Origin of the sequence: Klebsiella sp. K-3, assembly GCF_051207495.1 — a bacterium.
In the GTDB taxonomy this organism is placed as follows: Bacteria; Pseudomonadota; Gammaproteobacteria; order Enterobacterales; family Enterobacteriaceae; genus Klebsiella; species Klebsiella aerogenes.
The window spans coordinates 1-56,914 of sequence record NZ_JBPNXF010000011.1 but is presented as its reverse complement, the minus strand read 5'-3'; the positions used below and the strand labels follow the sequence as shown (position 1 = coordinate 56,914).

Here is a 56,914-nt window from a genome sequence, read left to right as displayed (position 1 = left end):
GATACCAATAACTGCGTTAACCTAACGGTCATACCGGATACAAAAGCGGATTTCGATTTTACTGCACAACGGTTAAATATCTCCATACCACAAGCGGCATTATCCACCGTCGTGCAAGGATTTATTCCGGAAGATCAATTTGATGAAGGTATTAACGCGCTGTTAATGAATTACCAGTTCAGCGGCTCGAATGATTTCGAATCAGAAGATGAATACTATAGCCTTAACCTCCAGTCCGGTTTAAATCTTGGTCCATGGCGTATCCGAAATCTGAGCACCTGGAATAAAACGAAAGGAGAATCCAGCGACTGGGAATCAGCTTACCTGTACATGCAGCGCAGCATTCGCCCTCTTAATAGTAATCTGGTAATGGGTGAAAGCTCCTCGCTCTCCGGTATTTTTGATAGCGTGCCGTTTACCGGGATTCAAATGGCAACGGATACCTCCATGCTGCCGGAGAGCCTTCGCGGCTATGCGCCAATTATCCGAGGGATTGCAAAAACCAACGCCAGGGTGATTGTTAAGCAGAATGGCTACCAGGTATATCAGACCTACGTCGCCCCCGGCGCCTTTGAAATTACCGATATGTACCCAAGCGGCGGTAGCGGCGATCTGTACGTAACGGTAGAAGAATCGGATGGCTCAAAGCAAGAATTCATCGTGCCGTTCGCTACGCTGCCGGTCATGGTGCGCGAAGGCCAGCTACAGTATGAAATCACCTCTGGTAAATATCGTCCTTATGATGGCGGAGTTGACGAAACGCCATTCACCCAAGCGACAATAAGCTATGGTGTATCCAGTAGCCTGACGGCCTACGGCGGGATGCAAATGGCCTCGCACTATCAAGCATTATCATCCGGTCTAGGCTATAACCTCGGTGATTTTGGCGCGGCTTCAGCAGACGTCACTCAAGCCTGGTCAAAGATCCAGGATCAAGAAAAGACGTCGGGTCAGTCCTGGCGTATCCGCTACGGCAAAAACATCCTTGATACCGGTACTAACATTACTATCGCGGGTTACCGATACTCTACCAAAGGCTTTAACACCCTGTCAGAGGTGTTCGATAGTTATTCAAACGACGGCAGCTATACCACCCGCTCACTGCGCAACCGTACCAACCTGACGCTTAATCAAAGCTTAGGTAAAGGGCTCGGTAGTCTCTCTATTAGCGGTCTGGTAGAAGATTATTGGGATGATAAACGCACCAATAAATCCATCAGCGTTGGCTATAACGGTGGCTTTAAAAACGTGAACTTCTACCTGGGTTATAGCTATAGCCGCTATACCTGGAGCAGCAATAGCGCGAATAAAGATGCCCAGGACGATCAACGTATCACCCTAACGGTTACTTTACCGATCGGCAACTGGCTTCCTGGCACCTATACCAGTTACCAGCTCACCAATAGCAACCCAGGCTCAACGGATCAATCGGTTGCTATCGGCGGCGTCGGGCTGGAAAACGATAGTCTGGACTGGAGTATTCAGCAAGGATACAGCAACCGCGAGTATTACAGCGGCGACATGCGCGCCACCTATAACAGTTCTCAGGGGAGTGTTAACGCCGGTTACAGCTACGATCGCGATAGCCAACGCATTGATTATGGCGCCAACGGCAGCATTATCGCGCACGCTGACGGCATCACTTTAGGTCAGGACATCACCGATGCTGCCGTACTGGTTAAAGCTCCGGGGCTGGATGACGTCAAACTGACGACCGATAACACCATTTCGACCGACTATCGCGGCTATGCCATCGTGCCTTACGTTACCCCTTATCGTCGCACCGATATCACTCTCGACACCGCCACGCTTGGCGATGATATGGAACTACCGGAAACAACGCAAACCGTGGTGCCGACTCGCGGCGCTATTGTGCGGGCCAACTACGACGGCAAGATTGGGCAACGTGCCTTTATTCATCTTAAAACCGCCAGCGGTCAGGACATTCCCTATGGAGCGATGGTCTTACTGGCTGGTGATGCGAAAAGCCAGGCAAGTATCGTTAGCGATGCCGGGATGGTCTATATGTCCGGACTGCAGCCAACCGGGACGCTCAACGTTCAGTGGGGAAAAAGTAGTTCCCAGCAGTGTCATGCCCCCTTCACGTTACCGCCGCGGGAAGGCAAAACCGCTGGCTTAAACCAGGTCGAAGCGGTGTGTCGCTAGCCATCATTTAAGGACAAATATTGATGAAGAGAATATTTATTCTATTAATGCTTTTAGTTATCGGTGGTGAGACGGCTGCAAAATGTAGTTACTCAGGTAGCATCCAGCGGCAAGCATTTACTATTAGAGCAAAAATACCGACAGACGACTCAATTCCAGTGGGCAGCATATTATATTCGACTAAATACGGCACTGGTAACTATAAAAACTTCACATGCAGCCAGAAAGATAACGATCAGTATATTACGACTATCAGTACCGCTGAGGTCGCCGGCGTTACAGGAATGCATGGAATGCCGGTGTATGAAACCGGAATTGACGGTATTGGATTCCAGGTATCCGATCTGCTGGAAAGTAAAAATGGCGCACTGGTTCCTGCCGTTGCGGGTTCGGTACTGGTACCGTTTGAAAAAACCTCAGATAACTACTATAAGTTTGTCACCGTGTGGTTTATCAAAACAAAACAGGTCATTGATACTTCAGGGTCGGATTCAAACCCGTCAATAAGTTTCTCTGTCGGCAACCCTACAACCAACCCAAGCGCCAGTGATAGACTTTTATATACTACGACTATCAAACTGAAAAATACTACCTATCAGGCAACATCCTGTGATATATCGCCCTCCAGTTCACAGATAACGCTCGGTCGGATTAAAAAAAGCACGCTAATGTCGGTCTCCCGCGGCGGCGTGACACCAGAGCAAAAAAACATCTTATTAACCATTAACTGCCCAGCCGGTTCAATCGGTAATACGTTAATGTACTGGTTTAATCCGATAGGCACCGCCAGCGCATCTGGCGATGGCATCATTGATAATATGATAACCGATGATAGCGGCGCCAAAAATGTCGGTATCATTTTCAAACAAACTGGGACGCCTTTAGTTTTCTATGATATGGATAGCTATAGCTTCAACAGTGCAGCGACTTCGCAGGTCATCAACCTTACCGCTGACTACTATCGCCAAAGCAATAGTGTTGACGATATTACTAACGGTAAAGTTAAGGCAATGTTAGAGGTAGTTATACAGGAACAATAATATTAAGAAAATAGACATGAATTCACAAACAATTCATGTCTATTACATTGCTTAAAAAGCAATCGTCGCTTACATTTCTGCCCGACCCGTAATTAGGTCAATCCGTAATAATATTAATTTAAAGGAATAAATATGAAGCAATTAACAGTATTTGAGATGGAAGAGATCTCCGGAGGCTATTCATGGGATTTCTCTTCAATTTCTTCTACCGTGACATCTTTACTTGGTAATGCGGCTGAAGCCGCAGGCTCCGCAATCCTCGGATCCGTTATTGTCGGTGCAATTGGCGCCTCTGTTGGAGGAACATTAGGTGGGACAAATGGTGGGCTTTTAGGTTTCGGCCTGTTGGGTAACCTGGTTGGATTATTTGCTGGTGCAGCCGTCGGTGCAATTGCAGGTGCTGTCGGCGCCGTGGCAGTAGGCTGGGATAAGTGCATTGATTATTTAAGTCAACTTATCGACGCCGGGCTTGATGGTACCTTTGTACCTTGGCCATCATCGTAAATATCTTTTTACATAAACAAAGGCCATATTGGCCTTTGTTTCCCCGACTACTATAATCAGAATCATCATTCATGAATAATAAGCTTTATCGCAAGGAAGCGATCGAATACAAAAGAAATCACTGGAAAGGTAAAGCCTTATTGCTCGCTGGCTTACCTGCATGGTTGATTGCATTGTTATCGGCACTATTTCTCATTGCGCTTATTTGCGCACTCATTTTTTGTAAGTTCACCCAGCGCGTTGACGTTCAGGGCGAAGTCATCACCCTCCCTCACTCGATTAACGTCTTTGCGCCGCAGCAAGGATTTGTCGTTAAGCAATTCGTGAAAATTGGTGACGTCGTTAAAAAAAACCAACCGCTCTACGAAATTGATGTGTCCCGCAGCACCACCAGCGGCAATGTCAGTGCGGCGCAGATAGAAGTCATCAATGAAAAAATTGCCAACTCTGACGACATCATCAAAAAGCTGGAAGATAATAAAAGTCAGACATTAAATGCGCTAAATGCGCAGTTGAAAACCACTACTGACTCTCTGAAAGAGACCAACCGAATGCTGGTCAATACCCAGGTCGGTCTGAAAAAAATGCATGATAACCTTTCCAGCTACGATAAATACCTTAGCAATGGCCTGATAACAAAAGATCAGTATAACTATCAGCACTCTTTATACTTTCAACAGCAAAGCGCGTATCAATCTCTGGTTAGCCAGAAGATGCAACTGGAATCACAAATCACCCAGCTTAATAGCGATAAAATCACTAAAGCTGCTGATTTTGATAACCAAATATCCAGCCAGTACAACCAATCCAACGATTTTAAAAATCAACTCGTTGAATCCAACGCTAACGGTAACATTATTATTAAATCCACCAGCGATGGCAGAATTGAGTCACTTTCAGCTACCCAAGGACAAACCGTTGATAACGGCAGCAGCCTGGCACAGATAAAACCCACAGGAAACGTTGAGTATTTTCTTATCCTTTGGCTACCAAACAATACTATCCCCTATTTAAAAACTGGGGATACCATTAATATTCGCTATGATGCTTTCCCATCAGACAAATTCGGGCAATTCCCTGGAAAAATCATATCAATATCCTCAATGCCGGCATCACGACAAGAGATGTCTGAATATACCAACGTCAACAATGGTGGTAATCAGCAACAAGAACTGGCGCTGTATAAAGCAATCGTCAAAATTAAAGATAAACAGTTCGAATATGACGGGAAAAAGCTGAGTCTGTCCAACGGTCTTAAAGCACAAGCCGTTGTTTTTCTTGAAGAACGCCCTCTCTATATGTGGATGTTTACTCCGGTTTATAAGATTACTCAAAGCGTGAGCGGCCCGATTCATGACTAATGAACTGTTTGAGAAAATTACGGCGAAAGTTAATTTTTCAATACTGAAAAAGACGCCGGTCATATTACAATCCGAAGCCGCCGAATGCGGCATTGCCTGCCTGGCAATGATTTGCGGCCATTATGGCCTCGATATCGATCTCTTCAACTTCCGCCAGCGTTTTGGTAGCCCTTCTCAGGGGGTCACGCTGATGTCATTGAGCAAAACGGCGGAACATGCCGGCTTAAAAAGCCGGGCGCTGTCGCTCGATCTCGACGAAATCAGGCAATTAAAGCTACCCTGCGTTATCCACTGGGGAATGAACCACTACGTCGTGCTCACCAAAGTGCGAAAGTCCAGTTTTGTCGTCCACGATCCGGCGCTGGGTAAACGCATTATCGGCATTCAGGAAATGTCGAATAATTTTACCGGCATCGCCTTAGAGCTATGGCCCGATCAGAACTTTCAGCAGGAAAAAGCCAAATCTCGCCTGCGTTTGTTAGATCTGATGCGCAATATTGTTGGCTTAAAATCAGCGCTGCTGAAAATTTTCGCCTTCTCGGTGGTGGTTGAAGCTATCGGCTTACTGCTGCCGATAGGCACGCAGTTAGTCACTGACCACGTGATCATGGCCCACGATCAAAGCCTGCTCTCGGTTATCTGTATTGGCCTGGTTTTCTTTACCCTCTTCCGCACCTTTATCAGTATGCTGCGCGCATGGACTTCGCTGACGCTCAACACGCTGACCAATATTCAGTGGAAAACGACCCTTTTCGATCATTTGGCCAGCCTGCCGCTCTCTTTTTTTGAAAAGCGCCATCTGGGGGATATTCAGTCCCGTTTCTCATCGCTGGACACCATTCGCTCCACGTTCACTAATAGCATCGTCAGCGGCATTATCGATTCGATCATGACAATCGGGCTGCTGATTATGCTCACGCTGTACGGCGGTTGGCTAACATGGGTCGTCGTTGGCTTTACCTTATGCTACGCCATTATGCGTCTGGGAACTTATCGCTTCTATCGCCGCGTTGCTGAAGAGCAGGTAATCAAAGGTGCGCGTTCCAGTTCGCATTTTATGGAGTCGCTGTACGGTATTTCGACCATCAAAGCGCTGAATCTGAAAGAACGCCGCTCCCAGCACTGGCTGAATATCAATATCGATGCCTGTAATGCGGGGATCAAGCAAACCCGTTTCGACATGATGTTTAGCGGTATTAATACCTTCATTACCGCTATCGATCAGGTGGCGGTACTGTGGTTGGGCGCCATTATGGTTATTGATAATGAAATGACCCTCGGTATGTTTATGGCCTTTAACGCCTACCGCGGCCAGTTCTCCCAGCGCGCATCCAGCCTGGTTGACCTGACCATGCAGCTGCGCATGCTATCGCTGCATAACGAGCGTCTTTCAGAAATCGTCTTCAGCGAACCCGAGCAAGAATTACCATCACGGGACGTCTTCTCAAAAGATGCCGGCGCAAGACTTGAAGTCAAAAATCTCAGCTATCAGTACGATCCCTTTTCACAGCCGATTTTCTCAAACCTGAACATCACCGTTGAGCCGGGGGAATCCGTCGCGCTGGTCGGGCCGTCCGGCGTCGGTAAGACCACGCTATTGAAAGTGATGTGCGGGCTGCTCTCCCCCACCAGCGGAGACGTCTTCGCCGATAATCTCGATATCCAGAAGATAGGTCTCAATAACTATCGCCAGGGAACGGCCTGCGTATTGCAGGAGGATAGACTCTTTTCCGGTTCGCTTATCGATAATATCAGCGGCTTTGAAGACAACGCCGATGTGGATTTTGTTGTCGAATGCGCTAAACGCTGCAACATTCACGACGAAATTATGAAAATGCCGATGGGCTATGAAACCATCATCGGTGAGTTAGGCTTAGGCATTTCCGGGGGCCAGAAGCAACGTATTTTGATTGCTCGCGCGCTTTACCGTAAGCCGAGCATTCTGTTTATGGATGAGGCCACCAGCCATCTCGATTTAAGAAATGAGTCGGTCATTAACCAATCGATTTCAGGGCTCAGTATTACCCGCATCATCGTTGCCCACCGCCCGTCAACTATCGCCTCTGCCGATCGGGTTATTGATTTGTCGCAGTCCAAAATACCAATGCCAGCGTAAGGAGAAGAATATGCAAGGAACGTTTATTGGTTTTAACACCGCCGGAATTACCTATGAAGACCATTTCATGGCGCTGCTGCTGAAAGTACAAAACCAGAATGGCCTGTGTCGGACGTTCTATTTACAGGCGCCGGCGCTGGCTGACCTGCTCATGGTCCTGACAACTCGAATGTCTGTTTTCTTACAGCGCTTGCAGCAAAGCGACGATACGCTGAAAGAGGAGCTTATTGCCTACAATAATGAGCTCATCGCCAACACCCCGGCAGTCGATATGGTAGAGGTACAAAACCCCAATCCGGAGCTGCGGATCATGTCGATCACGTTGAAACCGGGGGTAAATGAGTCAACGCTGATCCTGATGCTGCAGAACGAGCAAATCGCGACATTACGGATTGACGACCGGCAGGTAGAGGCGTTGATTCTGGGTATCAATCAATCACTAAAAATGGTTGCTGATACGAAATTAAATGAGTACCTGGCGCTGGCTTTGGATTATGTACTGCTGTATACCGTCGATTTAACGACCCAACCTAACATTGAGTACCAGCAATATGCTCAGGAAGAGTGGAAGCTGAATTTGTTTAGCCACCATCTGGCCGTGTTATACAGCTACGAGCAGGAGGAGGGTAAAAAAGTACTCTCCGGTGCGGTGATTAAAACCAGCGCCGCGCATCAGTCCGATGTTGAAAAGAGTATCGTGCTGCGTCTGCTTGAAAAGAGTCAGAAGCTAAAACAGGTCCACAGCCAGCATACGCCGTATCAAATCTTCAGTAAGGTAATTCCATCCTCACCGGGACAAATGCTGACCAGAGATGAATGTATGCTGTCGCTGCGTGAATTCTACGTGGCTACCAAAGCAGCGCTTGAGGCATAAGTTGTTAAGCACTCTCTGCTTGTGCAGAGAGTGCTTAACGCATCAGTTCGGGCACTTATAAACCTGGCCGTTCATCTGGCTATCGGTCGGAACAAAGCTCGACAGCAGGTTTTGCGTCGGGCTGCTCACGCCATAAATGACGTTACCGCCCATGGCCGCAGCCTGGTTACGTAGGGCATTCGCCGCGCCGCGCATCGAGCCGCCTTCATCGCCATTCTGGCCTGACAGCCAGTTGCTTTGCGTACCGGTTGCCGTCCCTAACAGCTGGCATTCCGTTCCCGGTTTATCTTCAACAAAACGCACGCTCTGGCCGCCTGCGGTTAATTCGTTGCTGGAACTGCAACCCGCTAACAATAATGCTGCGCCGACAATCCCTGCTAAATATTTTACCTGCATGTTATTCCCCAATGAGCTGGACGCACTGGCCCGGATGTAAACCTTATACTAAAAAGCCAGCAAAAAGAAAAACCCCCAGCCATTTCTGACCGGGGGTTTCTGCATTTTTATGCCGTATAGCGCACGATTACATCATGCCGCCCATACCGCCCATGCCGCCCATGCCACCAGCAGCACCTAAATCAGGCGCGTCGCCTTTCGGCAGGTCGGTCACCATGCACTCGGTGGTGATCATCAGACCAGCAACGGATGCCGCGTACTGCAGCGCAGAACGGGTGACTTTAGTCGGGTCCAGGATACCGAAGTCGATCATGTTGCCGTACTCTTCGGTAGCCGCGTTGTAACCGTAGTTACCGTCGCCTGCTTTCACGTTGTTGGCAACCACAGACGGCTCTTCACCGGCGTTGGAAACGATCTGACGCAGCGGCGCTTCCATTGCGCGCAGCGCAACTTTGATACCGACGTTCTGATCTTCGTTCTGACCGGTCAGGCCAGCGATTTTCGCCGCCACGCGGACCAGCGCTACGCCGCCGCCAGCTACCACGCCTTCTTCAACCGCAGCACGGGTCGCGTGCAGGGCATCGTCAACGCGCGCTTTTTTCTCTTTCATTTCAACTTCGGTAGCAGCACCGACTTTGATTACCGCAACACCGCCGGCCAGTTTAGCCACACGCTCCTGCAGTTTTTCACGGTCGTAATCAGAGGTCGCTTCTTCGATCTGCTTACGGATCTGAGCAACGCGGCCCTGAATTGCGGCTTCTTCGCCAACGCCATCGATGATGGTGGTGGTGTCTTTGTTGATAACAACGCGTTTCGCCTGACCCAGGTCTTCCAGAGTCGCTTTTTCCAGCTCCATACCGATCTCTTCAGAGATAACGGTACCGCCAGTCAGGGTCGCGATGTCCTGCAGCATGGCTTTACGACGATCGCCGAAGCCCGGCGCTTTAACCGCAGCAACTTTAACGATGCCGCGCATGGTGTTAACCACCAGGGTCGCCAGCGCTTCGCCTTCAACGTCTTCAGCGATGATAACCAGCGGTTTGCCAGCTTTCGCTACAGCTTCCAGGACCGGCAGCATTTCGCGGATGTTGGAGATTTTTTTGTCAGCCAGCAGGATGAACGGGCTTTCCAGTTCAACAGCGCCGGTATCCGGCTTGTTGATGAAGTAAGGGGACAGGTAGCCACGGTCGAACTGCATACCTTCAACGACGTCCAGCTCGTCTTCCAGACCGGTGCCGTCTTCAACGGTGATAACGCCTTCTTTACCGACTTTATCCATAGCTTCAGCGATCAGTTTACCTACGGTTTCGTCGGAGTTAGCGGAGATAGTACCAACCTGAGCAATGGCTTTAGAGTCAGAGCACGGTACGGACAGGGCTTTCAGTTCTTCAACAGCGGCAACGACAGCTTTGTCGATACCACGTTTCAGATCCATCGGGTTCATGCCCGCGGCAACGGCTTTCAGACCTTCGTTAACGATAGCCTGAGCCAGTACGGTTGCGGTGGTGGTACCGTCGCCTGCAGCGTCGTTCGCTTTAGAGGCAACTTCTTTCACCATCTGCGCGCCCATGTTTTCGAATTTGTCTTCCAGTTCGATTTCACGAGCTACGGAAACGCCATCTTTAGTGATGGTCGGCGCGCCGAAGGATTTGTCCAGAACAACGTTACGGCCTTTCGGGCCCAGGGTGACTTTAACTGCATCTGCCAGTACGTTTACGCCGCGCAGCATTTTTACACGAGCGTCGTTACCGAATTTTACGTCTTTTGCTGCCATTTCTTTTATTCCTCAAATTCGTTCAGGGTCGTGCGAATTACGCTTCAACAATTGCCAGGATGTCGCTTTCGGACATGATCAGCACTTCTTCGTTGTCGATTTTCTCAGACTTCACGCCGTAACCATCGTTGAAAATCACGATGTCACCAACTTTAACGTCCAGCGGCTGCACAGTTCCGTTTTCCAGGATGCGGCCTTTACCGACAGCGATGATTTCGCCACGAGTTGATTTAGCTGCCGCAGAACCGGTCAGAACGATGCCGCCTGCAGATTTGGTTTCAACTTCTTTACGTTTGACGATCACACGATCATGTAACGGACGAATACTCATTGATAGCTCTCCTTCGAGAAAGTCATTATCAGTTATGGATGGCGCCGGGCCGTAAACGGTTTCCGACTAGTGCAGAGAGAGATGGGGATGGCCATTTACCGCTTCAAGGGGAAAATTAAAAAAAAATTTCCGCCTGTGCGCTGACGCGCAAAAATATTCGCGTGGCGGCTGCGCTTTCTGGCGCAAAGGGTTGTGATAACATCGTTTTTTTGCCGCGCGCAGGGTTGAGTCATGAGTGGTTTAAAACAGGAGCTGGGATTAGGTCAGGGAGTCGGGTTACTTTCAACATCACTACTGGGAACCGGCGTATTCGCCGTACCGGCGCTGGCGGCGCTGGTCGCAGGCGATAATAGCCTGTGGGCGTGGCCGGCGCTGATTCTGCTGGTCTTTCCCATCGCTATCGTGTTTGCCGTGCTTGGGCGCCACTTTCCCAGCGCTGGCGGCGTGGCTCATTTTGTGGATATGGCGTTCGGCCCACGTCTGGCGCGGGTAACCGGTTGGCTGTTTTTATCGGTGATCCCGGTGGGCTTACCCGCCGCCCTGCATATCGCCACCGGTTTTGGCCAGGCGCTGTTCGGCTGGCACGATACTCAGCTGCTGCTTGCCGAGCTCGGCACGCTAGCGATCGTCTGGTGGGTGGGCTCGCGCGGCGCCAGTTCCAGCGCCAATCTACAGACGCTGGTTGCGATATTGATTGTCGCGCTGATCGTCGCCATCTGGTGGCGCGGCGGCATAAACCCGGCGCAGATCCCTTTCCCGGAGCCTAAAGATGTCGACACATCACAGCTGTTTGCGGCCCTATCGGTGATGTTCTGGTGCTTCGTCGGCCTGGAAGCCTTTGCTCATCTGGCATCAGAGTTTAAACGTCCGGAGCGCGACTTCCCTAGAGCGCTGATGATTGGCCTGGTGCTGGCAGGAACCGTTTATTGGGGCTGTACGGTAGTCGTTCTGCATTTTCACGCCTTCGGTGAGGAAATGGCGGCGGCGGCTTCGCTGCCAAACATCGTGGTGCGACTGTTCGGCGTGCAGGCGCTGTGGGTTGCCTGCGTAATCGGCTATCTCGCCTGCTTCGCCAGCCTTAATATCTATATCCAAAGTTTTGCCCGCCTGGTCTGGTCGCAGGCGCAGTTCAAGCCGGAGAGCTACCTGGCCCGCCTGTCGCCGCGCCAGGTACCGCGCAACGCCCTGAATACGGTCTTAGGCTGCTGCGTACTTAGTACGCTGTGCATTTACTGGCTGAACATTAATCTCGATGCGTTGATCGTCTATGCCAACGGCATTTTCATCATGATTTATCTGCTGTGCATGCTGGCGGGATGCCGACTCCTGCACGATAAATACCGCGTGCTGGCCATCGTGGGAAGCGTGCTCTGCATTTTGCTGTTAGCAATGGTCGGCTGGAAGAGCTTGTACGCCATTATTATGCTGGCGGTGCTGTGGTTCGCCTTACCTGCACGCTCACCTTCAGCAAGCCGATAACAAAAAACCGGCGCAGGCCGGTTTTGTCGTTTTAGCGGTCGTCTTTGTGATCCAGACGGTCTCGTTCGTCATCTTTGCGCTGGAACTCCCCTTCGAAGGTGTCTCCGTTGCCAGCGCCGGCGCTAAAACCGCCGCCCGGCATCCGGCTAAAGCGCAGATACGGCATCAGTTTTAAGGTCATCAGCTTTTGCACCGGCGGCAACAGCAGCAGCAGACCGAGGAAGTCGGTAAAGAAGCCCGGGATCAACAGCAGCAGCCCGGCGATAATCAGCGACACGCTTTTAATCATTTCTGCGGCAGGGCTTTCGCCAGCCGCCATTTTCTGCTGCATCAGCATCAGGTTTTTGAAGCCCTGGTTGCGGACCAGCGACATCCCTACAACCGAGCTAAAGATAACCAGGATCAGCGTCAACAGCACGCCAAGCACGTGCGCGACCTGGATAAAGATCGAGATCTCGACGTAAACGTATAAGAAAAAGGCAATAAATGGGATCCAACGCACCGGCGTCTCCTTCAATCGGCCGTCGTAGCAGACGCCCGTAGTGATAAATTTGCTATTCGCGTCATAGGAATGTGGGGTTGGCGCGCCATTTTTCAATCAACGACAACGGCATTTTTTTCAAAAATAGTAAAGCGGTGACTCATTTCACAGATTAATAATTCTTATCCGCCGCGCTATATAATAAGTGATCAAGGTTACTGAACTTCGCTATCATCAGCATATGATCGTGGGCACCGGGCCGGTTAAGGAAATAATCTTCGGTCTGAAAATACGCTAAATCCTATAAATTCTGTGTATTTGGTGAATTCATTGGCAGCTTGAAAAAGAAGGTTCACATGTTAAACAACATTCGTATCGAAGAAGATCTGTTGGGCACCAGGGAAGTTCCAGCTGACGCATACTATGGCGTTCATACTCTGAGAGCGATTGAAAACTTCTACATCAGCAACAACAAGATTAGCGACATCCCTGAGTTTGTTCGGGGCATGGTGATGGTGAAGAAGGCCGCCGCGCTGGCTAACAAGGAACTGCAAACCATTCCTAAAAGCGTAGCGAACACCATTGTCGCGGCATGCGATGAAGTGCTGAACAACGGTAAATGCATGGACCAGTTCCCGGTTGATGTGTTCCAGGGCGGCGCGGGCACCTCCGTCAATATGAACACCAACGAAGTGCTGGCGAATATCGGTCTGGAACTGATGGGCCACCAGAAAGGTGAATACCAGTTCCTCAACCCTAATGACCACGTCAACAAATGCCAGTCCACTAACGACGCCTACCCCACCGGTTTCCGCATCGCGGTCTATGCATCGATTCTCAAATTAATCGATGCTATCAAACAGCTGGGCGAAGGCTTCCAGGCGAAAGCCGTTGAGTTCCAGGACGTCCTGAAAATGGGCCGCACGCAGCTACAGGATGCGGTGCCGATGACCCTCGGCCAGGAATTCCACGCTTTTAACGTACTGCTGAACGAAGAAACCAAAAGCATTCTGCGTACCGCAGAGCTGCTGCTGGAAGTGAACCTCGGCGCGACCGCAATCGGGACTCGCCTGAACACCCCTGACGGCTACCAGCAGCTGGCGGTACAGAAACTGGCGGAAGTCAGCAACCTGCCGGTCGTTCCGGCGGAAGACCTGATTGAAGCGACTTCTGACTGCGGCGCGTATGTGATGGTTCACAGTTCGTTGAAACGCCTGGCGGTCAAACTGTCCAAGATTTGTAACGACCTGCGCCTGCTCTCTTCCGGCCCGCGCGCTGGCCTGAATGAAATCAACCTGCCAGAGCTGCAGGCCGGTTCCTCAATCATGCCGGCAAAAGTTAACCCGGTGGTGCCGGAAGTGGTTAACCAGGTGTGCTTCAAAGTTATCGGCAACGATACCACCGTGACCATGGCCTCCGAAGCCGGTCAGCTGCAGCTGAACGTTATGGAGCCGGTGATTGGCCAGGCGATGTTTGAATCTATCCACATCCTGACCAACGCCTGCTACAACCTGCTGGAAAAATGCGTGAACGGCATTACCGCTAACAAAGCGGTATGCGAAAGCTACGTCTACAACTCCATCGGTATCGTTACCTACCTCAACCCGTTCATCGGCCACCACAATGGCGATATCGTCGGTAAGATTTGCGCCGAAACCGGTAAGAGCGTACGTGAAGTGGTGCTGGAGCGCGGGCTGCTGACCGAAGCCGAACTGGATGACATTTTCTCCCCGCAAAACCTGATGCATCCGGCTTATAAAGCAAAACGGTATACCGATGAAAGCGAACAGTAAGCTTTCAGGGTAAACTAACCAAAGGCATGTCAGTGATGACATGCCTTTTTGCTTTTTTGGGTTTACGAAACGACAACAATTCAATATCAACTTGTTAAAAAACAAGGAAGGCATATATGTTTGGTGCAGAGCTCGTGGTTGTCCTGCTGGCAATCTATTTGGGGGCCCGACTCGGGGGCATTGGTATCGGCTTTGCCGGTGGCCTCGGCGTCCTCGTCTTAACCTTAATTTTTCAAATTCCACCCGGGGCGATCCCCTTTGACGTCATTGAAATCATCATGGCGGTTATCGCCGCTATCGCCGCGATGCAGGTCGCCGGAGGGATGGACTATCTGGTCAGCCTCGCCGAACGTATGCTACGCCGCCATCCCAAGTACATTACCTTCCTTGCGCCGCTGGTCACCTGGTTTATGACCGTGCTGGCAGGCACTGGTCATACCGCGTTTTCTACCCTGCCAGTCATCACCGAAGTGGCGAAAGAACAGGGTATTCGCCCTTCCCGCCCGCTTTCCATCGCCGTTGTCGCTTCGCAGATTGCGATTACCGCCTCGCCTATCTCCGCGGCAGTGGTCTTCTTTGCCGGTATTCTCGAACCACTTGGCGTCAGCTACCTGACGCTGCTGGCGATCTGCCTGCCGGTTACCCTGATTGCCGTCATGCTGACCGCCGTCGTCTGTAACTTCCTCGGCTGCGAGCTGAAAGACGACCCGGTATATCAGGAACGGCTGGCAAAAGGGGAAGTGAGCCTGCGCGGCAGTCAGGTCTTCGAGCTGAAGCCGCATGCTAAACGCTCCGTTCTGCTGTTCCTCGTCGGCATCGTCGCGGTCATGTTCTACGCTACCGCCATCAGCGACACCGTCGGCCTGATCCAGAACCCGGTGCTGCCGCGTAACGAAGCGATCGTGGTCTTCATGCTGACCATCGCCACGCTGATTAGCATCACCTGTAAAATCGATACCGGCGAAGTGCTGAACGCCAGCACCTTTAAGTCAGGAATGAGCGCCTGCGTCTGCGTGCTCGGCGTCGCCTGGCTCGGGGATACCTTCGTTAAAGCGCACATTGCCGATATCCAGACGGTAGCGGGCGATCTGCTGCAAAACTATCCGTGGTTGCTGGCGGTGGTGCTGTTCTTCGCCGCTACGCTGCTCTATTCACAGGCTGCCACGACCAAGGCATTGATGCCCGCCGCGCTGCTGCTTGGCGTCACCCCGCTGACGGCAATTGCCTCATTCGCGGCGGTCTCAGCGCTGTTCGTGCTGCCAACCTATCCGACCCTGCTGGCAGCGGTCGAAATGGACGACACCGGCTCCACGCGTATCGGCAAATATGTCTTTAACCATGCCTTCCTGATCCCGGGCGTCATCGCCATTACGCTTTGCGTGATCCTCGGATTCATCTTCGGCGGCCTCATGCTTTAAGATCGTTAAAAAGGGGCCAGTAAAGTAACTGGCCCCTTTGGTTAATCTCCCCGCATCATGCATGCTATAGTGCCTCTTTTCGCTGATACGAGGTTCACGATGACTACGCCTGATGCTGTTGTTGTACTCTGTACCGCGCCGGATGAAGCGACCGCCCAGGATCTGGCGGCCAAAGCGCTCGGAGAAAAACTCGCCGCCTGCGCCACCATCCTGCCGGGAGCGACGTCGCTCTACTACTGGGAAGGAAAGCTTGAGCAGGAGTATGAAGTCCAGATGCTGCTCAAAACCAACCTGGCCCATCAGCAGGCGTTACTGGACTGCCTGAAGTCCCATCACCCGTATCAAACCCCCGAACTACTGGTCCTGCCGGTTACTCACGGAGACAACGATTACCTCTCATGGCTCAACGCATCATTACGCTGATCCTGCTACTGTGCAGCGCATCCGCCAGCGCCGGGTTGTTTGACGCCCCCGGGCGTTCAAACTTCGTGCCTGCCGATCGGGCTTTCGCCTTTGACTTTCAGCAGAATCAACACGACCTCAACCTGAGCTGGCGCATCAAGGATGGCTACTACCTCTACCGTAAGCAGATTACGCTGACGGCAAAGGACGCTGCGATCGTCGCCCCTTCGCTACCGCCTGGCGAATGGCATGAAGACGAGTTTTATGGCAAAAGCGAAATTTATCGTCAGCGTCTGACATTACCGATTAGCCTCACGCAAGCCAGCAAAACAGCCACGCTGACCGTTACCTATCAGGGCTGCGCCGACGCCGGGTTCTGCTACCCGCCGGAGACCAAAATCGTGCCGCTCAGCGCGGTGCTCGCTCACTCCGGCAAGGCGCTGGCAGACCAACCTTCAGCACCCGCCAGCGGCAGCCAGACCGGCGCGGAACCCGCGTCGCTGCCGTTTTCAGCGCTATGGGCGCTGCTGATTGGTATCGGTATCGCCTTTACGCCTTGTGTTTTACCGATGTATCCGCTGATTTCCGGGATTGTCCTCGGCGGTAAACAGCGCTTATCAACGGCGCGCGCCCTGCTGCTGGCATTTATTTATGTCCAGGGGATGGCGGTTACCTATACCGCGCTGGGGCTGGTCGTAGCCGCCGCCGGTCTGCAATTCCAGGCCGCGCTGCAGCACCCTTACGTATTAATTGGGCTGTCAGCGGTATTTATCGCGCTGGCGCTGTCGATGTTCGGCCTGTTTACGCTGCAGCTGCCTTCATCGCTGCAAACCCGACTGACGCTGATGAGCAACAAGCGCCAGGGTGGTTCGCCGGGCGGCGTGTTTGCAATGGGCGCCATCGCCGGGCTTATCTGTTCCCCTTGCACTACGGCCCCGCTTAGCGCCATTCTGTTGTATATCGCTCAAAGCGGTAACCTGTGGCTCGGCGGCGGCACGCTGTATCTGTACGCGCTGGGAATGGGGCTGCCGCTGATCCTGGTGACCGTGTTCGGTAACCGTCTGCTGCCGAAGAGCGGGCCGTGGATGGCTCATGTCAAGACCGCGTTTGGCTTCGTGATCCTCGCGCTGCCGGTCTTTTTACTGGAACGCGTTATCGGCGAAGCCTGGGGTTTACGTCTGTGGTCGTTGCTTGGCGTCGCCTTCTTTAGCTGGGCGTTTATCACCTCGCTTGGCGCCACCAAACCCTGGCTGCGTCTGGTGCAAATCATCATGTTGGCCGCCGCGCTGGTTAGCGCGCGTCCGCTGCAGGATTGGGCCTTTGGCGCACCGGCCGTCCAGCAGCAGGCGCATCTGGAATTTACCCGCGTCAGCACCGTTGATGAACTCAACCAGGCGCTGGCTCAGGCCAAAGGGAAACCGGTCATGCTCGATCTGTATGCCGACTGGTGCGTGGCCTGCAAAGAGTTCGAAAAATATACCTTTAGCGCTCCTGAAGTGCGACAGGCCCTAAAAGAGACCGTTCTGTTGCAAGTGGATGTCACTAAGAACAGCGCGCAAGACGCAGCTCTGCTGAAACATTTACAGGTGCTCGGCTTGCCGACGATTCTGTTCTTCAACGCGCAGGGAGAAGAACAGCCCGCGCAGCGCGTCACCGGGTTTATGGATGCTACGGCATTCAGCGCCCATTTGCGCGATTGGCAACCGTGAACGACACTTGAGGAGGATAAATGGAGGAGACTATCGTGCAACGTGAAGATGTCCTGGGTGAGGCCATACAAATTCTTGAAATCGAGGGTATCGCCAACACCACGCTGGAAATGGTCGCCGAACGCGTCGCATACCCGCTTGATGACCTCAAGCGCTTTTGGCCCGACCGCGAAGCGCTGCTTTATGACGCCCTGCGTTATTTAAGTCAGCAGGTTGATGCCTGGCGTCGCCAGCTGTTGCTGGATGAGACGCTGAGCGCAGAACAAAAGCTGCTGGCGCGCTATAGCGCGCTGACCAAATGCGTTAGCAACCACCGCTATCCGGGCTGCCTGTTTATCGCCGCCTGTACATTCTATCCGGATGCCCAGCACCCAATTCACCAGTTAGCGGAACAGCAGAAGCAGGCTTCGCTGGCCTACACGCACGAGCTGCTGACCCTGCTTGAGGTGGATGACCCGGAAATGGTCGCTAAGCAGATGGAATTAATTGTCGAAGGCTGCCTGAGCCGCATGTTGATCAAACGCAGCCAGGCCGACGTCGATACCGCCCAGCGTCTGGCGGAAGATATTCTGCGCTTTGCCCGCTGCCGGATGGGCGGCGCGCTCACGTAATTCGGATTTCCCAAGCCCTGCAAGGCGCATATAATTCCCTGACACTTTCTGTGGCAGGGATCTATATGCGTCCACTTCTCTGGGCCGCCGTAATGGGGCTCTGTTCGACCTCGCTGATGGCCGCCCCTCCTCGCGGTTTCTCTTTCGCCTACAAAGACTGGGAAGTCGCCTGCGATAATACCGGCACCTGCCGGGCTGCGGGCTATGGCGCGACAATGGGCGAAGTCAGCGTCCTGCTGACTCGCAGTGCAGGCGCAGGGCGGCAGGCAACCGCGCAGGTCACGTTTGCGCAGACCGAGCACGATATTCCGCCAGATGCCAGCGTAAATCTTTTTATCAACGATAGCGATCGCGGGACGCTTGAGGCTATCGACGACAGCCATTTTCATTTCGACAGTACGCAAACCAGCGCGCTTATTACCGCCCTGGAGCAAAACGCGAAAATCGAGCTATCGCTCAATGGCCAGCGCAAGCGGCTGTCGAACGCGGGCAGCAGCGCGGTGTTCCTCAAGATCGATGAATTCCAGCGGCGGATCGGCACCGCCGATGCGCTGTTACGTAAAGGCGACGGTGACGACAGCACCGTTCTGCGCGCCATTCCCGCGCCGGAGATCCTGAGCGCGCCGTTTATTCACAGCGCCCAGCCCGTTGCGCTCAACGCGAAACAACAGCAGAAATGGCTACCGCAATTGGAAATCGCGCTCAACAGCCAGTGTGATGACAGGCAAAACGCCGATATTCCGACCAGCGAACGACAAATCACCCTCACTTCGCTGGATAAAAATCACTCGCTACTGCAGACTCTGTGCTGGCGCGCCGCCTATAACGACGGCTACGCGATGTGGGTTGTCGATAACACACAGACCGCCAGGCCACAGCTCATTACTACGGATGCTTCCAGCTATAACGATGGCGTAATCGCCTTCTTCAACAAGGGACGTGGCGTCGCCGACTGCGTCAGCGGAGAAGAGCGAGTGTGGGATGGCAAAGCTTTTGTGCAAAGTCTGAAATACAGTACCGGCATGTGTCGGGAAATCACCCCAGGCGGAACCTGGCAGCTTCCTACCTTCGTCAGCAAGGTTATTCCCCGCAAGCAACGAGAGGCCGATATACTCGCGCTGAAGACGTTGCACGACGCGGTCCTAAAAGAGCAAAAACGCAACCCGGAACTTGCATTAGAGAACATTGCGGAACAGTTTCCGCTCAGCGGACACATCAGCCACTTTACCCTCACCTATGCCGACGACGCGCCGGTCTCAACCACCAAGCCAGCGGCGGATATCAGCGACGATGAGTGGCAGGCGTTTTTACATTCCGATATCAGCGCCGATTCGGAAAACGGCAAAGTCAGCTTCACGCTTATCGACCTCGATGGCGACGGCAAACGCGATCTCATCATCGATAGCTATGTTGGCGGTACCGGCCTGTTCAGCTATACCGGCGTGCTGAAACGCGGTGATAACGCCTTTGAATCGGTGAACGATGCCGACAGCAATGACGACGATAACTTCGATGCCGGCGTGCCCGGCGCCCTTTACTCTATTAACGATCGCGGAGCGAACCAGTGGAGCCGCTGGGTCAGAATCAACGGCCAGGTTTACGCCCTGTGGTTTAACGGCGTGTTTGGGGAAGATAACCTCTATCTGCTGCGTCCGTTTAACCAGAGCGACCTGACGCCGGCCATCACCATCCGCTACCGTTATAACCTCAATATCATTAGCGCTGCGGAAAACGGGCAGTCACCCACCCCAGCCTTAAACGATAAAGATAAAGCGGGCTTATTGAAGTCATTGGACGTCATGCAAGGTAGCCTGCTAAAGGATAAACCTGCTGACGATAACGATGAGCCGATTTGCCCTGTTCCCCCCGGTACCGCTAAAGATGATGTGGACAGCTACTATGGCGGCGCTGCGGGGCACTACACCGTTGAAACGGTGGCGTGGATCCCGGTGTGGCTCAACGATAAATGCTTTATCGGCACCATTTTCAGCCATCATGGCGCTTACCGCCACGGGGTGGATGCGATCTTAACCATCAATTCGCCACGAGATGACGAAGAGATCGTTGGCGATTATGACATCTCCGGAAAACGCCATGCCATCGCCATCACCCGCGGCTGGAGAGTCCGCGAAGGCGATAACGGCGTGATGTGATTTTAAGCAAAACGCCCCTTTTGGTGCGGAATTGCCGCAAAGATAAGCAATCAAACAATAAATAGAGAAATTTCATTGACGCAGTGGGCGGATTACGGTTTAATGCGCCCCGTTGCCCGGATAGCTCAGTCGGTAGAGCAGGGGATTGAAAATCCCCGTGTCCTTGGTTCGATTCCGAGTCCGGGCACCACTTATTCAGAGAACCCAGCCTATGGCTGGGTTTTTGCTTTTCTGCGGCCGGACTCTCCATCGAACTACGTTCTATTATTCGCCGCAATGCGGCTCACCCCTTCGGGGCCAGCGCGACAAGCGCGCTGTTCAACGTCGACTGCATACCGTAGGCCTGATAAGCGCAGCGCCATCAGGCATTCAATGTCCATCGCTTATGGTATTCTCCAATTATCTCACTTCATCCGACGATATTGACAGCCTTTCCTCTACCCTGAACACGGTTTGTACATGACAAAAATGAACCTGAATGAACTTAACAGCTTTATCACGGTTTACTTCGGGCAGGATTATGACCTTATCGATGATAGTGATGAGATCGCCCCCAAAATTGACGCATTTATCGCCGATAGTCATCTCGCCATGAAGTATGGTCTTATCGCAGACATTGACCTTCTGCTGAAAGAAGCAGATAACCCGGAAGAGGAATTCAGGATGCGCTATGGTTCAGACTTTGACCCTCACCTGTGGGGAACAGATGCCCTTAGCTTCCTGAAACGGGTAAGAGATAGAATTAGTCATTCCCTGAATGAGGCGGAGCCGACAGGCCATCAGTAACCCGCGGCTTCCTCACCACACTATCGGTTTGGTCTGATTCAGCAAGATGTCGCTGAAAACGCTAGCGCCGCGTCGCTTTCTTTTTAGCGGGAAGGCGGAACACTTCCCCATTCGGCTTGGCAATTCCCATACGGTACTGCGTTTCTCTGGCTGCCTTGTGGATGTCAGCAAACTCTTCTTTACGCGCCGGCGGCAGCTTCGCTTTTTTCAGGCATTTATTGCGGTGCATCCTAATCCATTCACGGTCATTATCATCGACACACGTCTGCATCACATCCACCCAGCGCGAAGCGGCCCGACGGTACAATCCACGGGCTTCCAGAGACTCGGCAATACTGTCCTTGATCATTCGATAATTTCTCTCACATATGCTAGCTAATTTGCGTATATAAATATAACCACGCCATCCGAAGAAATAATGAAAGAAAACCCCGATAATTTGATCCACGATAAATCTATGCCAGCTCAATATTGAGGACATTTATAATATTAATTGCTGTGTGCATTAAAACTGCCGAAGCAGTAAGTACTTCCAAAGAGCATTTTTATCATATACCGCGGATTATCATCTGAGTTATTCCTGAACTACGGTTATACCTATCAATGATTGATTAAATTAACATAATACCGTTGTTGAGTAGCTTGTAGTAGATACCTTACTCTGTATTCATTTACCTTTTTATCGCTTCTGCGCGGGACACTCCAGCAGTCTATTTTTAAAGATAAACAAACAGGCCTCATTAAAGTTGGCCAGTCCCAGACGTTCATAAAGCTCAATGCGTTTACGATACAGGCTTTTCACTGAAGTATTAAGCACCCCGGCAATTTGATCCATGGTCATTCCGGCCCTGAGCAAAGTCAACGTCATATGTTCCTGTGGTTTCAGGCTGAAATTCTTGAGCCATTCTCGGGTCAGCCGCTTACTCTTCACATCAAGAAACAGGCTAAATAAATTAGCCATATCCGTAGGCGTCAAAGACATGTTGAGAAACCACTTTAAGCTCAGCAAATGCTCTTCCCGATGGCGCATATCAAGCATAATACAGCAGATACGTTTACCCGCTTCCGCTGCGCCAGGAATAAGATAATCATAAAAACAAAGCGGCGCCCGACTATCCACCAGCACCGAAAACTCCTCGGCATCACTCTCAAAAAGCTTATGCTCAATCGAATGTAACTGGATGATATCTGGAAAGAAAATCCTTACCCCTTCAAAGAGATAGTGATCCTGAGTAACTAAAAACATTGTCGTTGCCACAAATCATCCCTTTAACAATAAAGCAACAAAACCCCTCCAGGGAGAATATGCACAGCGCCTGGTGGCGTGCTGACTATGGCGAGCAAAATAAAGCATGTGTTTGTCGTTTTAGTAAACCTCCAACCTCTCCATCTATAGTGAATGCTCCACTCCACGACTCTTACGTCATTTCCTAATTATCTGCCCTTCGGCTAATTATAAATAAAAAACTCGCACAAAAAAGAAGCTTTTCCACTATTGAGAATTTTTGTCAAAAATCGTCTTAAATATCTACAGCAACAGCCTAACATTATGCATGGAAAAGCGAACCAAAAACATTAAAACAGAATTTCGGACGCACTTTAACTTTTTCCAATTCAGTTAGTTATGCGTAACATCAGACAATTAATTATTGTATAAAAGGACAATTTCCAGATTTATCTTAAAACCACAGGTCTATTATTTGACATATTTTCAGGCAAACATATCAGGTGTACATTAATCGCCACCCCGTTATCGCGAGGAGATATTTTATTACCTTAAATAAGTAATCGCAGCCGCGTACCGTCAGGTAAAAACTCATTACCCCATCCTTTTGCATTCAGCTAAAAGGCCGACGTGTTGTGCAATGGATTCTTGATGGACATATGGTAAATAGTTATGGGAAGATCAACTCGTTTCAATAAGTTATTCTTTTATCGCCGCACGACATTCTCGCTTTCAATTAGTTTATTGTTGTTAACGCCTATTCTGGCTCAGGGGGCTGAGTCGATATATGAACAGCATGTACTACAGGCGCGTGAAGGTAATTACTCTCCTTTTCTCGATTATCTTCAGCAGTATCAGCAACAACATGCCTTGACGCCTGAGCAAGTCGCCGACTGGCTACAAATTGCCTCCTGGGCTGGACGTGATGAAGAAGTTATCCAGGTCTGGCAGCGTTATCAGGTTTATATGGCGCTACCGGCACGCGGTACGGCGGCAGCGGCGCAGGCTTACCGTAATCAAAAACGGTGGTCTTCGGCGCTGGCGCTTTGGGATCAAGCGCTCAGCCAACAGCCGAAGAACGACGATTATCTTATTAGCCGGATTAAAACACTGGCCGATGCGCGCCATGACGGGCAGGCGCTAAGTGAAGCCCGCCGCTTAGTCGCCACCACACCCAGCGCCGCTCACCTGCAGACGCTCTCCTACGTCTATTTACGTCAGGGAAAAAGCTGGGACCAGCTGCTCACCGATATGCGCGCGCAGGAGCTCGCGCCGCAAAACAGAGAGACGCTCAATAGCCTGATTGAAAGCCTGAGCAGCAATCGCATCAATTCGCCTGCGCTGCAATGGTCAGCCAAAACCACCTTGACGCCCGCGCAGCAGCGAAAGCTGGAAATGGACGCGGCGGCGGAGTGGGTACGGCTGGCGGACACCCCTGCCCGCGGTGAACAGGAGCGCTTTCGCATGGCGCAAACGGCTCTCAACCGCTACGACGCGCTGTTCGCCCGCTGGCGTCAGGATCCGCAGGCCGCAGAGGATCTTGCCCGCGCGCGTATTGACCGCCTCGGCGCGCTATACACCCGCGGCTATTACACTCAGGTCATCAGTGAATATCAGTCGCTGACCGCCGCTCAGCAGCCCGTTCCTGACTGGGCCATCGGCTGGGTTATCTCCTCTTATCTTGCGCAACAGAACGTCGGGGCCGCGCAGGCGATCGCCCGCCAACATCCCCTTTATCGCCCCGATCCGCAAGATGATCAGCATGAGTTATTTTACGCGCTGCTGGACAGCGGCCAGTATCAGGCCGCCCGCGACTCTCTCGCCAAAGTGACTAACGGTGTTCCCTACACCCGCCGCCTTTACGGCTCGCCGACGCCGCAGCCAAACGACCCGTGGCTGAACGCCCAATCGCTGAAGGTACAGTATTTACTGAGTACTAACGCATTGCCGGAAGCCGAGCGTCTCTCCCGCCGACTGGCCGCTACCGCGCCCGGTAATCAGGGGCTGCGCATTGACTACGCGGCGATACTGCAGGCGCGCGGTTTACCCCGCGCCGCCGAACGGGAACTGAAAGCGGCGGAAGCGTTGGAGCCGTCGAATATTCCCCTCGAACGCCAGCAGGCCTACGTGGCGATGGATCTTCAGGAGTGGCGGCAGATGGAGCTATTAACCGATGACCTGCTGGCGCGCAGCCCTGAAGACCTGAGCACGCAAAAATTAGCTCGCGCTCGCGAGGTGCACCATATGTCGGAATTGCGTCTCAACAGTACTCAGGGGATCCACTCGGATAACCCGGTCAGCGGTAGCCACGACTTTAGCTGGGATGCAGCGATTTACGGCCCGCCAATCGCTGATAACTGGCGGCTTTTCGCCGGTAATCGCTTCGCCAAAGGGAATTTTGATGAAGGAAAAGGCTCCAGCCGCCAGCTCTTTGGCGGCATCGAATGGCGCCCGCGTGATGCCTGGGCTGAACTGGAAATCTCCAACAACAATTTTGCCGGCGACAACAAACCCGGCGCCCGGCTTTCCGCCTGGCAAAGTTTCAACGATCGCTGGCAGATTGGCGGCGAGGTCGAACGCCTGTCGCGCCAGACGCCGCTGCGCGCGCTGCGCAATGGTATCAGCGCCAACCGCGGCGAGGGATGGGTTCGCTGGTATCAAAACGAGCGACGCGAATATCGCTTTAGCGCCGCCGCCAGCCGCTTCTCCGACCACAACCGTCGTCAGGAATACACCTTCACCGGCAAAGAGCGGCTCTGGCAATCGCCAACCATCACGCTCGATCTGGAACCTGGGCTTTCCGCCAGCGCCAACAGCCGGACGGATACCCTGTACTACAACCCGAAACGCGACTTCGCCGCCACCTCGGCGCTGGTCGCCGATCACGTCATGTATCAGCACTACGATACCGTCTGGAGCCAGCAGCTTGCGGCAGGCGGCGGCGCCTACTGGCAAAAAGCATATTCGGCCGGCGCTATCGCCATGCTCGGCTACGGCCAGCGTATTCGCTGGAACAACGTGATCGACACCGGCGTGATGCTGAACTGGGACAAGCGCCCTTACGACGGCAAACGCGAAAGCAATCTCTCCATTGCCCTTGATGCGAATTTACGGTTTTAAGGATAAACATGGTCAACAAAAGTATCCGCATCAGCCTGATGGTTATCGGCTGGCTCCTGATGACCTGCGCGCTTCGCGCAGAGACGATTCCTTTTCTGCCGCCGGACGCGCGGCCGCAACCGGAGGCGAATAAGCCCTGGCCGCATAATAAGTTTTTGGTACTGGCCTATCACGATGTAGAAGACGATGCCGCCGATCAGCGCTATCTGGCGGTGCGTACCAGCGCGCTCAACGATCAAATCGGCTGGCTGCTGCACAATGGTTATAAGGCCATCAGCGTGCAAAATATTCTCGACGCCAACGCGGGGTTAATCACACTGCCGCCGAAGGCATTTCTGCTGAGTTTCGATGATGGCTACAGCAGTTTTTACACCCGGGTCTGGCCGCTGTTAAAAGCCTGGAACGTCCCGGCACTGTGGGCGCCGGTAGGCAGTTGGGTCGATACGCCGGAGCAGAAAAAAGTCGATTTCGGCGGTCTGATGACCCCGCGCGAACGTTTCGCCACCTGGGAGATGGTGCGCGAGCTCGCGCAATCGCCGCTGGTCGAAATCGGCGCGCATACCTGGGCTTCGCACTATGGTATTCAGGCCAATCCGCAGGGTAGCCGCGAACCGGCGGTTGCCAACCGCTTTTATGATAAGGCCAGTGGGCGCTACGAAAGCGACCAGCAGTTTCACCAGCGCATCGATGCCGACGTGCGCAAAGTGAGCGACAAAATCGCCGACGTCACCGGCAAAGCGCCGCGCGCCTGGGTATGGCCCTACGGCGCGGCCAACGGCACATCGCTGGCTATTGCCAAAAATCGCGGCTATCAACTGGCGTTTACCCTAGGCGATGGTCTGGGCGACGTGCGCGATCTGGATAACATTCCCCGTCTGCTTATCTCAGGTAACCCGTCGATCAAGGCCTTCGCCAGCCAGGTAACGCAAATCCAGGAGCGTGAACCGGTTCGGGTGATGCACGTCGATCTCGATTATGTCTACGATAAAGACCCGGCTCAGCAGCGCAAAAATATCGATAAGCTGATCCAGCGCGTCTATGACATGAAAATCACTCACGTTTTCCTACAGGCCTTTTCCGATCCGCTCGGCGACGGCACGGTGAAAGCGCTCTACTTCCCCAACCGCCGCCTGCCGATGCGCGCCGATCTGTTTAATTTCGTCGCCTGGCAATTGCAGACGCGCGGCGGCGCCAAAGTGTATGCGTGGATGCCAGTGCTGGCGTTCGATCTGGACGGTTCGCTACCGCGCGTACAGCGCTGGGATGCACAAAGCAACACGCTGCGCCAGGCTACTCACCCCTATGTACGTCTGTCGCCATGGAATAGCCAGGTGCGCGATGAGATCCGCGATATTTATCAGGACCTTGCCCGCTACGCGACCTTTGACGGCGTGCTGTTCCACGACGACGCGGTACTGACGGATTACGAAGATGCCGGCGCCGGGGCGATGGCTGCCTGGCGTGCGGCGGGCCATCGGGAGGATATCGCGCAGATCCGCCAAAACCCCGCCACGCTGCACGCCTGGACGCGATTTAAAAGTCAGACGCTTATCGACTTCACCCGCACGCTCAGCCAGAGCGTGAAAGCGATTCGCGGCCCGCAGGTGAGAACCGCGCGCAATATCTTCGCCCTGCCGATCCTGCAGCCGGAAAGCGAGGCCTGGTTCGCGCAGAATCTGGATGATTTTCTGGCGGCCTACGACTGGACGGTGCCGATGGCGATGCCGCTGATGGAATCCGTTCCGGTTGCGGAAAGCGATGCGTGGCTGGCGCGTCTGGTGCGCGCCGTCAGCGCCAGGCCGGGCGCACTGAAGAAAACCATTTTTGAGCTACAGGCTAAAGACTGGAGTCTCCCGCAGCAAAACGCCATCCCTGACCAACAGCTGGTCGACTGGATGCGGACATTACAACTCAACGGCGTCAACAATTACGGCTACTACCCCGACGATTTTCTTAATAATCAGCCTGATATCTCAAAAATCAGGCCCCTGTTTTCATCGTACTGGTATCCCAACAATGACTGATCGCATTATCGCATTTTCGATTTTATGCCTGGTTTTCGGGCTACCGCTGGGCGTGGCCGCCGTTTTCACCGGCGAGTTGATACTTGATTTCGTCTTCTTCTGGCCGCTGTTTATGTCGGTGCTGTGGATAACCGGCGGGCTCTACTTCTGGTTTCAACTGGAACGCCACTGGCCGTGGGGTAAAGAGACGCCGCCGCCGAAACTCGACGGCGATCCGCTGATCTCTATTTTGATTCCCTGCTTTAACGAGGAGAAAAATGCCCGCGAGACCATCGAAGCCGCGCTGGCTCAGCGCTATCGCAACATTGAGGTGATCGCCATCAACGACGGCTCCTCCGACGATACCGCCAGGGTGCTGAATCAACTGGCGGAAGAGTACGACCTGCTGCGGGTGATTCATCTAGCCGAAAATCAGGGGAAAGCGGTAGCGCTGAAAGCCGGCGCTGCCGCCGCGCGTGGGGACTTGCTGGTGTGCATCGACGGCGATGCCCTGCTCGACCGCGATACCGCCGCCTACCTGGTAGCGCCGCTGATTCAGTATCCCCACGTCGGCGCGGTGACCGGCAACCCGCGAATTCGTACCCGCTCGACGCTGATTGGCCGCATTCAGGTCGGCGAATTCTCTTCGATAATCGGGCTGATTAAGCGCACCCAGCGTATTTACGGCCGTGTGTTTACCGTCTCCGGGGTGATTGCCGCTTTTCGTCGCCAGGCGCTGGCGGACGTCGGCTACTGGAGCCCGGATATGATCACCGAAGATATCGATATCAGTTGGAAGCTGCAGCTACGCCATTGGGCGATTTTCTTCGAGCCGCGAGCGCTGTGCTGGATCCTGATGCCGGAGACGCTGAAGGGGCTGTGGAAACAGCGGTTACGCTGGGCGCAGGGCGGCGCCGAGGTTTTTCTGGTCAATCTGCGCCGCCTGTTTCGCTGGGAGCATCACCGGATGTGGCCGCTGTTTCTCGAATATGCCCTCTCCACGCTATGGGCCTTCGCCTATGCGGTCACCATTTTGCTGTTCATCGCCAGCCATTTTGCCCCGCTGCCGGAGAATCTGACCGTCCGCAGCCTTTTTCCGCCGGAATTTACCGGGCTGCTGCTGGGGGTGATGTGTCTGCTGCAGTTTATCGCCAGTCTGTACATCGAACGGCGCTATGAACGCGGCGTCGCCGGCTCGCTGTTCTGGGTGATCTGGTTTCCGATGGTGTACTGGATGATTGGCCTGTTAACCACCATCGTTGCCTTCCCCAAAGTCATGTTGAAACGTAAACGCGCCAGGGCTCGCTGGGTCAGCCCCGATAGAGGTAAAGGAAGAATGTCATGAACGAACAAACCCTGATCTTAACCGAGCATCGCGTGTTGCCGCGCATCTTTGACGGCGTATTAACCGCTATCGCGTGGGCCGGCTTCGCCTTTTTTCTGTATGCCAATTTGCTGATGCAGTTTACCCAGCACGGTAACGACAGCTGGGACGCGATTATGGCGTCGTTTAATACCGTACTGGTCTATTTACTGGTAGCAGCAATTAACGGCTGGCTGCTGATTTTGTGGTATCAGTACAATCTACGCCGTTATAACGCCCGGCGGCACGGCAGCATGGCCTCGCTACGTCATGAAGAGCTAGCGGAGAGCTTTAATATCGCACCGCAAATCATTTCCGAGATGAGCCAATATAACCTGCTGACGGTATATCACGACCAGATTGGCAGAATCATTGATTTAAAAATCAATCAGAGCGAGGAAGACGAACGCTAACGGAACCACAAAAAAGGCCGCATCGCTTGCGGCCTTTGTGCTTACGGGACGGTGAAATTAGTTACCGCCGGCTTTCTTAATCGCCGCATCCAGCGAGGCTTTGTCGGCCAGTCCCGGGAAGACGGTAATGGTCGCTTCGGTTGCGCCGGTTGTCGGCATGACTATCACGCCAGGCGTACCGCTTAAGCCAATCTCCTGCGCCAGCTGGTTAATGTTTTCCAGCGCCGGTTCGACGTCCGCCGCTTTTTTGGCGTCAAAGTTCACCTTTTTCGCCTGCTGTTGGATGTCCGCCGCCGTCAGTTTGCCTTCGTTATGCCCGGTGGCGTAAACGCCGTTGTGGTAAGTCAGATAGGCTTCTGCCCCTTTCTGCTGATAAATCTGCAGGCCGGTTTTCGCCGCATCCAGCGAAGTTGCCCAGCGGCTGCCGAAAATCGGCCACTCTTTGAAAGCAAAACGGGTTTGCGGATGGTCTTTAATCACCTGCTCCATAACCGGCGCGAGGCGGCTACAGTAGATGCATTGATAATCGAAGAACTCGATAACGGTGACTTTACCGTTAGCCGGGCCGTAGGTTGGCGTGGCCTTATCCTGCGTCAGCTTGTCGGCATTCTTGATTACCGCCTGGGTAGCGGCGCTGGCCTGCTGCTCCGCCTGAATTTGCTGCAGCTTTTGGCTGGCCTGCAATAGCACTTCCGGATGGGCGACCAGGTAGTCAGCGGCGATTTTGCCGATACGCGCTTCCTGCTCCGCGGTGAACGTCGCGGCCGGCGCGTCAGCGGCGCTGGCCAGCGCCGGCAGCAGGGAAGCGCCCGCCAGGGCGAGAATAAGTAGATTCTTGATGCCAGACATATTGAAAAGTCCTTACGAAAAAGTAGACGGCAGGTGAGCCTAATCGGACAAAATATCATCCTTTGGCGGCGAATCATTGTCAGTCTATGCATTGATTCGTAACTTTATTTGTCAGACGCCGCGATTCCCCCTACGGCCTGAAGGGTGGTCAGGGGCGAAGAACGGGAGTACCCTGCGCCCATCTTTTTTGATCGACATTATTTGCAATACGAGCCAGGCATGAACGAAATATTGAGTCAGTGGGACTTCGCCGTTATTTTGCTACAAATCATCGCCATCGATTTGTTATTAGGCGGCGATAACGCGGTGGTCATCGCCATGGCCTGCCGCAAGTTGCCGGCGCATCTGCGCACCAAAGCCATTGTTATCGGTACTCTCGGCGCGATTATCGCCCGGGTCGCGCTGCTGGCGGTGGCGATTTATTTGTTGTCGTTGCCGTGGCTAAAAATCGTCGGCGCGTTACTGCTACTGTGGATTGGCATTAAGCTGGTCGCCAACGAGGAAGAAGAGAGCGATATCAGCAGCTCCAGTAGCCTGTGGCGCACCGCCGTCACCATCACCGTCGCCGATGTGATCATGTCGCTGGATAACGTGCTAGCCGTGGCAGCCGCCGGTAAAGGCCATCTCCTGCTGGTGGCGCTGGGGGTATTAATCAGCATCCCGATTATTGTCGCGGGCAGTAAGCTGGTGTTGGCCATACTGACTCGCTTTCCCTCGGTCGTATTGCTGGGCGGCGCGTTGATTGGCTGGATTGCCGGTTCAATGATGATAACCGACCCGACCTTTGTTCAGCTGTTCCCCAACTCCCCGAATTATCTACATTTTGTTGCCGGGGCCATTGGTGCGGCGCTGGTGCTGCTGGAAGGATGGCGGCGCAACTACCGCTCCGGCACCCCAGAATAATCACTGGATGCCGTCATCCCCGACGGCGTCAAGTTTTTGCCACTTTTCTCCGCCACCCTTTCTCATTTGCCCTACTCTTAATAGAGCCGCCTGATCCAGGGATTCTGTGACCAGATTTTTGAGCATAAATGAGATAACACCATGGAATTAAAGGATTATTATACCATTCTAGGGGTTAAGCCAACGGACGATCTGAAAACCATCAAGACCGCCTACCGCCGTTTGGCTCGTAAATATCACCCCGACGTCAGCAAAGAGCCCGATGCCGAAGCAAAATTCAAGGATCTCGCCGAAGCATGGGAAGTCCTCAAAGACGATCAGCGTCGCGCCGAATATGACCAACTTTGGCAGCACCGCAACGATCCGCAGTTCAACCGCCAACAGCACGCCCACGAACAAAGCTACAGCCAGCAGGACTTCGACGATATCTTCTCCTCGATGTTCGGCCAGCAGGCGCATCACGCCCGCCGCCAGCGCGCCGAGCGCGGTCACGATGTCGAAATCGAAGTGGCGGTGTTCCTCGAAGAAACCCTCGCCGAACAGACTCGTACCATCAGCTACAAGCTGCCGGTCTATAACGTCTTCGGCATGGTTGAGAGTGAAACGCCGAAAACGCTGAATGTGAAAATTCCGGCGGGGGTCAGCGATGGCCAGCGAATTCGCCTGAAAGGTCAGGGGACGCCAGGCGAAAACGGCGGCCCGAATGGCGATCTGTGGCTGGTGATTCACATCGCGCCGCATCCGCTGTTCGACATCAACGGTCATAACCTGGAGATCGTACTGCCGCTGGCGCCGTGGGAAGCCGCGCTGGGGGCGAAAGTCACCGTACCGACGTTAAAAGAGAGCATTCTGCTGACAATTCCGGCGGGTAGCCAGGCGGGACAACGGCTGCGCATCAAGGGCAAAGGGTTGGTAAGCAAAACCCACACCGGCGATTTGTTCGCCGTCATCAAAATCGTTATGCCGCCAAAACCAGATGAAAAAGCGCGTGAGCTCTGGCAGCAGCTCGCCGAAAGCGAAGCCAGCTTCGATCCGCGTAAGACATGGGGGAAAGCCTGATGGCTAAAGTAACAGTGACGTTTACCATCACCGAGTTGTGCCTGCGCACCGGGGTGTCGCAAGAGGAGCTGACGGAGATCGTCGGCTTAGGGATGATTGAGCCGCACCAGCCGCAGGCTGAAACCTGGCTGTTTGACGACAGCGCGGTGACGATTGTGCATCGCGCAGTGCGCCTGCGTAACGAGCTGGAGCTGGACTGGCCGGGGATTGCAGTGGCGTTGACGCTGCTGGATGAAAATGCGCGACTCACCCGCGAAAATCGGCTACTGCAGCAGCGTCTGGCCCGCTTTTTGACCCACAGCTAAGCGGAGTTCCCGGGTCGCGACGTTCCGCCTTACCCGGGCTACAGCTCGCTCACGGCGCAAATGGTAGCCCGGCTGCGCGTAGCGAAAGCCGGGATAAGCGCTTAATCCGGCAGCGAGCCGGCGAGATTACGCGCGGAGACGCTCTCGCTCACCGGTGCAGGCGGCTCGGGCGCCTTAACCGGCGCGGCCGCTGGCGTAGATGCCGCAGCGGAAGAGGCTGGCTGAATCTCAAGAAACGAGGCCAGCATTCTACGCAGTGTCTCCGGTGGCGTATCTTCCGCCAGCAGCGCCGCCAGCATTGACGGCAGCCGGCTATCTACTTCACCCAACGCTAACCCTGCCAGCAGCGCTGTACGCGACATATCCCCGCGATCGCCACGATGATGGGCTTCAATTTTCGCGTCCGCAAAGCGCTCGCTGGCGCTGATATCCGGGCGCAGGTATATCAGAACCTTTCTGCGATCCAGAGTCATAGACGCTCCTTAACCAATAATTTTCAGACCACGCACGAGGGCGAACTGCGGCTCGTCGGCCACCACAAAGCGATCTTCGCGCAGACCCATACGTTCGCGAATCGCATCGGCAACCAGCGGCGCGCCGCCGCCAATCACGATGGCGTGAGAATAGCCTTTAAAACTATCAATCGCCGTCAGAACGCGAGTCGTCAGGCGTTCGATGCTGTTGGAGATAACCTTTTTCACTTCAGATACCGCATCCGGATCGTTGATGTTATCGGTCAGATACTCTTCGTCGTGGCGGTTGATGATTATCTGGTCAACGTTATAACTGGAGGTATCGGTATTCGCCCGCGCCAGCGCCAGCTTAACGGCGTCGGTCACCAGCGATACGCCCAGCTTCGGGTCGCCGTAAATACGCGAAACCGAGGTCATTTGCCCGGCCACCATCGAAATATCCAGCGTGGTGCCGCCGAGGTCGACAATCAGCACCGAATGCGACGGTTTCAGCTCATCGCACAGGCTGATACCCGCCGGAATGGATTCCGGACGCACGGTGACTTTGGTGATATTGAACACCACGCCTTTATTCAGTTTAACTTCGCGCAGCAGGCTCTTTTTCTTACGATCAATGTTATCAAGACGATATTGCGCATCTTCATCATAAAATTCAGTCAGCGGCAGGGTGACCACAATCTCGACATCCTGCGGTTCGAGGCCGCTGGTCAGCAGAGCATGGTGAACAGCGATGGAGTTCAACGGGCTGTATTGCCAATCAATATTGTTGGTGGGTAACGCATCGGGGGTGATCAGGTCGAAAGAGTACTTTTCATCATCCACGGTGTAGTTAAATGGCTTCCCGGCGCCGAAGGTGGCAGACCAGCCGCGCTTGAAACTATTGGGGCTGATATGGGTGAAAGTTTCGCCATCTTGCTCCCACAGCATTTTGATATTGGTTGAACCATCATCGATAAAAATGCGCATCGCATTGCTCCATCACTGAGACAAATAAGAGAAAATGTAAGACCCAAAAAGAGTAGCAAGAGTTAAAAAGCAGCGCAAGAGCACGAAAAAGAGACAATTCTGAGTTTTATTTGAGAAACAATGGAGATTTCAATTAACTCATTGAGTTCAAAGAGAGAACTATAAGAGACAAATAAGAGAACTAAAAGTTTTCATTTCTGTCTATTTTAAACGCTTTTTTTGTGCAAAAAGAGAGCATCCCTCCCCTCTTTCGCCAGCGGTTTTCGCACGCTTTTTACACCTGATTGGGTACCACGATCGGCCGTTCCGGCTCGACGACATTTTCCGGTACCCGACGATATTTATCCAGCAGGTGAATCTGAATACGTCGCAACATATCGCCATTCAGTTTGTAATAGCGGAAATAGAGAAACAGCGTCAGAGCAAAAAAGATCGTCGGCAGCGCAATCATAATCGCCTGCATCCCCAGCAGCGTGTGGGATGATTGCACCACATTCGGCACGTAACCGATGATACCGAGCACGATGGCGATAAACCAGGCCGCAAACGCCGAACCGGCTTTGACCACCAGCGTCTGTACCGAGTAGGCGATACTTTCGCAGCGGATATTCATCGTATATTCGCCGTAGTCAACGGTATCGGCCACCATAATGACCTGCAGCACCCAGAACAGCGCGGTTCCAATATTCAACAACACTCCAGCCAGCGAAATCAGCGCAATGTTGTAAACCCCGCTCAGCGCCATCAGCAACAGTACGCCGCAGCCCAGCACCGGCATGATCGATGCCCCCGCCCACAGAATGCGTCGCGACAGACCTTTCACCAGCCGTGGGAACAGGATTAGCGTCAGCAAATTCGCCGCCCCCGCGTAGGACATGTAATACGGGAACATCTCCGCACTGCCAATCACGTAGGTAAAGTAATAAATCGCGAAGCCGGCAATGATATTCGCCGCCGTGTTATAGGCCAGCGCCATGCCCAACAGGCAGGCCAGCTGATCGTTTTTATAGATGAGCGCCACCATCTGGCGCAGTGAGAGATGGCTGGAATCCTCGCTTACGCCGCTATCCGACGAGTAAACCTCATGGACGTTGCGCAAGGTAACGAGGGTGGAAATTACGAAAAAGGCAATCAGCACCAGGGTAAACATCTGGAAACCGAAGCCGCGATCGGCGCCGCCGACGGCGCTGACAAACGGCAGTGTGACCCCGGCGGTCACAAACCCGGCAAGGCTGGCGAAAAAGCGCGGGTAAGGCACCAGCTGTTCACGTTCGCGTTTATCAAGGGTAATGGTCGGCACCAGCGACCAGAACGGCACATCCATGATGGTATAGGTGAAGCCCCACAGCAGGTAGGTCAGCCACACCCACGCCAGAAGCGCCCCGCCGCTGAAGTGATGGGCGCTGAACAGCATATACAGCACCACCGAGTTGGTGATAGTGCCGATCAGGATCCACGGCTTGAACTTCCCCCATCGCGATCGCGTGCAGTTGACGATCCATCCCATGATCGGATCGGCTATCGCATCGAGGATCCTCGCCACCAGGAACAAGGTGCCAACCACCCCAACCGATAAGCCAACAATATCGGTGTAGTAATACATCAGATACATGTAAACGATACCGATAGCGAAATCTTTACCAAAGGCACCAAATCCGTAGCTGAGCTTTGTTGTCATTGAAATACTCATAGGGTACAGGTCGCTGTCGCCAGCGCCTCCTTTAGCGTTTGATAGAGCATGGCAGGCGCCGCCGGGCCAGATCCCCCGGCGGCATGAGAAGATTAACGGTGCAGCCAGTCCGGCAGCCAGTCGCCGTGGCTGGCGATCAGATCGTCCACCAGCGCGTAGATCTCTTCGATCCCCAGCACCGCGGCGGTGTGCGGATCCATCATCGTGGCGTAATAAACGTAATCGCGATTTTCCGTCAGGATGGCCTCCGTTAGCAGCGTCTGCACGTTGATGTTGGTCTGCATCAGCGCCGCCAGATGCGCCGGCAGCGCGCCTACTTTCGTCGGCTGGATGCCGTTGGCGTCCACCAGGCAAGCAACTTCCACGCAGCAACCCTGCGGCAGGTTGTCGATAAGATTATCGTTGCGCACGTTGCCGTACACCACGCTTGGCTCGCCGGTCCAGATGGCATTCATGATGGTGCTGGCATACTCGCGTGAAGGTTTAACCTCGATCCGCTCGCCGCTCTTATAGCTCTCCAGCTCTTTATGCCAGTTGGCCAGCTGCTCGACGCAGCGTTTAGGGTACTCATCCAGCGGCACTTTATAGCGGGCGATAAGATCGTCGCGCCCCGGCTTGATAAACCATGGCGTGTATTCGGCGAAATGCTCCGACGATTCGGTGACAAAGTAGCCCAGCTTTTTGAACATCTCATAGCGGACGATGTTTTCGCAGCGCGGATTGCCATGCAGGTTCGGCTTCGGCGCCCGCCCTTCGGCGTAGGCCTGCAGCAGGTCGGGGTAGATACTGACGTAGCTGCCGTCCGCGAGCTTTTTCTCCAGCGACAGATAGAACGCCATATGGTTAATGCCCGCGCAGCGGTAACGTAAATCCGCCGGGTCGAGGTTAAGGTCGCGCGCCAGCTCTTCCGCTGTGCCTTGCACCGAATGGCACAGACCCACCTGCTTGATATGCGGGTAGCGGGCGTACATCGCCCAGGTGTTCATCGCCATCGGATTAACGTAGTTAAGCATGGTGGCGTCCGGGCAGACCTCGCTCATATCGTCGCAGATAGCCCACAGGTGCGGGATGGTGCGCAGCGCGCGCATAATGCCTCCCGGCCCCAGCGTATCGGCAATGGTCTGCTCAAGGCCGTGGCGTTTACAGACTTCAAAGTCAGTCACGGTGCAGGGCTCGTAGCCGCCAATCTGGAAAGCGACAACAACAAAATCGGCGTTCCGCAAGGCGGTTTTACGATCGCGATGGCAGCTAATTTCGCCATTCGCGCCGACGGAATCCATCAGCTTTCGTACCACGGTATGTGACTCTTCCAGCCGGGTTTCATCGATATCCATCAGCGCGATATGCGCCGATTTCAGCGCCGGGCGCTGGAAAACATCACCGAGAATATTTTTGACGAACACCGTCGAACCGGCGCCGATAAAGGTAATTTTTGGGGCGGACATCGCGCTCTCTCCATCAGGTCATTGAACACTTTCAGAGTGGCATGCCGCTCGCCGCTGCGCTGCCCCGTTCCCGCCGGAGCATTCCCGGAAACTCAGATCGGCCATTAAGCGCCACAAAATCTGAGTTTTTGGGAATAGATCGGCTTAAAAGGAGAGAAAACGGGCCGATGATTCCGCTAAGCTGTAATCAGTTCAGGCTAAAAACGCAGCCACTCTGACGATCCAGGAATCCGCCCATGATGGAACACCGCTTCACTTCCCTGCCCCCCGACCCGCACATGTGCAGCAGCGATGAAAAGCAGAGCCGCAGCCCGCTGGCGCTCTATTCCGAGTATCAGCGCATGGATATCGAACTGCGCCCCCCGCACGCCATGGCCACCAGCCACTGGCACGGCCAGGTAGAGGTCAACGTGCCGTTCGATGGCGACGTGGAATACTTGATTAACAATGAAGTAGTGCGCATTGAGAAAGGCTATATCACCCTGTTTTGGGCCTGTACGCCGCATCAGTTGACCCGCCCGGGCGACTGCCAGCAGATGGCGATATTCAACCTGCCGATGCATCTGTTTCTGTCGTGGCCGCTGGATCGCGAACTGATAAACCACGTCACCCACGGGATGGTGATTAAATCTCTTGCCGCCCAGCAGTTAAGCGCTTTTGAAGTACGCCGTTGGCAGCAGGAATTGAATCACGAGAATGAACAGATTCGCCAGTTGGCGATCGATGAAATCGCCCTGATGCTCAAACGGCTGAGCCTCGCCGGCTGGCAGCCGATTCTGGTCAATAAGACCTCGCGCACGCACAAGAACAGCGTCTCGCGCCACGCGCAATTTTATGTCAGCCAGATGCTGGAATTTATCGCCGCCCATTATGACCAGGCGCTGACCGTCGATGCCGTCGCCGAGCACGTTAAACTCAACCCAAACTACGCGATGGGCGTTTTTCAGCGGGTAATGCAGCAGACCATGAAGCAGTACATCACCGCCATGCGCATCAATCACGTGCGCGCGCTGCTGAGCGACACCGATAAGACCATCCTTGATATCGCCCTCACCGCCGGGTTCCGTTCCAGCAGCCGCTTCTACAGCACCTTTACCCGCTACGTCGGCATGCCGCCGCAGCAGTACCGTAAATTGAGCCAACAGCGCCGCCACAGCCTTGCGTCGCCGCAGCCATAAAAAATGCCGCCGGGGTCTCCCCAGGCGGCATCGTGAACAGTGAAAAGCGGTTAGTCGTTGATACGCGGATGCTGCTGTACCAGACGGGCGCGTTTTTCCTGCAGGTCGGCGATTTCCTGATCGATATCTTCGATTTTATGCTCGATATTATCGTAGTGCTCGCCCAGAATTTCTTTCGCTTCCTGGATATCGGATGCCGCCGGCGTCGCCCCTTTCAGCGGACGGTTAGCGGTCTCTTTCATCGACAGGCCGGTAATCAGGCCAATCACCGCAATCACCATCAGATAGTAAGCCGGCATCATCAGGTTCTGGGTGGTTTCCACCAGCCATGCCGCCAGCGTCGGCGTCAGACCGGCGATCAGCACCGAGATGTTAAAGGCGCTGGCCAGGGCGCTGAAGCGGATGTGGGTCGGGAACATCGCCGGCAGCGATGAGGCCATCACGCCGATAAAGCAGTTCAGCACCACCGCCAGCAGCAGCAGACCGGCGAAGATCAGGCCAATCACGTTACTGTTAATCATGATAAAGGCCGGGATAGACAGCGTGAACAGCGCGACGCTACCCACCAGGATAAACGGACGGCGGCCAAAACGGTCGCTCAGCATGCCGATAACCGGCTGGACAAACAGCATGCCGACCATGATGGCGATAATAATCAGTACGCCGTGATCTTCCGAGTAGTGCAGGTTATGCGACAGGTAGCTCGGCATGTAGGTCAACAGCATGTAATAGGTCACGTTGGTGGAAATCACCAGACCAATACAGGTCAGCAGGCTGCGCCAGTGTTTGGTGGCAATCTCTTTAAAGGAGACCTTAGGACCTTCCTGCAGACCTTCGCGGTCGCCCTGTTCAAGGGTATCCACGTGCTGCTGGAACGCCGGCGTCTCTTCCAGCGCGTGACGCAGGTACAGGCCGATAATCCCTAGCGGCAGCGCCAGGAAGAACGGGATACGCCAGCCCCAGTCGAGGAAGTTCTCTTCACCCACGACGCTGGAAATCAGTACCACCACGCCTGCGCCCATTACGAAGCCGGCAATCGAACCGAAGTCCAGCCAGCTGCCCATAAACCCGCGTTTACGGTCAGGCGAGTATTCGGCCACGAAGATCGACGCCCCGGTATATTCGCCGCCCACCGAGAAGCCCTGCGCCATTTTACACAGCAGCAGCAGAATCGGCGCCCAGATACCAATGGTGGCATACGACGGAATAAGACCGATACAGAATGTACTTATCGACATAATAACGATGGTGATCGCTAAGATTTTTTGTCGACCGTATTTATCGCCGAGCATCCCGAAGAACAGGCCGCCGAGCGGACGAATCAAGAAGGGAACCGAGAAAGTACCGAGCGCGGCAATCATCTGCACGCTGGGATCGGCATCGGGGAAGAAGACTTTACCAAGGGCATAAGCCACAAAACCATACACACCGAAATCGAACCACTCCATCGCATTACCGAGCGAGGCCGCGGTGATGGCTTTTCGCAACTTACCATCATCGATGATGGTGACATCCCTAAGCGTAATCGGCTTTATTTTTTTCCTTTTAAGCATACTTTTCCTCTGTGCTATCGCCTTGAGCGCACGACTCCTCGCCAAATGACGAGGTCATTCGCGACGTACGTTGGGAGCGGCGAAGTGCTGTGCTCCACATTTCAAGCGTAGCAGGTTTGCCTGCACTGTCTTTCTGACAGAGTGTACAACCGAACCTGTTGACGCCTGCTCTGGCCTTAAATTAATAATTCACTTACCAAATAAGCAGTGACGAATTTACTTACATCCCTTTTTACCCTACCAGCGTTTAAATTTGGGATCAACTTCACGAAAAATTCGCCCAGCTTAATTACAGAGCCAAATAAAATGAATAAGTTCAATCTCTGTTTCGCCGCCGATGTTTATTTATGGACTTTATTAACGTCTGTTTTTCAGCATATTCTCCGTAAAGCCAAAATAATTACCCTGCGTTATTTCCTGGAAAAAATACCCGACAAAAGTGCGGGATTGCGCTATAATCAGCCGCACTTTCGGCTCACAGCCGCTGTTTAACGGACCAACGTCCTGTTTTTCCCAGTAATCACGAGGAACGCCATGCAACTTCCACACTGCCCAAAATGCCATTCTGAATACACATATGAAGATAACGGCATGTACATCTGCCCGGAATGCGCCCACGAGTGGAACAATGCCGAGCCGGCCGACGACACCGACGCGCTGATCGTAAAAGACGCTAACGGCAACTTACTTGCCGATGGCGACAGCGTGACCGTGGTGAAAGATCTGAAGGTAAAAGGCAGTTCTTCCATGCTGAAAATCGGCACCAAAGTGAAGAATATCCGTCTGGTCGAAGGCGATCACAACATCGACTGCAAAATTGACGGTTTTGGCCCGATGAAGCTGAAATCTGAATTCGTCAAAAAGAACTAATTAATTTTTTTTACGCCAGCGCCATTATTTTTCCGGCGCTGGCGGCAACCTCGCCGGCGCGTACGAATATCAGCGGCGGATCGCGGCGAAATTATTTTGCTAATTTCGCGAAAATTATTCCCGAAATCTCCAGACCGAACCGCGCGATCAATTCTCATTTCGTCTCTGCCTTCCCGCCACGCGGCGACGCATTTTCAGAAAAATTCACCCCGCTTTGCCGCCTGGCTTCTTTTGCCCGTCACCAACTACGCTTTAGGGGTCATTGGTTATCTGAGGTCATGGTTATGTCCCTGAGTCCTTACATTGCTTTTAGCGGCAACTGCGCTGCCGCCATCGCCTTCTATCAGCAGGCGCTGGCGGCGCAACTTATCCACCAAATCACCTACGGCGAAATGCCGCAGAGCGCCCAGGATGCCGACGATGGCTGCGCCTCCGGGCAGCATCTTGCCGCCGACTGCATCGCCCACGCCAGCCTGCAGGTCGCCGACAGTATTCTGATGCTGAGCGATAGCCCCAGTAGCGACATGGAACATTACGCGGGATTCGTCCTCGTGCTGGAGCCGAAAGATATTGCTGAAGGCAAACACTGGTTTGAAGCGCTGGCCGATGGCGGGCGCATCGAAATGGCGTGGCAGGAGACCTTCTGGGCCCACGGTTTCGGCAAAGTCGTCGATCGCTTCGGCGTGCCGTGGATGGTTAACGTCGTCAAACAACCCTAATCTTCTCTCCAGGGCGGCTTCTCCGCCCTGTCATCTCACCGGCATTAACTCTTCATCCTGCGGTCATCGTGACTTAACAGGAATGTAACAAAAACGCGTCAGTATCGGCCCACGCTCAACGGGGATCCCCAAGGTGCTTAGTGAGGCTCGATAACCATGTACTTATCCAGACATCCGACCAGTTACCCCACCCGGTATCAGGAAATTGCCGCCAGGCTTGAACAGGAACTGCGCCATCACTATCGCTGCGGCGATTATTTGCCTGCGGAACAGCAGCTGGCGGCGCGCTTTGAAGTCAACCGCCACACCCTACGCCGGGCTATCGATCAACTGGTGGAACGCGGCTGGGTCCAGCGCCGCCAGGGCGTCGGCGTGCTGGTATTGATGCGCCCCATCGACTACCCGCTCAACGCCCAGGCACGCTTCAGCCAGAACCTGCTGGAACAAGGCAGCCACCCGACCAGCGAGAAACTGCTGTCGGTGCTGCGCCCGGCCAGCAGCCACGTTGCCGAAGCCTTTGGCATTGCCGAAGGCGAAACCGTCATTCATCTGCGCACCCTGCGCCGGGTCAACGGCGTGGCGCTGTGTTTGATTGACCACTACTTCGCCGACCTGCGCTTCTGGCCGGTGCTGCAAACCTTCACCCACGGTTCGCTCCACGACCTGCTGCGCGACCAGCTCGCCGTCAAACTGACCCGCGTGCGCACCAAAATCAGCGCCCGCCGCGCGCAGGCGAAAGAGAGCAAGCTGCTGGAAATCCCCAATATGGCGCCGCTGCTGTGCGTACGTACGCTCAATAGCCGCGAGGGCGAGACAGTCACGACGGAGTACTCCGTCAGCCTAACCCGCGCCGACATGATTGAATTCACCATGGAGCACTGAATGCACTTCGATACCGCCACCCGCCAGCGCTGGATGTCCGTACTGGCCCACAGTGAACCGCAGGACCTTCTGGCGCGCATGCAATCGCTGCGGCTGGCGCCGGAGTATGAATTAATTCGCGCCCCGGAAACCGGGCTGGTACAGCTCCAGGCGCGCATGGGCGGCATCGGCGAACGCTTCTTTGCCGGCGACGCCACCCTGACCCGCGCCGCCGTACGCCTGGCCGATGGCACCCTCGGCTACAGCTGGATTTTGGGCCGCGACCGCCCCCACGCCGAGCGCTGTGCGGCGATCGACGGCCTGCTGCAATCGCCTCACTATTTTCACACCTTAATGGAAACCCTCATTACCCCGCTGGAAGCACAACGCAGCGCGCGCCTTGACGCCCGCCGCGCCGAAGTCAACGCCAGCCGGGTCGACTTCTTTACTCTGGTTCGCGGAGATAACGCATGACATTACAAACCGCCTTTACCCTACCGGTGCAGGATGCCCAACACAGTTTCCGCCGCCTGCTGAAAGCAATGAGCGAGCCGGGAGTGATTGTCTCCCTGCAGCAGCTTCAGCACGGCTGGCAGCCGCTGAATATCGCCTCCCCCAGCTTGCTGCTGACGCTGGCCGATCACGACACCCCGGTGTGGATGGCCGCCGCGCTGCATAACGATCTGGTCAGCCAAAATCTTCGCTTCCATACCGGCGCGACGCTGGTGGAACAGCCGCAGCAGGCGGTATTTGCCGTCGCCTGCGACACCATCAGCGCCGAACAGCTTAATGTCCTTTCCGCCGGTACTGCTGCCGCGCCGGAAACCGGCGTCACGCTGATTGTTCAACTAGCCAGCCTGAGCGGCGGACGCATGCTGCGCCTGACCGGCGCGGGCATTGCCGAGGAGCGAATGATCGCCCCACAGCTGCCAGACTGCATCATCGACGAATTAACCGAACGCCCGCACCCGTTCCCGCTGGGCATTGACCTGATCCTGACCTGCGGCGAGCGCCTGCTGGCTATCCCGCGTACCACCCACGTGGAGGTGTGCTAAATGTATGTTGCCGTCAAAGGCGGCGAGAAGGCGATTAGCGCCGCTCACGCCTTGCAAGAGCAGAAACGACGGGGCGATGGACGGCTTCCCGAACTGAGCGTCGAGCAGATAAGCGAACAGCTCAGCCTGGCGGTGGACCGGGTGATGACCGAAGGCGGCATTGCCGACCGCGAACTGGCGGCGCTGGCGCTGAAGCAGGCCAGCGGCGATAACGTCGAAGCCATTTTCCTGCTGCGCGCCTACCGCACCACCCTGCCGCGGCTGGCGGTCAGCGAACCGGTTGATACCGCCGGGATGCGCCTCGAGCGCCGGATCTCCGCGGTGTACAAAGATATCCCCGGCGGCCAGCTGCTGGGCCCCACTTACGACTATACCCACCGCCTGCTCGATTTTGCCCTGTTGGCCAACGGCGAACCGCCGTCGGTGCAGAAAGCCGGTAGCGAAACGCAGCCGACGCCGCACATCTTCAACCTGCTGGCGCAGCAGGGGCTGGCCAAAGCGGAAGCGGACTGCGGCGCGGCGCCTGACGATATCACCCGCACCCCGCCGGTCTATCCCTGCTCGCGCTCCTCAAGGCTGCAGCAACTGGTACGCGGCGATGAAGGCTATTTGCTGGCGCTGGCCTACTCAACCCAGCGCGGCTATGGCCGCAACCATCCGTTTGCCGGCGAGATCCGCAGCGGCTACGTACAGGTGGAAATCGTGCCGGAAGAGCTGGGCTTTAGCGTCAATATTGGCGAGCTGTTGCTGACCGAATGCGAAATGGTCAACGGCTTTGTCGATCCAAAGGATGAGCCGCCGCACTTCACCCGCGGCTACGGCCTGACGTTTGGCATGAGCGAGCGTAAAGCGATGGCCATGGCGCTGGTCGACCGCGCCCTTCAGGCGCCGGAATACGGCGAAGAGATAAGCGGCCCGGCCCAGGACGAAGAGTTCGTGCTGGCGCATGCCGATAACGTTGAAGCCGCCGGCTTCGTCTCGCATCTGAAACTGCCGCACTATGTCGATTTCCAGGCCGAACTGGCGCTGTTGAAACGCCTGCAACGGGAGAACGAACGTGGCTAACCCACTGACTGGCTATAACTTTGCTTATCTTGATGAGCAAACCAAGCGCATGATCCGCCGGGCGATACTGAAAGCGGTGGCCATTCCCGGCTATCAGGTGCCCTTCGGCGGCCGCGAAATGCCGATGCCCTACGGTTGGGGTACCGGCGGGATCCAACTGACCGCCAGCGTTATCGGCGAGAACGACGTACTGAAGGTCATCGATCAGGGCGCCGATGACACCACCAACGCGGTGTCGATCCGCCAGTTCTTTAAACGCGTAACCGGCGTCGCCACCACCGAACGCACCGAAGACGCCACCCTGATCCAGACCCGCCACCGGATCCCGGAAACGCCGCTGGTGGAAGATCAGATCCTGATCTATCAGGTGCCGATCCCGGAGCCGCTGCGCTTTATCGAACCGCGCGAAACCGAAACCCGCACCATGCACGCGCTGGAAGAGTACGGCGTAATGCAGGTGAAGCTGTATGAGGATATCGCCCGCTTCGGCCATATCGCCACCACCTACGCCTATCCGGTGAAGGTGAACGGCCGCTACGTGATGGACCCTTCGCCGATCCCGAAATTCGATAACCCCAAAATGCACATGATGCCGGCGCTGCAGCTGTTCGGCGCCGGGCGCGAAAAACGTATCTACGCGGTGCCGCCCTATACCGCAGTCGAAAGCCTCGATTTCGACGATCACCCGTTTAGCGTGCAGGAGTGGGATGAACCCTGCGCCATTTGCGGTTCGCGTCACAGCTATCTTGACGAAGTGGTGCTGGATGACAGCGGCCAGCGGATGTTTGTCTGCTCCGATACCGACTATTGCCGCCAACAGAGCGAGGCGCAGAAAAAATGAGCCAGCCGTTACTTGCAGTCAATCACCTGACCCATCTCTATGCGCCGGGCAAAGGTTTTAGCGATGTCTCTTTCGAGCTGTGGCCGGGCGAAGTGCTCGGTATCGTCGGTGAATCCGGCTCCGGTAAAACCACGCTGCTGAAAGCGATTTCCGCTCGTCTGGCGCCGCAACAGGGTGAAGTGCGGTATCAACAGCGATCGCTATACGCCATGAGCGAAGCCGAACGCCGCCGCCTGCTACGCACCGAATGGGGCGTTGTGCATCAGCACCCGATGGACGGCCTGCGTCGCCAGGTCTCGGCGGGCGGCAACATCGGTGAACGGCTGATGGCGACCGGCGCCCGCCACTACGGCGACATTCGCGCCACCGCCGAACGCTGGCTGCAGGAGGTGGAGATCCCGCCTTCCCGCATCGACGACCTGCCGACCACCTTTTCCGGCGGCATGCAGCAGCGCTTACAAATCGCCCGCAATCTCGTGACGCAGCCGAAACTGGTGTTTATGGATGAACCCACCGGCGGGCTGGACGTCTCGGTACAGGCGCGCCTGCTCGATCTCCTGCGCGGGCTGGTGGTGGAGTTAGGGCTGGCGGCGGTGATCGTCACCCACGATCTCGGCGTCGCCCGCCTGCTGGCGAACCGTCTGCTGGTGATGAAACAAGGACAGGTGGTGGAAAGTGGCTTAACCGACCGGGTGCTCGACGATCCGCATCATCCTTACACCCAGCTGCTGGTGTCGTCGGTGTTGCAGAATTGATGCTGTTTTGCCGGATGGCGGCTGCGCCTTATCCGGCCTACAGGTGCGTTATTCGTAGGCCGGGTAAGCGAAGCGCCACCCGGCACTCCAACCCCGAGAGGGCTAAAATGATCCGCGTTGAAAACATCCATAAAACCTTTGTTCTGCACCAACAGCACGGCGTACGTCTGCCGGTGCTCGCCGACGCTTCGCTCTCCGTTAACGCCGGGGAGTGCGTGGTGCTGCACGGCCATTCCGGCAGCGGTAAATCGACGCTGCTGCGCTCGCTGTACGCTAACTATCTGCCGGACAGCGGTCATATTCATATCCGCCACGGCGACGAATGGGTGGATCTGGTGACCGCCACGCCGCGCAAGGTGCTGGAAGTGCGTAAAACCACCATCGGCTGGGTCAGCCAATTTTTGCGGGTGATCCCGCGGATATCCGCGCTGGAAGTCGTCATGCAGCCGCTGCTCGACCTTGGTACGCCGCGCGAAGAGAGCGCCGCTAAAGCCGCCCGTCTGCTGAGCCATCTCAACGTGCCGGAGCGTCTGTGGCATCTGGCGCCATCCACCTTTTCCGGCGGCGAACAGCAGCGGGTCAACATCGCCCGCGGTTTTGCGGTCGACTATCCGATTTTACTCCTTGATGAACCCACCGCCTCGTTGGATACCAACAACAGCGCCGCGGTGGTGGCGCTGATCCAGCAGGCTAAAGCCCGCGGCGCGGCCATCGTCGGTATTTTCCATGATGAAACGGTACGCGGCCAGGTCGCCGACCGCCTGCACCCAATGGGTATCACAGTATGATAATCAATAACGTAAAACTGGTACTGGAAGACGAAACCATCGACGGTTCGCTGGAAGTGCAGGAGGGACGAATTTACGCCTTTGCCGAGAGCCAGAGCCGGCTGCCCGGCGCCCTCGATGGCGAAGGAGGCTGGCTGCTGCCGGGGCTTATCGAACTCCATACCGATAACCTGGATAAATTCTTCACCCCGCGGCCAAAGGTTGACTGGCCTGCACACTCGGCGATGAGCAGCCACGATGCTTTGATGGTCGCCAGCGGCATCACCACCGTACTCGACGCCGTGGCGATTGGCGACGTGCGCGACGGCGGCGACCGCCTTGAGAATCTGGAAAAGATGATCAACGCGGTGGAAGAGACGCAAAAACGCGGGCTTAACCGCGCCGAGCATCGCCTGCATCTGCGCTGTGAACTGCCGCACCACACCACTCTGCCGCTGTTTGAAAAGCTGGTCGACCGCGAGCCGGTCACTCTGGTGTCGCTGATGGATCACTCGCCAGGTCAACGCCAGTTCGCCAACCGCGAAAAATATCGCGAATATTATCAGGGTAAATATCAGCTCAGCAGCGAGCAGATGCTACGCTTCGAAGAGGAGCAAATGGCGCTGGCGGCGGCCTGGTCGCAGCCTAATCGCCAGGCTATCGCCGCGATGTGCCGGGAGCGCCAAATCGCTCTCGCCAGCCACGACGACGCCACTCATGAACATGTCGCCGAATCCCACCTGCTTGGCAGCGTGATCGCCGAGTTTCCCACCACATTGGCCGCCGCGCAGGCTTCGCGCCAGCATGGAATGAATGTGTTGATGGGGGCGCCAAATATCGTGCGCGGCGGCTCTCATTCCGGCAATGTCGCCGCGCATAAACTGGCCGCCAGCGGCCTGTTAGATATTCTCTCTTCCGACTACTACCCCGCCAGCCTGCTTGATGCCGCTTTCCGCATCGCCGATAGCGACGACAACGCTTTTACGCTGGCGCAGGCTGTCCGTTTGGTCAGCAAACATCCGGCGCAGGCGCTGGGTCTGCATGACCGCGGCGTCATCGCCGAAGGCAAACGCGCCGATCTGGTGCTGGCGCGCCGCCGCGGCGAGCACGTCCATATCGACCACGTCTGGCGTCAGGGAAAGAGGGTCTTTTAATGCCTGGAAAACTGATTTGGCTGGTCGGCCCCTCCGGGTCGGGAAAAGATAGCCTGCTGGCCGCGCTGCGCCAGCGTGAGCATCCGCAACTGCTGGTCGCGCATCGCTACATCACCCGCCCGCACCAGGCGGGCTGCGAGAACCATATTGCGCTGAGCGAGCATGAGTTTTTCACCCGCGCCGAGCGTAATCTTTTCGCGCTAAGCTGGCATGCCAACAATAATTACTATGGCGTCGGCGTGGAGATCGACCTCTGGCTGCATACCGGTTTTGATGTCGTCGCCAACGGCTCGCGCGCGCATCTGGCGCAGGCGCGGGAACGTTACGATGACGTACTGGTACCAATTTGTCTCGAAGTCTCGCCACAGGTATTGCGCCAGCGGCTTGAACAGCGCGGCCGGGAAAATGCCGTGGAAATCGCCCAACGCCTGCAACGCGCCGCGCGTTATAAACCGGCCGACTGCCTGACGTTGAATAACGACGGCAGCCTCGGGCAATCGGTAGAGCGTTTCTTCCAGCTGTTGCGCCAGCACGCCGGGCGTGAAGAGAATCAGCATGCCTGAGGGTAAGGTAATACGATGAGCCTGACGATCCGCCTGACCGGCACCGGCGGCGCCCAGCAGGTGCCGGTCTTCGGCTGCGATTGCGCCGCCTGCCAGCGCGCCCGCGTCGATGCGCGCTATCGCCGCCGCCCCTGCAGCGCGGTGGTGCGCTTTAACCATGCGGTCACGCTGCTCGACGCCGGGCTGGCGGATCTGGCGGAACGCCAGCCCGCGGGCAGCTTCCAGCAGATTTTATTAACGCATTACCATATGGACCACGTACAGGGGCTGTTCCCCCTGCGCTGGGGCGTGGGCGATCCGATTGCGGTGTACGGCCCGCCGGATGACATCGGCTGCGACGATCTGTTTAAACATCCCGGCATCCTCGATTTTAGCCACGCCGTTACCCCCTTCACGGTATTTGAACTACAGGGGCTACAGGTCACGCCGCTGCCGTTAATCCACTCGAAGCTGACCTACGGCTATCTGCTGGAGTCGGCGCACAGCCGGGTGGCATGGCTTGCGGATACCGCCGGGCTGCCGGAGAAGACGCTGAAGTTTTTACTTAATAATCAGCCGCAGGTGATTGTCATCGATTGCAGCTACGAGCCCAGAGCGCAGACGCCGCGCAACCACAGCGACTTGAATACCGTGCGCGCACTGAACCAGGTACTTGGCTGCCCGCGGGTGATCCTCACCCATATCAGCCATCAGTTCGACCGCTGGATGATGACTAACCCGCTGCCGAAAGGTTTCGAGGCGGGATACGACGGCATGGAGATCGTGCTGGAGTAACCGGCGTCATGGCAATGGAAAATCAGTAATCGTTGTCGAGACGGCGCTGATCGCTTTCCAACTGGCGGCGATCGCTATCGAGCTGGTGCTGGCGCTCATCCAGCTGGCGACGGCGGTCGTCAAGCTGGCGCTGGCGATCGTTATATTGCTGCTGATTATCCCTACGCTGCTGGCGGCTGCCCTGATAGCTGCCGTCATCGTAGCGTCCGTCGTCATAGCGCCCGTCGTCGTCGTCGGAACGGCTGCTGCCCGGATTGTAGGCATCGTTGATGGCTTGCTGAATATTACCAATAGCGTCATCAATAATATCGGCGTGGGCCAATTGGCTGCTCAGCGCCAGCGTGCAAAAAAACAGAGCGGTTGCGTAACGTTTCATCGGGGCCAGTCTCATCAGGGTACTGGCGGTACCTTAATCAACCGTATGTGCGGCGTGTAGCGGAGGAATCTCAAATCCGCGCCATCGCCGCACGCAACGCCTGCGCCAGCTGCGTACGGGTAAAAGGCTTGCGCAGCCGTTCCACCTCCGGCAACGCCGGGTTATGCGCCGGGCGCAAATCCTGGCCGCTAATCAATAGCAGCGCCACCGCCGGGAAACGGCGTTGCGCTTCGTGAATCACCTCGGCGCCGCTCAGCCCGCCGGGGAGCATTAAATCGCTAATCAATAACGCGATATCCCTGGAGGCCGCCAGCATCTGCAGCGCCTGCTCGCCGCTTTGCGCCTCCAGCGTCAGCCAGCCCAGCTGATGCAACTGCTCGCATAACGTCTGGCGCACATCGGCTTCATCCTCAAGCACCAAAGCCAGCCGCTCGCCGCTCGTTATCGGTTCGCTATCCAACGGTGCTCGTTCATCCTCCGCCGCTGACGTGGCTCGCGGCAGCTGTAAACGTACGGTGGTGCCCTGCCCCGGCGCGCTTTCAATCGCCACACGCCCGCCCGACTGGCGCACAAAACCGTACACCATCGACAGCCCAAGCCCGCTGCCGCTACCGGTCTGTTTGGTGGTAAAGAAGGGCTCGAAGACCTGCGTTTTTATCTCCTGCGACATGCCGCAGCCGTGATCAATCACCTCCAGCGCCACCATATCCTGACGTCGTCCATCGCTACGGGTAACCCGCTGGTTCCAGGTACGCAGCGCGATAACGCCTGGCCGTCCCTCCATGGCGTCGCGGGCGTTCATCACCAGATTGATAATCGCGTTTTCCAGTTGCCCGACATCGATCCACGCCGGCCAGGCGGGAGACTGCGCTTCAATTTCGAGACGCAACGATGCGGGGAGCGAATGGCGCATCAGTTCACAGACGTTCTCCAGCAATGGCTGTAGCGCCACCGCCTGCGGGTTCAGCGCCTGTTTACGCGAAAAGGCCAGCAGCCGCTGAGTAAGTAAGGCGCCGCGTTCGGCGGCCTTCAGCGCCCGCGATATCCGCGGCGCATCGCGCTCATCCGGCTGTACCAGTTCGAGGCTGCCGATAATAACCGCCAGCAGGTTGTTAAAATCGTGCGCCAGGCCGCCGGTCAGTTGGCCGACGGCTTTCATTTTTTGGCTATGCAGCAGCGCCTCTTCCAGCCCCTGTCGCTCAATGCGGTCAATTTCCATCTGGGTGGTTTTCTCCCGCAGCAGGCGGGTGGTGTGCTCAAGGGAAGCGGTATTACGGGCGAAAACGTTAAAGGCGCGCGCCAGTTCGCCAAGCTCATCGCGCCGCTGCAGAGCCGGCACCGTCACATTCTGCTCGCCGTGCGCCAGCCGCGACATCGCGCCGGATATCGCGTTCAGATTAAGGCCGAGATTACGATAAATATACCAACCGGCGCAGCCGGTAATCGCCAGCGCCAGCAGCGCGGCCAGCAGGATAAATGTGCTGATGGAGCGCAACTGCTGGTGGCTTTGCGCCGCCCGTGCCTCAGATGCCTGGGCTACTCTGGCAACATACTGATTAATATCATCATTAAGCAGCGCAACCAGCGCTTTGATATGAAACATATACCAGCCTATCGCCAGATCGCTCTCTTCAAGCTGCGCCGATAGCGGCGCCAGCCGCGCCAACTCGGTGTTGAAATCCGGCAGGATAAACGCCTGCTCTGAATCGCTATCGTTGCGCGGTAAAAAGCGTCTGATGTCATCGAGCTGCAGGACGATTGAACGCGGCGTCGCAGTGTGTATCGCGGCGACGATCAGCCGGTCCATCTCGTTTAAACGCTGAGGATCGATCGCCGGTTTACCCTCGCGATCGTTGAGATCCTGCAAATGACGCAAATAGCTCTGGTTTTGATACAGCGCGCTCAGCAGTTCATTGCGCTGCAGATGGCGACGCTGCCCGCGCTCCAGCATGCCGCCGACGCTCTGCTGCAGCTCGTTGCTGCGGCGAATAATGCTCGCCACCAGCGTCTGTTCCTGCCGTGCCAGCGGCGCCGAGGCCAGTTGTCCAAGAGAATGCTTCAGCGCCTGTTGGGTTTCCAGCAGCCGTTCCGCTTCGCTTTTATACTCCAGCGCGCCTACTACCTGCGACAGCCGTACCGCCGCGGTGGCGACGTTCGCGGTATCACGCGCCAGATTCATACTGCCGCTCATGTCGGTAAGCGTTTGCAGCTGCACCTGCTCCTGCAACTGACTGGCATGGCGAAAACCGAAAATCGCCACTCCGGCGACCATTAACGTCACCGCCACCATCAACAAGTTAAATGACAGCAGGCGACCGCGGGCGCTAACGAAAAAGTACGGATGGCGAGAAGACATGGCGACTCCGGTCAGGCGTTTTCTCCCATCATTCCCGGACTATCGCCGAAGGTGAAGAAAATTTCTCGGCGTAATTGTGATCTGTATTAACTATTCAAAAATATGACAATTATGAATGGCCGATGACATCACTCATTTACGTTGCGGTGATGAAGTGCCGACATCAACAACGCAGCCAGGAGAGCAGGCATGCAGGGAACACCGGTGCTATCCATGCGCAACATCGCCAAAGTTTTCGGCAAGTTTTATGCGCTGAAAGGGGTGGATCTGACGGTCTGGCCCGGCGAGATCCACGCGCTGATGGGCGAAAACGGCGCGGGAAAAAGCACGTTGATGAAGATCCTCGCCGGCGCCTATACCGCCTCCAGCGGCGAGATCCTGATCGACGGACAACCACAGACGATCAGAGGCCCGAAGGAGGCGCTGGCGGCAGGGATCACCTTGATCTATCAGGAGATGCAGCTGGCGCCTAACCTCACCGTCGCGGAAAACATTTTCCTCGGCAGCGAGCTTTCCCGCGGCGGTCTGGTACAACGTAAAGAGATGGAGTCCCAGGCGCAGGCGGTTATCGACCGGCTCGGCGCGCAGTTCAAAGCCAGCGACCGGGTGATGAAGCTGACTATCGCCGAACAGCAGCAGGTGGAAATCGCCCGCGCGCTGCATCGCAACAGCCGCATTCTGGTGATGGATGAACCTACCGCCGCCCTCTCCTCGCGGGAAACGCAGCGCCTGTTTGAGCTGATTTTGCGCCTGCGCGATGAAGGGATGGCAATCATCTACATCAGCCACCGCATGGCGGAGGTGTATGAACTCTCCGACCGGGTCAGCGTGCTGCGCGATGGCCAGTATGTCGGCAGCCTCACCCGCGACCACCTTAGCGCCCCCGAATTAGTACGCATGATGGTTGGCCGTCCGCTCAGCGATCTGTTCAATAAAGAGCGCGATATCCCGCGCGGCCAGCCGCGCCTGCGGGTGCAGGATCTCAGCGACGGCGGCAAAGTGCATCCCAGCAGCCTGGTGGTGCACGCCGGGGAAATCGTTGGCCTGGCCGGGCTGGTCGGCGCCGGGCGTTCCGAGCTGGCGCAGCTGATTTTCGGCGTCCGTAAAGCGACGGGCGGGGTGATTGAAATCGACGGCGAACCGGTTGTTATTCACTCGCCGCGCGAAGCGATCGACCTCGGGATCGGCTTTCTGACCGAAAACCGTAAGGAACAGGGTCTATTTCTCGAACTGGCGGCGCAGGAGAACATCACCATGGCGACGCTTGAGCGCGACGCCAATTGGGGGATGCTCGACCGTAAGAAGGCGCAAACCATCTCCGATGACGCCATCCAGCTGCTGAACATCCGCGTCCCACATGCCCAGGTACGCGCCGGCGGGCTTTCCGGCGGCAATCAGCAAAAGCTGCTGATTTCACGCTGGGTGGCGATCGGCCCGCGCATTCTCATTCTGGATGAGCCGACCCGCGGCGTTGACGTCGGCGCCAAAAGCGAGATTTACCGCATCATGAATCAGATGGCCCGCCAGGGCGTCGCCATTTTAATGATCTCCAGCGAATTGCCGGAAATCGTAGGCATGAGCGACCGGGTATACGTGATGCGCGAAGGCGCTATCGCCGGCGAGTTGCAGGTTGGCGAGATTAGTCAGGAAAGCATTATGACGCTGGCGACCGGCGTGAACGATTCTCACCTTAAGGCAGGACAAGCATGAGCATACCGAAAGAGACCTCCGCGCCGGCGGCGAAATCCGCCTCGGCAAAAAAAATGCTGATGGGCGACCTGATGCAAACCGTCGGCATCCTGCCGATTTTAATCCTGATCGTCGCGGTGTTCGGCTTCGTCGCGCCGAATTTCTTTACTGAAAGCAACCTGCTGAATATTACCCGCCAGTCCTCCATCAACATCGTGCTGGCGGCGGGGATGACCTTTATTATTCTGACCGGCGGTATCGATCTGTCGGTGGGGTCAATTCTCGGCACCACCGCGGTTGCGGCGATGGTGGTATCGCTCATCCCACAATTCGCGATGCTGTCGATTCCGGCGGCCCTGATGCTCGGCCTGCTGCTCGGGCTGTTCAACGGCGCGCTGGTGGCCTTCGCCGGACTACCGCCGTTTATTGTCACCCTTGGCACCTACACCGCGCTGCGCGGCGCCGCCTATCTGCTAGCCGACGGCACCACGGTGATCAACTCCGATATTAGTTTTGAATGGATCGGCAATAACTATCTCGGCCCGGTGCCGTGGCTGGTGGTGATTGCGCTGGCGGTCGTGGCGGTGTGCTGGTTTATCCTGCGCCGCACCACCCTCGGTATTCATATTTACGCCGTCGGCGGCAATATGCAGGCGGCGCGGCTGACGGGGATTAAAGTCTGGCTGGTGCTGCTGTTCGTCTACGGCATGAGCGGGCTGCTTTCCGGGCTCGGCGGGGTGATGAGCGCCTCCCGGCTGTACAGCGCCAACGGCAACCTCGGCGTCGGCTATGAGCTGGACGCCATTGCCGCGGTGATCCTCGGCGGTACCAGTTTCGTCGGCGGTATCGGCACCATCACCGGTACGCTGGTGGGGGCACTGATTATCGCCACCCTCAACAACGGCATGACGCTGATGGGCGTCTCCTACTTCTGGCAATTGGTGATCAAAGGGGCGGTGATCATCATAGCGGTGCTGATCGACAAATACCGTACCCGACACCACCAAAGTGCATAACAACAACATCTTACCTGCGAGGAAAAGCGAATGCGTTTAAAACCGATAGTGACCGCGCTGTGTGCCGGCGCGCTGCTGGCCGCCTCCCCTTTTGCGTCGGCCAAAGATCTACAAGCGATAGGCGTGACGGTAGGCGACCTCGCCAACCCGTTCTTCGTGCAAATCACCAAGGGGGCCGAGCTGGAAGCACGCAAGCTGGCGGGGGACAAAGTGAAGGTCACGCTGGTGTCGAGCGGCTACGACCTGGGACAGCAGGTAGCGCAGATCGATAATTTTATCGCCGCCAAAGTCGATATGATCATCCTCAACGCCGCTGATTCAAAAGGTATCGGCCCGGCGGTGAAGCGGGCGAAAGAGGCCGGGATCGTGGTGGTGGCGGTTGACGTCGCCGCCGAAGGCGCGGATGCCACCATCACCTCCGATAACACCCAAGCGGGCGCTATGGCCTGTAAATACATTAGCGATCGCCTGAACAACAAAGGCAACGTGGTGATTATTAACGGGCCGCCGGTTTCCGCCGTGCAGAACCGCGTCGAAGGCTGCGAAACCGAATTCAAAAAACATCCGGATATCAAAATCCTCTCCGCCAACCAGAACGCTAAAGGCAGCCGCGAAGGCGGACTGGAGGTGATGACGTCGCTGCTGGCGGCAAATCCGAAGATTGACGGCGTGTTCGCGATTAACGATCCGACGGCGATTGGCGCCGATCTGGCGGCGAAACAGGCGCAACGCAGCGAGTTCTTTATCGTGGGCGTCGACGGCAGCCCGGACGGCGAAGAGGCGCTGAAGCGTAAGAATTCGCTGTTCGTCGCCACGCCGGCGCAGGACCCGCAGGTCATGGCGGCGAAGGCGGTGGAAATCGGTTATGACATTTTGCAGGGCAAGCCCGCGCCGACCGCGCCGGTGCTGATCCCGGTGAAGATGATCGATAAAAATAACGTCAGCAGCTATAAGGGCTGGACGGTGAAATAACGCTGCAAAGCGGCTGACGGGTCTCCCCTTAGGCCGCTTTGTCGTTATGGATAACGTCAGCGGAGAAAACGTAGCCCAGCCCGCGCAGGGTTTTAATCAACGTGGGCTGGTGCGGATTGACCTCAATTTTACGCCGCAGGCGCATGATCAGCACATCGATCGTGCGGTCGAATACCTCCATGCTCTCATTATGGGTCAGCGCCAGCAGCTGTTCACGGTTCAGAACCCGGCGGGCGTTTTGCGCCAGCGCCAGCAACAATCCATATTCCCCCTGGGTTAACGCCACGCTCTGCTGCTGGGGATTAAACAGCTCACAACGGCGGGTATCCAGCCGCCAGCCGTTAAACAACAGGCCATGATCTCCGCCCGGCACGAGGCTTTCCGTGCCGATCGCCCCGCTGCGCCGCAGCACCGCCTTGACGCGCGCCACCACTACCCGCGCGTTGAACGGCTTGGCGATGTAATCGTCGGCGCCCATTTCCAGCCCGACCACCACATCCGATTCGCTTCCCAGGCCGGAAAGCATTATCACCGGTAGCTCAGACCGCGTGCGCTGCAGCTGTTGCAACACCAGCAATCCATTGGTATCCGGCAAGATCATATCCAGCAGCGCCAGCGCAATATCTGCGCGCCGGGCGACCGTCGCCAGCGCTTCGCCGCCGTTCTGGCAGGCCACCACCTCGAACGCGTGGGCGCCGAGCACGTCGCTCAGCAGCTCGCAGATCGCAGCGTCATCATCAATCACTAAAATGACCGGTTTCATGGTTTACCTCTGCCTGGCGGGAATAGTGTCAGTCTGGTCGATTGTGCAAGCAGGCGACGACAAATCCATTTTTCCCTGCCGTTTTTATAATCGGCGTCACATCTCCGGGCTTTTCGTCACGTCAAAACTGACGATGACCTGTTTTTCGTCAGCATTTCGCCCAAAAAAGCCGCGTACTATCCGTCAATACCCACAATGAAAACATGGCATAGAAGATGCATAGTGACGGTCGATTGCGCGTCAGCGCTAATTGATTAACTGGAGCAAAACCGATGAAAAAAGTCGTCACGGTTTGCCCGTATTGCGCATCAGGTTGCAAAATCAACCTGGTGGTCGATAACGGCAAAATCGTCCGGGCTGAGGCGGCGCAGGGGAAAAC

The 56,914-nt window shown here is 55.5% G+C and carries 53 protein-coding genes and 1 tRNA gene (1 of these 54 cut by a window edge); 39 read left to right on the top strand and 15 right to left on the bottom strand.

From position 1 onward, the window contains the following. The 6 genes from ACSEMK_RS18645 to yjeJ all read left to right on the top strand — a co-directional run. Window positions 1-2,166 carry the 3' portion of a fimbria/pilus outer membrane usher protein gene (locus ACSEMK_RS18645; RefSeq protein ID WP_430915349.1) on the top strand. Its footprint begins 378 nt before the window's first position, so only the last 2,166 of its 2,544 coding nucleotides appear in the window; its start codon lies beyond the left edge, outside the window; the stop codon is at window positions 2,164-2,166. Between the two features lie 23 nt (window positions 2,167-2,189). Beyond that, window positions 2,190-3,206 (top strand): fimbrial protein, encoded by a 1,017-nt coding sequence (locus tag ACSEMK_RS18640; protein WP_113374735.1) that lies wholly within the window; start codon window positions 2,190-2,192, stop codon window positions 3,204-3,206. A gap of 132 nt (window positions 3,207-3,338) precedes the next feature. After that, complete coding sequence (locus ACSEMK_RS18635; RefSeq protein ID WP_087859217.1) at window positions 3,339-3,710, top strand: hypothetical protein; 372 nt, start codon at window positions 3,339-3,341, stop codon at window positions 3,708-3,710. A 71-nt stretch (window positions 3,711-3,781) separates the two neighbouring features. After that, the gene (locus ACSEMK_RS18630) at window positions 3,782-5,071 is read left to right on the top strand and encodes an HlyD family secretion protein (protein ID WP_087859218.1); all 1,290 of its coding nucleotides are present in this window, start codon (window positions 3,782-3,784) and stop codon (window positions 5,069-5,071) included. Further along, the gene (locus tag ACSEMK_RS18625) at window positions 5,064-7,187 is read left to right on the top strand and encodes a peptidase domain-containing ABC transporter (RefSeq protein ID WP_316425429.1); all 2,124 of its coding nucleotides are present in this window, start codon (window positions 5,064-5,066) and stop codon (window positions 7,185-7,187) included. The genes ACSEMK_RS18630 and ACSEMK_RS18625 overlap by 8 nt, the downstream gene beginning before the upstream one ends. 10 nt (window positions 7,188-7,197) lie before the next feature. Continuing rightward, the gene (gene yjeJ, locus ACSEMK_RS18620) at window positions 7,198-8,061 is read left to right on the top strand and encodes a YjeJ family protein (RefSeq protein WP_308958329.1); all 864 of its coding nucleotides are present in this window, start codon (window positions 7,198-7,200) and stop codon (window positions 8,059-8,061) included. A gap of 42 nt (window positions 8,062-8,103) precedes the next feature. On the opposite strand, the gene ACSEMK_RS18615 is transcribed toward yjeJ, so the two are convergent. The 3 genes from ACSEMK_RS18615 to ACSEMK_RS18605 form a co-directional block, all read right to left on the bottom strand. Then, on the bottom strand, window positions 8,104-8,457 hold the full coding sequence (locus ACSEMK_RS18615; RefSeq protein WP_015368664.1) for a DUF4156 domain-containing protein: 354 nt from the start codon (window positions 8,455-8,457) through the stop codon (window positions 8,104-8,106). A 127-nt stretch (window positions 8,458-8,584) separates the two neighbouring features. Then, a complete protein-coding gene (gene groL / locus ACSEMK_RS18610; RefSeq protein ID WP_015368665.1) occupies window positions 8,585-10,231 on the bottom strand; it encodes a chaperonin GroEL in 1,647 nt (548 codons plus the stop codon). Window positions 10,232-10,268: 37 nt separating this feature from the next. After that, on the bottom strand, window positions 10,269-10,562 hold the full coding sequence (locus ACSEMK_RS18605) for a co-chaperone GroES (protein WP_003855929.1): 294 nt from the start codon (window positions 10,560-10,562) through the stop codon (window positions 10,269-10,271). A gap of 231 nt (window positions 10,563-10,793) precedes the next feature. Between ACSEMK_RS18605 and yjeH the strand changes: the two genes are divergently transcribed. Then, the gene (gene yjeH, locus ACSEMK_RS18600; RefSeq protein ID WP_213317935.1) at window positions 10,794-12,041 is read left to right on the top strand and encodes an L-methionine/branched-chain amino acid transporter; all 1,248 of its coding nucleotides are present in this window, start codon (window positions 10,794-10,796) and stop codon (window positions 12,039-12,041) included. Window positions 12,042-12,072: 31 nt separating this feature from the next. On the opposite strand, the gene ACSEMK_RS18595 is transcribed toward yjeH, so the two are convergent. Further along, window positions 12,073-12,543, bottom strand: a complete 471-nt coding sequence (locus tag ACSEMK_RS18595; RefSeq protein ID WP_015368667.1) for an FxsA family protein — start codon at window positions 12,541-12,543, stop codon at window positions 12,073-12,075. 335 nt (window positions 12,544-12,878) lie between these two features. On the opposite strand from ACSEMK_RS18595, the gene aspA reads away from it, so the two are divergent. The 8 genes from aspA to ACSEMK_RS18555 all read left to right on the top strand — a co-directional run bounded on the left by aspA (window position 12,879) and on the right by ACSEMK_RS18555 (window position 21,394). Beyond that, window positions 12,879-14,315 (top strand): aspartate ammonia-lyase, encoded by a 1,437-nt coding sequence (aspA, locus tag ACSEMK_RS18590; protein WP_045380159.1) that lies wholly within the window; start codon window positions 12,879-12,881, stop codon window positions 14,313-14,315. Between the two features lie 116 nt (window positions 14,316-14,431). Beyond that, entirely contained in the window at window positions 14,432-15,733 is a 1,302-nt protein-coding gene (locus ACSEMK_RS18585) for an anaerobic C4-dicarboxylate transporter (RefSeq protein ID WP_047040086.1), read from the top strand. Between the two features lie 99 nt (window positions 15,734-15,832). Continuing rightward, window positions 15,833-16,156, top strand: a complete 324-nt coding sequence (gene cutA / locus ACSEMK_RS18580) for a divalent cation tolerance protein CutA (protein ID WP_032715456.1) — start codon at window positions 15,833-15,835, stop codon at window positions 16,154-16,156. Continuing rightward, window positions 16,132-17,844: a protein-disulfide reductase DsbD gene (locus ACSEMK_RS18575; protein WP_430915350.1), complete on the top strand. Its 1,713-nt coding sequence runs from the start codon at window positions 16,132-16,134 to the stop codon at window positions 17,842-17,844. The genes cutA and ACSEMK_RS18575 overlap by 25 nt, the downstream gene beginning before the upstream one ends. A gap of 35 nt (window positions 17,845-17,879) precedes the next feature. Continuing rightward, window positions 17,880-18,455 (top strand): transcriptional regulator, encoded by a 576-nt coding sequence (locus ACSEMK_RS18570; RefSeq protein WP_113374765.1) that lies wholly within the window; start codon window positions 17,880-17,882, stop codon window positions 18,453-18,455. Window positions 18,456-18,520: 65 nt separating this feature from the next. Beyond that, window positions 18,521-20,608, top strand: coding sequence for a DUF1176 domain-containing protein (locus tag ACSEMK_RS18565; RefSeq protein ID WP_435336624.1), 2,088 nt, complete (start codon window positions 18,521-18,523; stop codon window positions 20,606-20,608). A 114-nt stretch (window positions 20,609-20,722) separates the two neighbouring features. Next, window positions 20,723-20,798: transfer RNA gene (locus ACSEMK_RS18560), tRNA-Phe, on the top strand. A gap of 269 nt (window positions 20,799-21,067) precedes the next feature. Next, window positions 21,068-21,394 carry a contact-dependent growth inhibition system immunity protein gene (locus tag ACSEMK_RS18555; protein WP_087859251.1) on the top strand — a complete coding sequence of 109 codons (327 nt, stop codon included), beginning with the start codon at window positions 21,068-21,070 and terminating at the stop codon, window positions 21,392-21,394. Window positions 21,395-21,455: 61 nt separating this feature from the next. Here the strand turns inward: ACSEMK_RS18555 and ACSEMK_RS18550 are convergent, their stop codons facing one another. Beyond that, window positions 21,456-21,743, bottom strand: coding sequence for a PerC family transcriptional regulator (locus ACSEMK_RS18550; RefSeq protein ID WP_020079839.1), 288 nt, complete (start codon window positions 21,741-21,743; stop codon window positions 21,456-21,458). A gap of 330 nt (window positions 21,744-22,073) precedes the next feature. Next, window positions 22,074-22,640, bottom strand: a complete 567-nt coding sequence (locus tag ACSEMK_RS18545) for a helix-turn-helix transcriptional regulator (RefSeq protein ID WP_020079840.1) — start codon at window positions 22,638-22,640, stop codon at window positions 22,074-22,076. A gap of 651 nt (window positions 22,641-23,291) precedes the next feature. On the opposite strand from ACSEMK_RS18545, the gene pgaA reads away from it, so the two are divergent. Genes pgaA through pgaD form a run of 4 tightly spaced genes read left to right on the top strand, consistent with a single transcriptional unit; the run spans window position 23,292 to window position 29,518 of the window. After that, on the top strand, window positions 23,292-25,739 hold the full coding sequence (pgaA, locus tag ACSEMK_RS18540) for a poly-beta-1,6 N-acetyl-D-glucosamine export porin PgaA (RefSeq protein WP_435336623.1): 2,448 nt from the start codon (window positions 23,292-23,294) through the stop codon (window positions 25,737-25,739). Window positions 25,740-25,777: 38 nt separating this feature from the next. Beyond that, window positions 25,778-27,763, top strand: a complete 1,986-nt coding sequence (gene pgaB, locus ACSEMK_RS18535; protein WP_375156857.1) for a poly-beta-1,6-N-acetyl-D-glucosamine N-deacetylase PgaB — start codon at window positions 25,778-25,780, stop codon at window positions 27,761-27,763. After that, a complete protein-coding gene (gene pgaC / locus ACSEMK_RS18530; RefSeq protein ID WP_087859248.1) occupies window positions 27,756-29,087 on the top strand; it encodes a poly-beta-1,6-N-acetyl-D-glucosamine synthase in 1,332 nt (443 codons plus the stop codon). Before pgaB ends, pgaC begins: the two co-directional genes overlap by 8 nt. Further along, complete coding sequence (gene pgaD / locus ACSEMK_RS18525; protein WP_087859247.1) at window positions 29,084-29,518, top strand: poly-beta-1,6-N-acetyl-D-glucosamine biosynthesis protein PgaD; 435 nt, start codon at window positions 29,084-29,086, stop codon at window positions 29,516-29,518. The genes pgaC and pgaD overlap by 4 nt, the downstream gene beginning before the upstream one ends. A gap of 57 nt (window positions 29,519-29,575) precedes the next feature. Here pgaD and ACSEMK_RS18520 read toward each other — a convergent pair whose 3' ends face one another. Next, window positions 29,576-30,367 (bottom strand): DsbA family protein, encoded by a 792-nt coding sequence (locus ACSEMK_RS18520; protein WP_045380425.1) that lies wholly within the window; start codon window positions 30,365-30,367, stop codon window positions 29,576-29,578. 219 nt (window positions 30,368-30,586) lie between these two features. Here ACSEMK_RS18520 and ACSEMK_RS18515 point away from each other — a divergent pair, with 219 nt between their 5' ends. The 3 genes from ACSEMK_RS18515 (at window position 30,587) to cbpM (ending at window position 32,634) form a co-directional block, all read left to right on the top strand. After that, window positions 30,587-31,270, top strand: a complete 684-nt coding sequence (locus ACSEMK_RS18515) for a TerC family protein (protein WP_087859246.1) — start codon at window positions 30,587-30,589, stop codon at window positions 31,268-31,270. A gap of 141 nt (window positions 31,271-31,411) precedes the next feature. After that, complete coding sequence (cbpA, locus tag ACSEMK_RS18510) at window positions 31,412-32,329, top strand: curved DNA-binding protein (protein WP_047057455.1); 918 nt, start codon at window positions 31,412-31,414, stop codon at window positions 32,327-32,329. Beyond that, a complete protein-coding gene (gene cbpM / locus ACSEMK_RS18505; protein WP_087859244.1) occupies window positions 32,329-32,634 on the top strand; it encodes a chaperone modulator CbpM in 306 nt (101 codons plus the stop codon). Before cbpA ends, cbpM begins: the two co-directional genes overlap by 1 nt. Window positions 32,635-32,735: 101 nt before the next feature. Here the strand turns inward: cbpM and ACSEMK_RS18500 are convergent, their stop codons facing one another. From ACSEMK_RS18500 to ACSEMK_RS18485, 4 genes are all read right to left on the bottom strand, one after another. Further along, complete coding sequence (locus ACSEMK_RS18500) at window positions 32,736-33,107, bottom strand: plasmid partitioning/stability family protein (RefSeq protein ID WP_087859243.1); 372 nt, start codon at window positions 33,105-33,107, stop codon at window positions 32,736-32,738. Between the two features lie 9 nt (window positions 33,108-33,116). Further along, window positions 33,117-34,073: a plasmid segregation protein ParM domain-containing protein gene (gene parM, locus ACSEMK_RS18495; RefSeq protein WP_316425371.1), complete on the bottom strand. Its 957-nt coding sequence runs from the start codon at window positions 34,071-34,073 to the stop codon at window positions 33,117-33,119. Window positions 34,074-34,347: 274 nt separating this feature from the next. Next, entirely contained in the window at window positions 34,348-35,763 is a 1,416-nt protein-coding gene (melB, locus tag ACSEMK_RS18490) for a melibiose:sodium transporter MelB (protein ID WP_113374726.1), read from the bottom strand. A gap of 92 nt (window positions 35,764-35,855) precedes the next feature. Then, window positions 35,856-37,208: an alpha-glucosidase/alpha-galactosidase gene (locus ACSEMK_RS18485; RefSeq protein WP_430915353.1), complete on the bottom strand. Its 1,353-nt coding sequence runs from the start codon at window positions 37,206-37,208 to the stop codon at window positions 35,856-35,858. Window positions 37,209-37,447: 239 nt separating this feature from the next. Between ACSEMK_RS18485 and melR the strand changes: the two genes are divergently transcribed. Beyond that, window positions 37,448-38,386: a transcriptional regulator MelR gene (gene melR, locus ACSEMK_RS18480; RefSeq protein ID WP_032715623.1), complete on the top strand. Its 939-nt coding sequence runs from the start codon at window positions 37,448-37,450 to the stop codon at window positions 38,384-38,386. A 50-nt stretch (window positions 38,387-38,436) separates the two neighbouring features. Here the strand turns inward: melR and proP are convergent, their stop codons facing one another. Further along, window positions 38,437-39,939: a glycine betaine/L-proline transporter ProP gene (proP, locus tag ACSEMK_RS18475; protein WP_020079848.1), complete on the bottom strand. Its 1,503-nt coding sequence runs from the start codon at window positions 39,937-39,939 to the stop codon at window positions 38,437-38,439. Between the two features lie 534 nt (window positions 39,940-40,473). Here proP and ACSEMK_RS18470 point away from each other — a divergent pair. The 12 genes from ACSEMK_RS18470 (at window position 40,474) to phnP (ending at window position 49,363) form a co-directional block, all read left to right on the top strand. Further along, window positions 40,474-40,809 carry a zinc ribbon domain-containing protein YjdM gene (locus tag ACSEMK_RS18470; RefSeq protein ID WP_015704081.1) on the top strand — a complete coding sequence of 112 codons (336 nt, stop codon included), beginning with the start codon at window positions 40,474-40,476 and terminating at the stop codon, window positions 40,807-40,809. 284 nt (window positions 40,810-41,093) lie between these two features. Then, window positions 41,094-41,528, top strand: a complete 435-nt coding sequence (gene yjdN / locus ACSEMK_RS18465; RefSeq protein WP_430915354.1) for a VOC family metalloprotein YjdN — start codon at window positions 41,094-41,096, stop codon at window positions 41,526-41,528. Window positions 41,529-41,684: 156 nt separating this feature from the next. Continuing rightward, window positions 41,685-42,410, top strand: a complete 726-nt coding sequence (gene phnF, locus ACSEMK_RS18460; protein WP_430915355.1) for a phosphonate metabolism transcriptional regulator PhnF — start codon at window positions 41,685-41,687, stop codon at window positions 42,408-42,410. Further along, window positions 42,411-42,863 (top strand): phosphonate C-P lyase system protein PhnG, encoded by a 453-nt coding sequence (phnG, locus tag ACSEMK_RS18455; protein WP_087859239.1) that lies wholly within the window; start codon window positions 42,411-42,413, stop codon window positions 42,861-42,863. Beyond that, window positions 42,860-43,444 (top strand): phosphonate C-P lyase system protein PhnH, encoded by a 585-nt coding sequence (gene phnH, locus ACSEMK_RS18450; RefSeq protein ID WP_435336622.1) that lies wholly within the window; start codon window positions 42,860-42,862, stop codon window positions 43,442-43,444. Before phnG ends, phnH begins: the two co-directional genes overlap by 4 nt. Next, window positions 43,445-44,509, top strand: coding sequence for a carbon-phosphorus lyase complex subunit PhnI (locus tag ACSEMK_RS18445; RefSeq protein ID WP_430915356.1), 1,065 nt, complete (start codon window positions 43,445-43,447; stop codon window positions 44,507-44,509). It abuts the gene before it with no gap. Continuing rightward, entirely contained in the window at window positions 44,502-45,350 is an 849-nt protein-coding gene (locus ACSEMK_RS18440; protein ID WP_015368699.1) for an alpha-D-ribose 1-methylphosphonate 5-phosphate C-P-lyase PhnJ, read from the top strand. The genes ACSEMK_RS18445 and ACSEMK_RS18440 overlap by 8 nt, the downstream gene beginning before the upstream one ends. Continuing rightward, a complete protein-coding gene (gene phnK, locus ACSEMK_RS18435) occupies window positions 45,347-46,105 on the top strand; it encodes a phosphonate C-P lyase system protein PhnK (protein ID WP_042894298.1) in 759 nt (252 codons plus the stop codon). The genes ACSEMK_RS18440 and phnK overlap by 4 nt, the downstream gene beginning before the upstream one ends. A 107-nt stretch (window positions 46,106-46,212) precedes the next feature. Then, window positions 46,213-46,893, top strand: coding sequence for a phosphonate C-P lyase system protein PhnL (gene phnL / locus ACSEMK_RS18430; RefSeq protein ID WP_308958316.1), 681 nt, complete (start codon window positions 46,213-46,215; stop codon window positions 46,891-46,893). Beyond that, window positions 46,890-48,026, top strand: coding sequence for an alpha-D-ribose 1-methylphosphonate 5-triphosphate diphosphatase (phnM, locus tag ACSEMK_RS18425; RefSeq protein ID WP_308958315.1), 1,137 nt, complete (start codon window positions 46,890-46,892; stop codon window positions 48,024-48,026). Before phnL ends, phnM begins: the two co-directional genes overlap by 4 nt. Continuing rightward, window positions 48,026-48,589 (top strand): ribose 1,5-bisphosphokinase, encoded by a 564-nt coding sequence (gene phnN / locus ACSEMK_RS18420; protein WP_308958314.1) that lies wholly within the window; start codon window positions 48,026-48,028, stop codon window positions 48,587-48,589. Before phnM ends, phnN begins: the two co-directional genes overlap by 1 nt. Window positions 48,590-48,604: 15 nt before the next feature. Then, window positions 48,605-49,363, top strand: a complete 759-nt coding sequence (gene phnP / locus ACSEMK_RS18415; RefSeq protein ID WP_308958313.1) for a phosphonate metabolism protein PhnP — start codon at window positions 48,605-48,607, stop codon at window positions 49,361-49,363. Window positions 49,364-49,385: 22 nt separating this feature from the next. On the opposite strand, the gene yjdP is transcribed toward phnP, so the two are convergent. Together yjdP and ACSEMK_RS18405 are read right to left on the bottom strand one after the other, a co-directional pair. Further along, on the bottom strand, window positions 49,386-49,739 hold the full coding sequence (gene yjdP, locus ACSEMK_RS18410; RefSeq protein WP_113374718.1) for a DDRRRQL repeat protein YjdP: 354 nt from the start codon (window positions 49,737-49,739) through the stop codon (window positions 49,386-49,388). A 70-nt stretch (window positions 49,740-49,809) separates the two neighbouring features. Continuing rightward, entirely contained in the window at window positions 49,810-52,095 is a 2,286-nt protein-coding gene (locus tag ACSEMK_RS18405; RefSeq protein ID WP_430915357.1) for an ATP-binding protein, read from the bottom strand. A gap of 189 nt (window positions 52,096-52,284) precedes the next feature. Here ACSEMK_RS18405 and ACSEMK_RS18400 point away from each other — a divergent pair, with 189 nt between their 5' ends. The 3 genes from ACSEMK_RS18400 to ACSEMK_RS18390 are packed head-to-tail and all read left to right on the top strand — an operon-like array spanning window position 52,285 to window position 55,772. Next, entirely contained in the window at window positions 52,285-53,805 is a 1,521-nt protein-coding gene (locus ACSEMK_RS18400; protein ID WP_430915358.1) for a sugar ABC transporter ATP-binding protein, read from the top strand. Beyond that, entirely contained in the window at window positions 53,802-54,800 is a 999-nt protein-coding gene (locus ACSEMK_RS18395) for an ABC transporter permease subunit (protein WP_045380370.1), read from the top strand. The genes ACSEMK_RS18400 and ACSEMK_RS18395 overlap by 4 nt, the downstream gene beginning before the upstream one ends. 30 nt (window positions 54,801-54,830) lie before the next feature. Then, window positions 54,831-55,772, top strand: coding sequence for an ABC transporter substrate-binding protein (locus ACSEMK_RS18390; protein WP_087859227.1), 942 nt, complete (start codon window positions 54,831-54,833; stop codon window positions 55,770-55,772). Between the two features lie 28 nt (window positions 55,773-55,800). Here the strand turns inward: ACSEMK_RS18390 and ACSEMK_RS18385 are convergent, their stop codons facing one another. After that, window positions 55,801-56,535 (bottom strand): response regulator, encoded by a 735-nt coding sequence (locus ACSEMK_RS18385; RefSeq protein WP_087859226.1) that lies wholly within the window; start codon window positions 56,533-56,535, stop codon window positions 55,801-55,803. Between the two features lie 272 nt (window positions 56,536-56,807). Between ACSEMK_RS18385 and ACSEMK_RS18380 the strand changes: the two genes are divergently transcribed. After that, the coding region (locus tag ACSEMK_RS18380; RefSeq protein WP_141335444.1) for a hypothetical protein at window positions 56,808-56,914 on the top strand (107 nt) is incomplete at its 3' end.

What these genes read in the sequence shown, in the direction of transcription:
- ACSEMK_RS18555 (WP_087859251.1), top strand. Translation starts at nt 21,068, where the DNA reads ATGACAAAAATGAACCTGAATGAACTTAACAGCTTTATCACGGTTTAC.
- phnN (WP_308958314.1), top strand. Translation starts at nt 48,026, where the DNA reads ATGCCTGGAAAACTGATTTGGCTGGTCGGCCCCTCCGGGTCGGGAAAA.
- yjdN (WP_430915354.1), top strand. Translation starts at nt 41,094, where the DNA reads ATGTCCCTGAGTCCTTACATTGCTTTTAGCGGCAACTGCGCTGCCGCC.
- ACSEMK_RS18550 (WP_020079839.1), bottom strand. Translation starts at nt 21,743, where the DNA reads ATGATCAAGGACAGTATTGCCGAGTCTCTGGAAGCCCGTGGATTGTAC.
- melB (WP_113374726.1), bottom strand. Translation starts at nt 35,763, where the DNA reads ATGAGTATTTCAATGACAACAAAGCTCAGCTACGGATTTGGTGCCTTT.
- ACSEMK_RS18405 (WP_430915357.1), bottom strand. Translation starts at nt 52,095, where the DNA reads ATGTCTTCTCGCCATCCGTACTTTTTCGTTAGCGCCCGCGGTCGCCTG.
- pgaA (WP_435336623.1), top strand. Translation starts at nt 23,292, where the DNA reads ATGGGAAGATCAACTCGTTTCAATAAGTTATTCTTTTATCGCCGCACG.
- ACSEMK_RS18385 (WP_087859226.1), bottom strand. Translation starts at nt 56,535, where the DNA reads ATGAAACCGGTCATTTTAGTGATTGATGATGACGCTGCGATCTGCGAG.
- ACSEMK_RS18640 (WP_113374735.1), top strand. Translation starts at nt 2,190, where the DNA reads ATGAAGAGAATATTTATTCTATTAATGCTTTTAGTTATCGGTGGTGAG.
- yjeJ (WP_308958329.1), top strand. Translation starts at nt 7,198, where the DNA reads ATGCAAGGAACGTTTATTGGTTTTAACACCGCCGGAATTACCTATGAA.
- phnP (WP_308958313.1), top strand. Translation starts at nt 48,605, where the DNA reads ATGAGCCTGACGATCCGCCTGACCGGCACCGGCGGCGCCCAGCAGGTG.
- phnL (WP_308958316.1), top strand. Translation starts at nt 46,213, where the DNA reads ATGATCCGCGTTGAAAACATCCATAAAACCTTTGTTCTGCACCAACAG.
- ACSEMK_RS18605 (WP_003855929.1), bottom strand. Translation starts at nt 10,562, where the DNA reads ATGAGTATTCGTCCGTTACATGATCGTGTGATCGTCAAACGTAAAGAA.
- pgaC (WP_087859248.1), top strand. Translation starts at nt 27,756, where the DNA reads ATGACTGATCGCATTATCGCATTTTCGATTTTATGCCTGGTTTTCGGG.
- ACSEMK_RS18485 (WP_430915353.1), bottom strand. Translation starts at nt 37,208, where the DNA reads ATGTCCGCCCCAAAAATTACCTTTATCGGCGCCGGTTCGACGGTGTTC.
- phnG (WP_087859239.1), top strand. Translation starts at nt 42,411, where the DNA reads ATGCACTTCGATACCGCCACCCGCCAGCGCTGGATGTCCGTACTGGCC.
- ACSEMK_RS18445 (WP_430915356.1), top strand. Translation starts at nt 43,445, where the DNA reads ATGTATGTTGCCGTCAAAGGCGGCGAGAAGGCGATTAGCGCCGCTCAC.
- ACSEMK_RS18615 (WP_015368664.1), bottom strand. Translation starts at nt 8,457, where the DNA reads ATGCAGGTAAAATATTTAGCAGGGATTGTCGGCGCAGCATTATTGTTA.
- phnH (WP_435336622.1), top strand. Translation starts at nt 42,860, where the DNA reads ATGACATTACAAACCGCCTTTACCCTACCGGTGCAGGATGCCCAACAC.
- pgaD (WP_087859247.1), top strand. Translation starts at nt 29,084, where the DNA reads ATGAACGAACAAACCCTGATCTTAACCGAGCATCGCGTGTTGCCGCGC.
- ACSEMK_RS18400 (WP_430915358.1), top strand. Translation starts at nt 52,285, where the DNA reads ATGCAGGGAACACCGGTGCTATCCATGCGCAACATCGCCAAAGTTTTC.
- proP (WP_020079848.1), bottom strand. Translation starts at nt 39,939, where the DNA reads ATGCTTAAAAGGAAAAAAATAAAGCCGATTACGCTTAGGGATGTCACC.
- ACSEMK_RS18635 (WP_087859217.1), top strand. Translation starts at nt 3,339, where the DNA reads ATGAAGCAATTAACAGTATTTGAGATGGAAGAGATCTCCGGAGGCTAT.
- ACSEMK_RS18585 (WP_047040086.1), top strand. Translation starts at nt 14,432, where the DNA reads ATGTTTGGTGCAGAGCTCGTGGTTGTCCTGCTGGCAATCTATTTGGGG.
- cbpA (WP_047057455.1), top strand. Translation starts at nt 31,412, where the DNA reads ATGGAATTAAAGGATTATTATACCATTCTAGGGGTTAAGCCAACGGAC.
- ACSEMK_RS18575 (WP_430915350.1), top strand. Translation starts at nt 16,132, where the DNA reads ATGGCTCAACGCATCATTACGCTGATCCTGCTACTGTGCAGCGCATCC.
- ACSEMK_RS18520 (WP_045380425.1), bottom strand. Translation starts at nt 30,367, where the DNA reads ATGTCTGGCATCAAGAATCTACTTATTCTCGCCCTGGCGGGCGCTTCC.
- phnK (WP_042894298.1), top strand. Translation starts at nt 45,347, where the DNA reads ATGAGCCAGCCGTTACTTGCAGTCAATCACCTGACCCATCTCTATGCG.
- yjdP (WP_113374718.1), bottom strand. Translation starts at nt 49,739, where the DNA reads ATGAAACGTTACGCAACCGCTCTGTTTTTTTGCACGCTGGCGCTGAGC.
- parM (WP_316425371.1), bottom strand. Translation starts at nt 34,073, where the DNA reads ATGCGCATTTTTATCGATGATGGTTCAACCAATATCAAAATGCTGTGG.
- yjeH (WP_213317935.1), top strand. Translation starts at nt 10,794, where the DNA reads ATGAGTGGTTTAAAACAGGAGCTGGGATTAGGTCAGGGAGTCGGGTTA.
- cbpM (WP_087859244.1), top strand. Translation starts at nt 32,329, where the DNA reads ATGGCTAAAGTAACAGTGACGTTTACCATCACCGAGTTGTGCCTGCGC.
- phnF (WP_430915355.1), top strand. Translation starts at nt 41,685, where the DNA reads ATGTACTTATCCAGACATCCGACCAGTTACCCCACCCGGTATCAGGAA.
- ACSEMK_RS18515 (WP_087859246.1), top strand. Translation starts at nt 30,587, where the DNA reads ATGAACGAAATATTGAGTCAGTGGGACTTCGCCGTTATTTTGCTACAA.
- ACSEMK_RS18390 (WP_087859227.1), top strand. Translation starts at nt 54,831, where the DNA reads ATGCGTTTAAAACCGATAGTGACCGCGCTGTGTGCCGGCGCGCTGCTG.
- phnM (WP_308958315.1), top strand. Translation starts at nt 46,890, where the DNA reads ATGATAATCAATAACGTAAAACTGGTACTGGAAGACGAAACCATCGAC.
- ACSEMK_RS18395 (WP_045380370.1), top strand. Translation starts at nt 53,802, where the DNA reads ATGAGCATACCGAAAGAGACCTCCGCGCCGGCGGCGAAATCCGCCTCG.
- melR (WP_032715623.1), top strand. Translation starts at nt 37,448, where the DNA reads ATGGAACACCGCTTCACTTCCCTGCCCCCCGACCCGCACATGTGCAGC.
- ACSEMK_RS18545 (WP_020079840.1), bottom strand. Translation starts at nt 22,640, where the DNA reads ATGTTTTTAGTTACTCAGGATCACTATCTCTTTGAAGGGGTAAGGATT.
- ACSEMK_RS18630 (WP_087859218.1), top strand. Translation starts at nt 3,782, where the DNA reads ATGAATAATAAGCTTTATCGCAAGGAAGCGATCGAATACAAAAGAAAT.
- ACSEMK_RS18625 (WP_316425429.1), top strand. Translation starts at nt 5,064, where the DNA reads ATGACTAATGAACTGTTTGAGAAAATTACGGCGAAAGTTAATTTTTCA.
- ACSEMK_RS18470 (WP_015704081.1), top strand. Translation starts at nt 40,474, where the DNA reads ATGCAACTTCCACACTGCCCAAAATGCCATTCTGAATACACATATGAA.
- pgaB (WP_375156857.1), top strand. Translation starts at nt 25,778, where the DNA reads ATGGTTATCGGCTGGCTCCTGATGACCTGCGCGCTTCGCGCAGAGACG.
- cutA (WP_032715456.1), top strand. Translation starts at nt 15,833, where the DNA reads ATGACTACGCCTGATGCTGTTGTTGTACTCTGTACCGCGCCGGATGAA.
- aspA (WP_045380159.1), top strand. Translation starts at nt 12,879, where the DNA reads ATGTTAAACAACATTCGTATCGAAGAAGATCTGTTGGGCACCAGGGAA.
- ACSEMK_RS18500 (WP_087859243.1), bottom strand. Translation starts at nt 33,107, where the DNA reads ATGACTCTGGATCGCAGAAAGGTTCTGATATACCTGCGCCCGGATATC.
- groL (WP_015368665.1), bottom strand. Translation starts at nt 10,231, where the DNA reads ATGGCAGCAAAAGACGTAAAATTCGGTAACGACGCTCGTGTAAAAATG.
- ACSEMK_RS18565 (WP_435336624.1), top strand. Translation starts at nt 18,521, where the DNA reads ATGCGTCCACTTCTCTGGGCCGCCGTAATGGGGCTCTGTTCGACCTCG.